The organism is Streptomyces mayonensis, assembly GCF_018982965.1.
GTDB classification, from domain to species: domain Bacteria; phylum Actinomycetota; class Actinomycetes; order Streptomycetales; family Streptomycetaceae; genus Streptomyces; species Streptomyces mayonensis.
This window is the reverse complement of the sequence record NZ_JACBYP010000016.1, coordinates 1-56,386: the sequence shown is the minus strand read 5'-3', so window position 1 is coordinate 56,386 and position 56,386 is coordinate 1. Positions and strand designations below refer to the sequence as shown.

Annotated in this window: 53 protein-coding genes, 3 pseudogenes and 1 riboswitch (1 of these 57 cut by a window edge); of the genes and pseudogenes, 23 read left to right on the top strand and 33 right to left on the bottom strand. The window is 72.5% G+C overall.

From position 1 onward, the window contains the following. On the bottom strand, positions 1–918 hold the 5' portion of the coding sequence (locus HZS56_RS08930) for an HtaA domain-containing protein (RefSeq protein ID WP_216720161.1). Its footprint begins 513 nt before the window's first position; only the first 918 of its 1,431 coding nucleotides appear in the window; it begins with the start codon at positions 916–918; its stop codon lies beyond the left edge, outside the window. A gap of 101 nt (positions 919–1,019) precedes the next feature. On the opposite strand from HZS56_RS08930, the gene HZS56_RS08925 reads away from it, so the two are divergent. From HZS56_RS08925 to HZS56_RS08910, 5 genes and pseudogenes are all read left to right on the top strand, one after another. Continuing rightward, positions 1,020–2,081: a heme/hemin ABC transporter substrate-binding protein gene (locus HZS56_RS08925; protein WP_216720160.1), complete on the top strand. Its 1,062-nt coding sequence runs from the start codon at positions 1,020–1,022 to the stop codon at positions 2,079–2,081. Continuing rightward, positions 2,078–3,172, top strand: a complete 1,095-nt coding sequence (locus tag HZS56_RS08920) for a FecCD family ABC transporter permease (RefSeq protein WP_216720159.1) — start codon at positions 2,078–2,080, stop codon at positions 3,170–3,172. Before HZS56_RS08925 ends, HZS56_RS08920 begins: the two co-directional genes overlap by 4 nt. 23 nt (positions 3,173–3,195) lie before the next feature. Further along, a complete protein-coding gene (locus HZS56_RS08915; RefSeq protein WP_374201111.1) occupies positions 3,196–4,041 on the top strand; it encodes a heme ABC transporter ATP-binding protein in 846 nt (281 codons plus the stop codon). Between the two features lie 6 nt (positions 4,042–4,047). Beyond that, positions 4,048–4,185, top strand: a pseudogene (locus HZS56_RS38090) (iron transporter); the annotation flags it as partial. Continuing rightward, entirely contained in the window at positions 4,145–5,134 is a 990-nt protein-coding gene (locus HZS56_RS08910) for an SCO2278 family lipoprotein (RefSeq protein ID WP_216720157.1), read from the top strand. The pseudogene HZS56_RS38090 and the gene HZS56_RS08910, both read left to right, overlap by 41 nt. A gap of 24 nt (positions 5,135–5,158) precedes the next feature. Here HZS56_RS08910 and HZS56_RS08905 read toward each other — a convergent pair whose 3' ends face one another. Continuing rightward, positions 5,159–5,890: a bifunctional DNA primase/polymerase gene (locus HZS56_RS08905; protein WP_216720156.1), complete on the bottom strand. Its 732-nt coding sequence runs from the start codon at positions 5,888–5,890 to the stop codon at positions 5,159–5,161. Positions 5,891–6,009: 119 nt separating this feature from the next. Next, on the bottom strand, positions 6,010–6,654 hold the full coding sequence (locus HZS56_RS08900) for a TetR/AcrR family transcriptional regulator (protein ID WP_216720155.1): 645 nt from the start codon (positions 6,652–6,654) through the stop codon (positions 6,010–6,012). Between the two features lie 102 nt (positions 6,655–6,756). On the opposite strand from HZS56_RS08900, the gene HZS56_RS08895 reads away from it, so the two are divergent. After that, on the top strand, positions 6,757–6,960 hold the full coding sequence (locus HZS56_RS08895) for a DUF6243 family protein (RefSeq protein WP_216720154.1): 204 nt from the start codon (positions 6,757–6,759) through the stop codon (positions 6,958–6,960). Between the two features lie 43 nt (positions 6,961–7,003). Here the strand turns inward: HZS56_RS08895 and HZS56_RS08890 are convergent, their stop codons facing one another. Beyond that, entirely contained in the window at positions 7,004–8,002 is a 999-nt protein-coding gene (locus HZS56_RS08890) for a small ribosomal subunit Rsm22 family protein (protein ID WP_216720153.1), read from the bottom strand. Positions 8,003–8,396: 394 nt separating this feature from the next. On the opposite strand from HZS56_RS08890, the gene pknB reads away from it, so the two are divergent. Both pknB and HZS56_RS08880 read left to right on the top strand, forming a co-directional pair. Beyond that, entirely contained in the window at positions 8,397–10,346 is a 1,950-nt protein-coding gene (gene pknB, locus HZS56_RS08885) for a Stk1 family PASTA domain-containing Ser/Thr kinase (RefSeq protein ID WP_216720152.1), read from the top strand. 139 nt (positions 10,347–10,485) lie between these two features. Beyond that, positions 10,486–11,382 (top strand): deoxyribonuclease IV, encoded by an 897-nt coding sequence (locus tag HZS56_RS08880; RefSeq protein WP_216720151.1) that lies wholly within the window; start codon positions 10,486–10,488, stop codon positions 11,380–11,382. A gap of 22 nt (positions 11,383–11,404) precedes the next feature. On the opposite strand, the gene HZS56_RS08875 is transcribed toward HZS56_RS08880, so the two are convergent. Next, positions 11,405–12,052 carry a sulfite oxidase-like oxidoreductase gene (locus HZS56_RS08875; RefSeq protein ID WP_216720150.1) on the bottom strand — a complete coding sequence of 216 codons (648 nt, stop codon included), beginning with the start codon at positions 12,050–12,052 and terminating at the stop codon, positions 11,405–11,407. A gap of 221 nt (positions 12,053–12,273) precedes the next feature. On the opposite strand from HZS56_RS08875, the gene bfr reads away from it, so the two are divergent. After that, positions 12,274–12,777 carry a bacterioferritin gene (bfr, locus tag HZS56_RS08870; RefSeq protein WP_216720149.1) on the top strand — a complete coding sequence of 168 codons (504 nt, stop codon included), beginning with the start codon at positions 12,274–12,276 and terminating at the stop codon, positions 12,775–12,777. Between the two features lie 18 nt (positions 12,778–12,795). On the opposite strand, the gene HZS56_RS08865 is transcribed toward bfr, so the two are convergent. Further along, positions 12,796–13,029: a (2Fe-2S)-binding protein gene (locus HZS56_RS08865; RefSeq protein WP_216720148.1), complete on the bottom strand. Its 234-nt coding sequence runs from the start codon at positions 13,027–13,029 to the stop codon at positions 12,796–12,798. 193 nt (positions 13,030–13,222) lie between these two features. Beyond that, the gene (locus HZS56_RS08860; RefSeq protein ID WP_216720147.1) at positions 13,223–14,578 is read right to left on the bottom strand and encodes a class II 3-deoxy-7-phosphoheptulonate synthase; all 1,356 of its coding nucleotides are present in this window, start codon (positions 14,576–14,578) and stop codon (positions 13,223–13,225) included. Between the two features lie 195 nt (positions 14,579–14,773). On the opposite strand from HZS56_RS08860, the gene HZS56_RS39045 reads away from it, so the two are divergent. Together HZS56_RS39045 and HZS56_RS08850 are read left to right on the top strand one after the other, a co-directional pair. Beyond that, positions 14,774–14,830, top strand: a complete 57-nt coding sequence (locus HZS56_RS39045; RefSeq protein ID WP_079033853.1) for a trp operon leader peptide — start codon at positions 14,774–14,776, stop codon at positions 14,828–14,830. A gap of 101 nt (positions 14,831–14,931) precedes the next feature. Then, positions 14,932–16,833, top strand: coding sequence for an anthranilate synthase family protein (locus HZS56_RS08850; RefSeq protein WP_216720146.1), 1,902 nt, complete (start codon positions 14,932–14,934; stop codon positions 16,831–16,833). On the opposite strand, the gene HZS56_RS08845 is transcribed toward HZS56_RS08850, so the two are convergent. From HZS56_RS08845 to HZS56_RS08825, 5 genes and pseudogenes are all read right to left on the bottom strand, one after another. Beyond that, positions 16,785–17,876, bottom strand: coding sequence for a 2-hydroxyacid dehydrogenase (locus tag HZS56_RS08845; protein WP_216720208.1), 1,092 nt, complete (start codon positions 17,874–17,876; stop codon positions 16,785–16,787). The two genes, HZS56_RS08850 and HZS56_RS08845, sit on opposite strands and share 49 nt — an antisense overlap. A 108-nt stretch (positions 17,877–17,984) precedes the next feature. After that, positions 17,985–19,045 (bottom strand): annotated as a pseudogene (locus HZS56_RS08840) (6-phosphofructokinase). Between the two features lie 51 nt (positions 19,046–19,096). After that, entirely contained in the window at positions 19,097–19,744 is a 648-nt protein-coding gene (locus HZS56_RS08835; RefSeq protein WP_216720207.1) for a response regulator, read from the bottom strand. A 70-nt stretch (positions 19,745–19,814) separates the two neighbouring features. Further along, complete coding sequence (gene macS / locus HZS56_RS08830) at positions 19,815–21,074, bottom strand: MacS family sensor histidine kinase (protein ID WP_216720145.1); 1,260 nt, start codon at positions 21,072–21,074, stop codon at positions 19,815–19,817. 42 nt (positions 21,075–21,116) lie between these two features. Next, entirely contained in the window at positions 21,117–21,878 is a 762-nt protein-coding gene (locus tag HZS56_RS08825; protein WP_216720144.1) for a lysophospholipid acyltransferase family protein, read from the bottom strand. 231 nt (positions 21,879–22,109) lie between these two features. On the opposite strand from HZS56_RS08825, the gene HZS56_RS08820 reads away from it, so the two are divergent. Further along, entirely contained in the window at positions 22,110–22,913 is an 804-nt protein-coding gene (locus tag HZS56_RS08820) for an alpha/beta hydrolase (protein ID WP_216720143.1), read from the top strand. Then, positions 22,906–23,577, top strand: coding sequence for a hypothetical protein (locus HZS56_RS08815; protein ID WP_216720142.1), 672 nt, complete (start codon positions 22,906–22,908; stop codon positions 23,575–23,577). The genes HZS56_RS08820 and HZS56_RS08815 overlap by 8 nt, the downstream gene beginning before the upstream one ends. A 313-nt stretch (positions 23,578–23,890) precedes the next feature. On the opposite strand, the gene HZS56_RS08810 is transcribed toward HZS56_RS08815, so the two are convergent. The 6 genes from HZS56_RS08810 to HZS56_RS08785 all read right to left on the bottom strand — a co-directional run bounded on the left by HZS56_RS08810 (position 23,891) and on the right by HZS56_RS08785 (position 29,154). Next, positions 23,891–24,655 (bottom strand): endonuclease/exonuclease/phosphatase family protein, encoded by a 765-nt coding sequence (locus HZS56_RS08810; protein ID WP_216720141.1) that lies wholly within the window; start codon positions 24,653–24,655, stop codon positions 23,891–23,893. A gap of 89 nt (positions 24,656–24,744) precedes the next feature. Continuing rightward, positions 24,745–25,698, bottom strand: a complete 954-nt coding sequence (locus HZS56_RS08805) for an ROK family glucokinase (RefSeq protein ID WP_216720140.1) — start codon at positions 25,696–25,698, stop codon at positions 24,745–24,747. A 54-nt stretch (positions 25,699–25,752) separates the two neighbouring features. Continuing rightward, positions 25,753–26,325, bottom strand: a complete 573-nt coding sequence (locus tag HZS56_RS08800; protein ID WP_216720139.1) for a DUF5304 domain-containing protein — start codon at positions 26,323–26,325, stop codon at positions 25,753–25,755. Between the two features lie 57 nt (positions 26,326–26,382). Beyond that, complete coding sequence (locus HZS56_RS08795; RefSeq protein ID WP_216720138.1) at positions 26,383–27,555, bottom strand: ArsA family ATPase; 1,173 nt, start codon at positions 27,553–27,555, stop codon at positions 26,383–26,385. A 253-nt stretch (positions 27,556–27,808) separates the two neighbouring features. Beyond that, positions 27,809–28,243 (bottom strand): SRPBCC family protein, encoded by a 435-nt coding sequence (locus HZS56_RS08790; protein ID WP_216720137.1) that lies wholly within the window; start codon positions 28,241–28,243, stop codon positions 27,809–27,811. A gap of 113 nt (positions 28,244–28,356) precedes the next feature. Next, a complete protein-coding gene (locus tag HZS56_RS08785; RefSeq protein ID WP_216720136.1) occupies positions 28,357–29,154 on the bottom strand; it encodes a metallophosphoesterase family protein in 798 nt (265 codons plus the stop codon). A gap of 333 nt (positions 29,155–29,487) precedes the next feature. Here HZS56_RS08785 and HZS56_RS08780 point away from each other — a divergent pair, with 333 nt between their 5' ends. After that, complete coding sequence (locus HZS56_RS08780; RefSeq protein ID WP_216720135.1) at positions 29,488–31,284, top strand: AMP-dependent synthetase/ligase; 1,797 nt, start codon at positions 29,488–29,490, stop codon at positions 31,282–31,284. 75 nt (positions 31,285–31,359) lie between these two features. Here HZS56_RS08780 and HZS56_RS08775 read toward each other — a convergent pair whose 3' ends face one another. Then, entirely contained in the window at positions 31,360–32,502 is a 1,143-nt protein-coding gene (locus HZS56_RS08775; protein ID WP_216720134.1) for a glycosyltransferase family 4 protein, read from the bottom strand. Between the two features lie 221 nt (positions 32,503–32,723). On the opposite strand from HZS56_RS08775, the gene HZS56_RS08770 reads away from it, so the two are divergent. After that, positions 32,724–33,965, top strand: a complete 1,242-nt coding sequence (locus HZS56_RS08770) for a glycosyltransferase 87 family protein (RefSeq protein ID WP_374201110.1) — start codon at positions 32,724–32,726, stop codon at positions 33,963–33,965. On the opposite strand, the gene HZS56_RS08765 is transcribed toward HZS56_RS08770, so the two are convergent. From HZS56_RS08765 to HZS56_RS08745, 5 genes are all read right to left on the bottom strand, one after another. Then, a complete protein-coding gene (locus HZS56_RS08765; RefSeq protein WP_216720132.1) occupies positions 33,922–35,115 on the bottom strand; it encodes a hypothetical protein in 1,194 nt (397 codons plus the stop codon). The genes HZS56_RS08770 and HZS56_RS08765 overlap by 44 nt on opposite strands. Before the next feature lie 197 nt (positions 35,116–35,312). Further along, positions 35,313–36,329: a C40 family peptidase gene (locus HZS56_RS08760; protein WP_216720131.1), complete on the bottom strand. Its 1,017-nt coding sequence runs from the start codon at positions 36,327–36,329 to the stop codon at positions 35,313–35,315. Positions 36,330–36,576: 247 nt separating this feature from the next. Beyond that, the gene (locus HZS56_RS08755) at positions 36,577–37,620 is read right to left on the bottom strand and encodes a C40 family peptidase (RefSeq protein WP_216720206.1); all 1,044 of its coding nucleotides are present in this window, start codon (positions 37,618–37,620) and stop codon (positions 36,577–36,579) included. A 276-nt stretch (positions 37,621–37,896) separates the two neighbouring features. Then, positions 37,897–39,240: an NYN domain-containing protein gene (locus HZS56_RS08750; RefSeq protein ID WP_216720130.1), complete on the bottom strand. Its 1,344-nt coding sequence runs from the start codon at positions 39,238–39,240 to the stop codon at positions 37,897–37,899. A 62-nt stretch (positions 39,241–39,302) separates the two neighbouring features. After that, a complete protein-coding gene (locus tag HZS56_RS08745) occupies positions 39,303–39,542 on the bottom strand; it encodes a hypothetical protein (protein ID WP_031030820.1) in 240 nt (79 codons plus the stop codon). Between the two features lie 178 nt (positions 39,543–39,720). Between HZS56_RS08745 and HZS56_RS08740 the strand changes: the two genes are divergently transcribed. The 7 genes and pseudogenes from HZS56_RS08740 to HZS56_RS08710 form a co-directional block, all read left to right on the top strand. After that, positions 39,721–40,491, top strand: a complete 771-nt coding sequence (locus HZS56_RS08740) for a rhomboid family intramembrane serine protease (RefSeq protein WP_374201109.1) — start codon at positions 39,721–39,723, stop codon at positions 40,489–40,491. Then, positions 40,488–40,769 (top strand): Lrp/AsnC family transcriptional regulator, encoded by a 282-nt coding sequence (locus tag HZS56_RS08735; RefSeq protein WP_216720129.1) that lies wholly within the window; start codon positions 40,488–40,490, stop codon positions 40,767–40,769. The genes HZS56_RS08740 and HZS56_RS08735 overlap by 4 nt, the downstream gene beginning before the upstream one ends. A 195-nt stretch (positions 40,770–40,964) precedes the next feature. Continuing rightward, the gene (locus HZS56_RS08730) at positions 40,965–41,315 is read left to right on the top strand and encodes a small secreted hydrophilic protein (RefSeq protein ID WP_216720204.1); all 351 of its coding nucleotides are present in this window, start codon (positions 40,965–40,967) and stop codon (positions 41,313–41,315) included. Positions 41,316–41,373: 58 nt separating this feature from the next. Next, positions 41,374–42,738 (top strand): sensor histidine kinase, encoded by a 1,365-nt coding sequence (locus HZS56_RS08725; protein ID WP_216720203.1) that lies wholly within the window; start codon positions 41,374–41,376, stop codon positions 42,736–42,738. After that, positions 42,735–43,400, top strand: coding sequence for a response regulator transcription factor (locus HZS56_RS08720; RefSeq protein WP_216720128.1), 666 nt, complete (start codon positions 42,735–42,737; stop codon positions 43,398–43,400). The genes HZS56_RS08725 and HZS56_RS08720 overlap by 4 nt, the downstream gene beginning before the upstream one ends. 83 nt (positions 43,401–43,483) lie before the next feature. Then, a complete protein-coding gene (locus HZS56_RS08715) occupies positions 43,484–44,899 on the top strand; it encodes an SLC13 family permease (RefSeq protein ID WP_216720127.1) in 1,416 nt (471 codons plus the stop codon). A gap of 10 nt (positions 44,900–44,909) precedes the next feature. Continuing rightward, a pseudogene (locus tag HZS56_RS08710) lies at positions 44,910–46,166 on the top strand (glycerate kinase); the annotation flags it as partial. Here HZS56_RS08710 and HZS56_RS08705 read toward each other — a convergent pair. The 6 genes from HZS56_RS08705 to ctaE form a co-directional block, all read right to left on the bottom strand. Further along, complete coding sequence (locus HZS56_RS08705) at positions 46,151–47,629, bottom strand: aminotransferase class V-fold PLP-dependent enzyme (protein WP_253913959.1); 1,479 nt, start codon at positions 47,627–47,629, stop codon at positions 46,151–46,153. The pseudogene HZS56_RS08710 and the gene HZS56_RS08705 overlap by 16 nt on opposite strands. A 153-nt stretch (positions 47,630–47,782) precedes the next feature. Beyond that, positions 47,783–47,899: riboswitch (SAM riboswitch) on the bottom strand. Between the two features lie 100 nt (positions 47,900–47,999). Next, positions 48,000–49,064, bottom strand: a complete 1,065-nt coding sequence (trpD, locus tag HZS56_RS08700) for an anthranilate phosphoribosyltransferase (RefSeq protein ID WP_216720126.1) — start codon at positions 49,062–49,064, stop codon at positions 48,000–48,002. A 131-nt stretch (positions 49,065–49,195) separates the two neighbouring features. Further along, entirely contained in the window at positions 49,196–50,830 is a 1,635-nt protein-coding gene (qcrB, locus tag HZS56_RS08695) for a cytochrome bc1 complex cytochrome b subunit (RefSeq protein WP_216720125.1), read from the bottom strand. Further along, the gene (qcrA, locus tag HZS56_RS08690) at positions 50,827–51,888 is read right to left on the bottom strand and encodes a cytochrome bc1 complex Rieske iron-sulfur subunit (RefSeq protein ID WP_216720124.1); all 1,062 of its coding nucleotides are present in this window, start codon (positions 51,886–51,888) and stop codon (positions 50,827–50,829) included. The genes qcrB and qcrA overlap by 4 nt, the downstream gene beginning before the upstream one ends. Next, positions 51,885–52,694, bottom strand: a complete 810-nt coding sequence (qcrC, locus tag HZS56_RS08685) for a cytochrome bc1 complex diheme cytochrome c subunit (RefSeq protein WP_216720123.1) — start codon at positions 52,692–52,694, stop codon at positions 51,885–51,887. Before qcrC ends, qcrA begins: the two co-directional genes overlap by 4 nt. 65 nt (positions 52,695–52,759) lie before the next feature. Beyond that, positions 52,760–53,380 (bottom strand): aa3-type cytochrome oxidase subunit III, encoded by a 621-nt coding sequence (ctaE, locus tag HZS56_RS08680; protein WP_216720122.1) that lies wholly within the window; start codon positions 53,378–53,380, stop codon positions 52,760–52,762. A gap of 208 nt (positions 53,381–53,588) precedes the next feature. Between ctaE and HZS56_RS08675 the strand changes: the two genes are divergently transcribed. Then, a complete protein-coding gene (locus HZS56_RS08675; RefSeq protein WP_216720121.1) occupies positions 53,589–53,990 on the top strand; it encodes a response regulator in 402 nt (133 codons plus the stop codon). Between the two features lie 104 nt (positions 53,991–54,094). On the opposite strand, the gene HZS56_RS08670 is transcribed toward HZS56_RS08675, so the two are convergent. The 3 genes from HZS56_RS08670 to HZS56_RS08660 form a co-directional block, all read right to left on the bottom strand. Continuing rightward, on the bottom strand, positions 54,095–55,369 hold the full coding sequence (locus HZS56_RS08670; RefSeq protein WP_216720120.1) for a L,D-transpeptidase: 1,275 nt from the start codon (positions 55,367–55,369) through the stop codon (positions 54,095–54,097). Positions 55,370–55,499: 130 nt separating this feature from the next. Beyond that, on the bottom strand, positions 55,500–55,898 hold the full coding sequence (locus tag HZS56_RS08665) for a cytochrome c oxidase subunit 4 (protein ID WP_216720119.1): 399 nt from the start codon (positions 55,896–55,898) through the stop codon (positions 55,500–55,502). Further along, positions 55,895–56,386 (bottom strand): cbb3-type cytochrome c oxidase subunit I (locus tag HZS56_RS08660; protein WP_216720118.1); only part of this gene is annotated, 492 nt, incomplete at its 5' end. The genes HZS56_RS08665 and HZS56_RS08660, both read right to left, overlap by 4 nt.

Sequence of the window (56,386 nt, the reverse complement as noted above, 5' to 3'; positions counted from 1 at the left end):
CAGGTCGAGGCCGTGGGCGCCGGTGAAGCGCACCGCGCCGTCGAAGGACGCGGTGAGGTCGCCGTCCGTGTACGTGCCCTCGCCGCCGGGGAAGCGGAAGAGGGCGCCGCCGTCCTGGGCGCCGGCGGACAGGGCCCACTTGCCGTCGGCGATGTCGCCGGTGACGTACTCGCGGAAGGTGCGGCGCACCCCCCAGTCGACGGCACCCTTCTTGATCTCGCCGTCCGAAGTCTCTTTCGCCTTCGGCGACTTGCCGGTCTCGGGCGTCTTGCTGGGCGTGCTGGACGGCTGCGGCGCGGCCTGCTGGACGTCGGCGGACAGGCTGACCGGGTCGAGGGCGGTGCCCGCGGTGTAGTACCCGGCGAAGGAGTCGGCGCCCTCGGCGGTGAGGGTGGCGGGCAGGTTGTTGAGGGCCACGGTGCCGCCGCCGCCCTTCATGTCGATGCCGCCGAGGGAGAGGGAGGCGAAGGGCACCTGACGGGACGTCGTGACCGCCCCGGTGTCCTTCGCCTTGCTGACGACGTCCAGGTGGAGGGTGCCGGTGGAGCCGGAGATGTTCACGGTGGGACGGCTGAGGGTGAGGTCGAGCTGGTTCGTGCCGGAGGCGGTGCGGTGGCCGGTGAAGTGCACGCCGCCGGAGAAGGCGGCGCGGAAGGCGCCGGTGCCGGCGTCGTAGGTGCCGGTCGCCGAGTGGAAGCGGAAGGCGCTGCCGCCGACGGTGGCCGCTCCCCCGGTCAGGGAGTAACTCCCCTTGGCGATGGGGCCGGTGACGTAGCTCTGGAACGAGGACTTGATGCCCCAGTCGAGCCGGCCGCCCTGCACGGTCCGGTTCTCGGCGTGTGCGGCGGTCGCGGGGAGCAGGGCCCCCAGGACGGCCGCGCACACCACGGCGACCAGGGCGCGAAGGCGGGCGGGCATGCGAAGTCCTCCGGATCGGGGGCCGGTAGCGGGCGCAGGTAAGGCTAACCTAAGCTCTAGCCGACCGACACCGGCAGTCGACGGAAAGGACGGGACACACCGTGCGACGCTTGCGGAACCGACTGGCGGGAGTACTGCTGTCCGTACTCGCCCTCTCCCTGGCCGCCACGGGATGCGGAGGCTCCTCCGAGGCCGCACCCGACAAGGGGCCCGCCACGGTCGGCGAGTCCGTCGCGAACCGCGTCGAGCCGCTCGCGAAGACGCCCGAGCCCGAACTTCCGGTGACGGTCCGCTCCGCCGACGGCGAGCAGGTGACGGTCGGGGCGGCAGAGCGCGTCGTGCCCCTGTCCGGCGGCCTCAGCGAGATCGTCTTCACCCTCGGGCTCGGCGACCGGGTCGTCGCCCGGGACGTCACCGCCACCTTCGAACAGGCGGCGAAGCTCCCCGTGGTCACGCGCGGCCACGACGTCTCCGCGGAGAGCGTGCTGTCGCTGCGCCCCGACCTGGTGATCGCGGAGACCACCACAGGCCCGGAGGAGGCGGTGGACCAGATCCGTGCCGCCGGGGTCCCGGTGCTGGTCGTGGCGTCGGCGGGCGGCCTGGACGACGTGGGCCCGCGCATCCGGGCGGTCGCCGGCGCCCTCGGCGTACCGGCGGCCGGGGAGGAACTGACCCGGCGTTCGGAGCAGCGGATCGAGGCGGCCCGCAAGGAGGTTCCGCACGGGGAGAAGCCGCGGGTCGCCTTCCTGTACCTGCGCGGCTCGGCCTCCGTGTACCTCATCGGCGGCAAGGACTCCGGCGCCGGTTCGCTGATCGAGGCGGCCGGGGCGGTGGACGCCGGTGCCGCCTCGGGGCTCGACAAGGACTTCACCGCCATCACCAGCGAGGCGCTCGTCAAGGCCGCGCCGGACGCGATCCTCGTGATGAGCAAGGGACTCGAGTCGGTCGGCGGCGTGGACGGGCTGGTGAAGATCCCCGGTGTCGCCCAGACCCCGGCCGGGATGGACCGCCGGATCGTCTCCGTCGAGGACGGCGTACTCCTCAACTACGGCCCGCGCACGGACCAGGTACTGAAGTCGGTCGTGGCCCAGCTGTACGGCGGAAGCGGCGGGGACGGCCAGGGCGGCGAGACCGGCGGCAGCGGCGAGGACGGCGCCAAGTGACCGTACTGGACAAGCCGGCCCGCCCCCACCGGGCACCCACCGACCCGGCCCCGCCCCGCGCCCGGCGCACCACCGCCTGGCTGCTGACCGCCGCCCTCGCCGCCGGCCTCCTCGTCCTCGTCCCGGTCGCGGCCGGCACCGGCGCCTACCCGGTCCCGGTCGGCGACGTGCTCGGCTCGCTGCTGCACCGGGCCGGGCTCGGCGGTACCGAACTGGACCGGGTGGCCGAGTCGGTGCTGTGGAACGTGCGGTTCCCCCGGATCGTGCTCGCGCTGCTCGTCGGGGCCTCGCTGGGCTGCGCGGGCGCGCTGATGCAGGGCGTGTTCGGCAACCCGCTCGCCGAGCCGGGCGTCATCGGCGTCTCCTCGGGCGCGGCGGTCGGCGCGGTCGCCGCCATCGCGTTCGGCGTGAACTTCCTGGGCACCTGGACCGTGTCCGTCTTCGCCTTCGTCTCCGGCCTGGTCACCGTCCTGGTCGTCTACGCGATGTCCCGCTCGGGCGGCCGCACGGAGGTCGTGACGCTGATCCTCACGGGCATCGCGGTGAACGCCTTCGCGGGCGCGCTGATCGGGCTGTTCCTGTTCTTCGCGGACACGGCCGCGGTCAACCAGATCACCTTCTGGCAGCTGGGTTCGCTCGCGCAGGCGACGTGGCCGAAGGTGCTGGCGGTGCTGCCGTGCGCGGCACTCGGCCTCGGGCTCGCCCCGCTGTACGCCCGCCGGCTCGACCTGCTGGCGCTCGGCGAACGCCCGGCCCGGCACCTGGGCGTGGACGTGGAGCGGCTGCGGATCGTCCTGGTGCTGGTGATCGCGCTGCTCACCGCGGCGGCCGTGAGCGTGGCCGGGGTGATCGGCTTCGTCGGGCTCGTCGTCCCGCACCTGCTGCGGATGGCGGCCGGTCCCGGACACCGGTTCCTGATCCCGGGCAGCGCGCTGCTCGGCGCGCTGGTCCTGCTCGCCGCCGACCTGGCCGCCCGCACGGTCGCGGAACCGGCGGAGCTGCCGCTCGGGGTGCTGACGGCGCTGCTGGGCAGCCCGTTCTTCTTCTGGCTGCTGCGCCGCACCCGACGCAGGCAGGGAGGCTGGGCGTGAGGGAGAGACCAGGCATGCGCAACATGAGACTCCGCCTCGTACCGTCCGGCCTCGTACCGTCCCGGCCCGCTCCGCCGCCCCCGGCCGCCCCCGGCGAGGTCCTCGCCGAGGCCGAGGCCGTACGCGTGCGCCTGGGCGGGCGGCCGGTCCTCGACGGGGTCGACGTCCGGGTCCGCGCGGGCGAGGTGCTCGCGCTGGTCGGTCCCAACGGGGCGGGAAAGTCGACCCTGTTGGGCGCGCTGGCCGCCGACGTCCCGGCCGCCGAGGGAGTCGTGCGCGTCCACGGCCGCCCGGTGTCCGCGTGGTCGGCGCCCGAACTTGCTCTGCGCCGGGCGGTGTTGCCGCAGTCGGCGGCGCTGTCCTTCCCGTTCCCGGTCGAGGAGGTCGTCCGGATGGGCCGCGCCCCCTGGGCGGGCGACGAACGGGCCGACGAGGACGACGCGGTGGTGGCCGACGCGATGGCGCGCACGGAGGTGACCGGTTTCGCCGGGCGCCCGTTCTCCGCGCTCAGCGGCGGTGAGCGGGCCCGGGTGGCGCTCGCCCGGGTCCTGGCGCAGCGTGCTCCCCTGCTGCTGCTCGACGAGCCGACCGCGGCCCTCGACCTGCGCCACCAGGAACTGGTGCTGCGGCTGTGCCGGGAGCGGGCGCGGGCCGGGGACGCGGTGGTCGTCGTGCTGCACGACCTGGCGCTGGCGGCGGCGTACGCGGACCGGGTGGCGGTCCTGCGCGCGGGCCGGATCGCGGCCGACGGCCCTCCGGCGGAGGTCTTCGCCGAGGAACTGCTGTCCGAGGTCTACGACCAGCCGGTGGAGGTCCTGCCGCACCCGCGCACGGGCGCCCTCCTCGTCCTGCCGCGCCGCGAACCCTGAGCGACGGAGGTCACGGTGTGGCCGCTCTCCCCGGTCCCGGCGCTCACCGGCCGCATCCCCCCGGTAGGGTTCGCCTCCGGGAAGGGGAAGGTGAAGGAACCTGATGAGCAGGGATCGCGGCCCTCGAAGGCCCCGCAGGCTTGACCGGAAGATACTCGCGGCGGCCTCGGTGACCGCTTTGTCGTTGACGGCGAGCGGATGCGTGGTGGTGCACGGCGAGCGCGAGGTGCTGCCGTCGACCACCCGGGCCGAGGCCGCGAAGGCGCTGGAGCAGTTCACCGACGCGTACAACGCCGCGGACAAGGCGTACGACACCTCCCTCGACGCCGACCACACCACCGGCGCGCTGGCCGCCATCGACTCGGCCCGGCTGAAGGCCGGCGCGACCAACCACCCGGACGGCAACCCCGATCACGCGCCGCTGGAGCTGTCCGACGCGAAGTACACCATCCCGAAGAAGGCCGGCTGGCCCCGCTGGTTCGTCGCCGACGCCAAGGCCAACAAGGGCGGCGGTGCACGCTGGTTGCTGGTCTTCACCCGCAACGGCCTGGACGAGACCTGGGAGGCGGCGTACCTGACGCTGGTCGCCCCCGGCAAGGTGCCGGAGTTCAAGACCGACGCGGACGGCTGGGCCGAGGCGGTCCCCGCCGACGCCACGGACGTGAGCGTGGCGCCGGGCGATCTCAGCAAGGACTACACGGCGTACCTGAAGGACGGCGGGAAGTCCTTCGCCGACGGCGCCCACACCAGCACGTGGCGCGCGTCGCGCGAGAAGCGGGCGACGCGTCCCGGCCTGGTCACGCAGTTCATCGACGAACCGCTGACGAACGGCGACTACGCGCCGCTGGCGCTGCGCACGAAGGACGGCGGGGCGCTGGTGTTCTTCACCTCGCGGCACTTCGAGAAGCAGACCGCCGCGCGGGGCGCGTCCGTGCCGACGCCGAACAAGGACGTGCTGGCGCTGACGGACGGCGAGATCAAGCAGTCGCTGACGATGGAGTTCGTCTCCAACGAGGTGGCGCTCGACCCGGCGGACGGGCAGGTGTCGGTCCTCGGCCGCGTGCAGGGACTGACGTCGGCGAAGGGCGAGTAACGGGCCGCCGGGCGCCCGGAGTTGTCAGCGGCGCAGGGGCCAGGCGTCGGCCGCGTGGTCGCTCTCCTCACCGGCGTGCCGGGCGCAGGCGTCGGTGAGGGTCTCCAGCAGGGTCAGCGGGTCCGGCAGCGGGTGCTCGGGGCCGCGCACCCAGCTCACCGTCCGGTCCTCGCCGGGCAGCCGGGCGGGCGGTACGAGGACGTAGGAGCCGCGGCAGTGCCAGCGCAGGCCGGGGTGCTCGTCCATGGTCTCGGGGTGGCAGTCCAGCTCGCAGGGCCACCACTCGTCCTCGTCCTCGGGGGTGCCGCGGGTGAGGGTGAACAGCAGCATGCGCCCGTCGTCGCTCTCGGCGACCGGGCCGACCTCGATACCGGCGTCGAGCAGCCGCCCGAGCGCCTCGCGGCCGGCCTCCAGGGGCACGTCCAGGACGTCGTGCACCATGCCGGTCGCGGTGATGAAGTTGGCCTCGGGCTGGTGCCGGGCCCAGCGCTCGACCTGCGCGCGGTCGGTCGTGGACTGCGTCTGCCAGGCGAAGGACACCGGGTGCCGGGCGGGGGTGGGACAGCCCACGCGCTCGCAGGAGCAACGGTATCCGGCGGGGTGCGCGGCGGGCGCCAGGGGCAGTCCCGCACCGGCGGCGGCGAGCAGCAGATCCTCCCGGCGACCGTCCGGGGCGGCCTCCTTGGGGCGGCGTCCGCGCAGCCACGAGGAGAGTTTGCCCTGCAGACCGCTCCGACCGCCGAACTCCGCGCTCATCAATCTCCTCGCCTCGCCGTCGTGCGCACCAGCATGCCCTATCGTCGCACCATTGCACGCTTCGGGGTCGCGAAGGGACAAACTTCCCTGGTCAGGCGAGTATGGCCAGACTTTTCCGGCTACCGGGGCGCGAGTCCGTGCAGCGCGTAGTCGACGAGGGTGTCCGTGTAGGCGTGGGTGTACGGCCCCGTGTGCTGGAGCCAGCGCTGGGCCAGCGGTGAGACGAACAGCTCCAGCGCGATCCGCGGGTCGATGTCCCGGCGGACCTGACCGGCCTCCTGGGCCGCGCGCAGCCGGTCGGCGTGCAGCTGGAGCGACGGTTCCAGGAGCCGGGCGACGAAGGTGCGGCCGAGCTGCTCGTTGACGACGCCCTCCGCGGCCAGGGCACGGTAGGGGGCCTCGAACTTCGGGTCCTGCAGCTCGTCGACGGTGGCACGCAGGACGGCCTTGAGGTCGGCGGCGACATCGCCGGTGTCCGGAATGGTGTACGCCTCCTCGCCGGCGGCCTCGACGAGCCGGTCGCCGAGATCGAGGAACGCCTCCAGCAGGACGTCCGCCTTGGAGGACCACCAGCGGTAGATCGTCTGCTTGCCGACACCGGCGCGGGCGGCGATGCCCTCGATGGTGGTCTTGGGATAGCCGACCTCCCCCACGAGTGCGAGCGCGGCGTCGTAGATCGCCTGCCGGGAGCGCTGGCTGCGCCGGGCGGCGTCGGGGTGCGGCTTCTCGGCGGCGGGGGCGCGGGTGGGTTTCTGAGCGGCCATGGTCCGAAGTTATCAGGTTGACAAGACGGTACGTCTCGCCGACAGTGGAGCAACCATACGAGACGAACCGTCTCGTATCCTCAGCAGGCGAAGGAGAGCACCATGCCCCGAGGCGGAAACGGAAACATGCTGGGCGTAGGCGGCACGCGCCGGAAACTGGGCCGCGAGGCCCTGCGCGGCGGCGACCGCACCGGCCCGATCGGCGGCGCCGCGAGCCCGCAGGAGCAGAAGCGGGAGCTGCTGCGCACGCTGCGGGAGCGCCGGCAGACCCGGCACTCGAAAGGCACCGCCGACGACGAGTCATGACCCTACGGAGCGCAGCCCGGCGGCCACCCGCCGGGCAACGTCCTCACTCCGCCGGCGAATTGACGGCGTCCGGCCATGCGTCGCCCCAGACCGCGTCCCGTGCGGCCTTGTACAGATCGCCGTGGCGCTTGGTGACCGTCCGCCGCAGCAGCTGCTCGTCGGGCTCGCACAGGTCGAGCAGCACCTGGCCCTTGCGGATCTGCGGACGCCGTACGACGCGGGAGGGGGCCGGGGACGCCGGGAGCCGGGTGGCGGCGACGTAGCTGAACTTCTCGTCCTCGTAGGCGAGGGACCCGCCCTTGACCTGCCGGTGCAGGGACGAGCGGCTGACCCGCGCCGCGAAGTGGCACCAGTCCGTGCCCGGCACGATCGGGCAGGCGGCGCTGTGCGGGCAGGGCGCCGCGACCCGGAACCCGGCGGCGACGAGCCGGTCGCGGGCCTCGATGACCCGGGCGTACCCGTCCGGGGTCCCGGCCTCGACGATCACCACGGCCTGCGCGGCGCCGGCGGCGGCGTCGACGAGGGCGGACCGGTCGGCGGCGGTCAGCTCGTTGAGGACGTAGGACACGGTGACGAGATCCGTGTCCTCAAGGGTGAGCGCCGCGCCGATCCGGGAGCGCTGCCAGCGCACGTCGCACAGGGCGGGGTGGGCGGCGGCGATCTCCCGGCCGAGAGCGAGCGCGGGCTCGGCCCAGTCGAGTACGGTCACCGCCCGGGACCCCTCCCAGGTGTCGCCGACGGCCCAGGTCGCGGCGCCGGTCCCGCCGCCGAGGTCCACGTGGCTGCCGGGCGCCCAGCCCGGCACGGCGTCCGCGAAGGCGTCCAGCGCGGAGCGCACCGCGGCGAAGGTGGCGGGCATGCGGTAGGCGGCGTAGGCGACGACGTCCGCGCGGTCGCGCAGGATGGGGGCGTCGGTCGGGGTGTCGCCCCGGTAGTGACCGATCAGCCGCTCCACGGCCTGCGCGGCCTGCCGCGGCGGCAGCCCGTCGACGAGCTCGGCGAGGGCGGCACGCAGGGCGTCGGCGGGGGCGGGGTGGTTCACCCGGCGATTCTACGGGCCGCGTCGGGGTGCCCGGCGTGGGTGCGGGTTCGTAACCCGGCGCTGACGTGGCACCCGGCGTTGCTGTGGGCCGGGGGCGGGTCGCGCAGCCCGGCGCTGACGGGGTGCCGCAGCGCCCACCCGTGCCGCCCTGGGGGTACCTCCCAGGCCGTTCAGGCACTGGGGGAGGCACGACTGCCCGCAGCTGGGGGCGGCACGGCGGTGGCAAGGCTGCCCTCAGCTGGGGGCGGCGCGGTAAGGCTGCTTGCAGATGGGGGCGGCGTGGTGCTGGTCGTGGTGGCTGGGGGGTGCGGGGTACGTCACAGATGGGCTGCAGTACCGGTGCGATGGTGTTCGGCGGCGCGGGGTGTCCGTGGTGGCTCGTAGACTCGCCTGCGTGGACACGACCCTTCAGGACCCTCTGGTCGGGCAGGTGCTCGACGGCCGGTACCGCGTAGAGGCGCGGATCGCGGTCGGCGGGATGGCCACGGTCTACCGGGCCGTGGACACCCGCCTGGACCGCGTGCTCGCGCTGAAGGTGATGCACCCGGCGCTCGCGACCGACGCGACCTTCGTCGACCGGTTCATCCGCGAGGCCAAGTCGGTGGCCCGGCTCGACCACCCCAACGTCGTCCAGGTCTTCGACCAGGGCGCCGAGGGCGCGTACGTCTACCTGGCCATGGAGTACATCGCGGGCTGCACCCTGCGCGACGTGCTGCGCGAGCGCGGGGCGCTGCAGCCGCGGGCGGCGCTGGACATCCTGGAGCCGGTCCTCGCCGCGCTCGGCGCCGCGCACCGGGCCGGGTTCGTGCACCGCGACATGAAGCCGGAGAACGTGCTGATCGGGGACGACGGCCGGGTCAAGGTCGCCGACTTCGGCCTCGTACGGGCCGTCGACACGGTCACCAGCACCACCGGAGCGGTCCTGGGCACCGTCTCCTACCTGGCACCCGAGCAGATCGAGAACGGCACCGCGGACCCCAGGGTCGACGTCTACGCCTGCGGTGTCGTCCTGTACGAGATGCTGACCGGCGGCAAGCCGCACGAGGGGGACTCGCCCGCGGCGGTGCTCTACAAGCACCTGCACGACGACGTCCCCCCGCCGTCGGCCGCCGTGCCGGAGCTGGCGTACGAGCTGGACGACCTGGTCGCCGCCGCCACGGCCCGCAACCCCGAGGTCCGGCCGCACGACGCCGTGGCCCTGCTCGCGCGGGCCCGTGAGACGCGCGGGAAGCTGAGCGTGGAGCAGCTGGACGCGGTGCCGCCGCAGGCCCTCGCCGCGGACCACGACAACGCCGAGGACCGCACGAGTGTGATCCCGCGGGCGCTGACCATACCGCGCCCCCTGCCGGTCAACGAGGACGACGCCGTCGCCGGCGACGGCGGACGCTCCGACGGCGTCCAGCACACCAGCCGGCTCGCCTCTCCCCCGCCCGAGCCGCCCCGGCGCCGCGGGCCGAGGCTGCGGCGCGGTCCGCTGGTGGTCGTGGCGGCCGTCCTGCTGGTCCTGGGCCTCGGCACGGGAATCTGGTACATCAACTCCGGCCAGTTCACCAAGGTCCCCGCACTGCTGTCCAAGACGGAGGCACAGGCCAGGGACCGGCTGGACGAGGCCGGTCTCGACGTGGGCAAGGTGCGTCACGCGCACAGCGACACCGTGGACCGCGGCAGGATCATCAGCACCGACCCCGGCGTGGGCAGCCGCATCCGCAAGAACGACTCCGTCTCGTTCACGGTGTCCGACGGCCCGAACCGGGTGAAGCTGCCCGACCTGGAGGGGTACCGGCTGGACCGGGCCCGCGCTCTGCTGGAGGACGAGGGTCTGCAGCCGGGCATGGTGACGAAGGCCTTCAGTGAGGAGGTCCCCACCGGTTTCGTGGTCTCCACGAAACCCGCGGCGAACACCACGGTGCGCGGCGGTTCGGCGGTCGCGCTGGTCGTCAGCAAGGGCCGCCCGGTGGACGTCCCGGACGTCACCGGCGACGACCTGGACGAGGCGAGGACCGAGCTGACGGAGGCCGGTCTGAAGGTGAAGGTCGCCGAGGAGCGGGTGAACTCCGAGCACGACAGCGGCCAGGTCGCCCGGCAGACGCCGGAGTCGGGCAGCAAGGCGGCCGAGGGCGACACCGTGACGCTCACGGTGTCCAAGGGCCCCGAGATGGTCGAGGTCCCGGACGTCGTCGGCGACAGCGTGGACGCCGCCAAGCAGAAGCTCCAGGACGCCGGATTCGACGTGGACGAGGACCGGGGTCTGTTCGGGCTGTTCGGCGACACCGTGAAGGAGCAGTCCGTGGAGGGCGGGGAGACCGCCCCCAAGGGATCGTCCATCAAGATCACCATCAGGTGAGCCACCACAGCACCATCGGGTGAGCCACCGCGTCACCGGCAGGGGAGCCACCGCAGCACGATCGGGTGAGCGACCGCATCGCCGTCGGGTGGGCGGCCGCGGCGCCGGGCGCGGGGCCGCGACATGACACCCTGAACGGGTGAAGAGTCAACAGTCCGCTGCCCCGCGCCCGCCCGCGCGCCCCCGCAACCCTGTCGGCGGCCACGTCCCCGTGGCCGGGGGCCTGCACTCCGTGGGGCTGTCCTACGCCCGTGAGCTGGCGGCGGAGACCGTGCAGGTCTTCGTCGCCAACCCGCGCGGCTGGGCCACACCGGCCGGTAATCCGAAGCAGGACGAGGCCTTCCGCCAGGCCTGCGCGGCCGGGTCGATCCCGGCGTACGTGCACGCGCCGTACCTGATCAACTTCGGCTCGCACACCGCGGCGACGGTGGAGCGGTCGGTCGAGTCGCTGCGGCACTCGCTGCGGCGGGGCCGGGACATCGGGGCACTCGGCGTGGTGGTGCACACCGGCAGCGCGACCGGCGGACGGGAGCGGTCGGTGGCGCTGAAGCAGGTGCGGGAGCACATGCTGCCGCTGCTCGACGAGCTGACCCACGACGACGACCCGTACCTGCTGCTGGAGTCGACCGCCGGGCAGGGCGCCTCACTGTGCTCGCGGACCTGGGACTTCGGCCCGTACTTCGAGGCGCTGGACGCCCATCCGAAGCTGGGCGTGTGCCTGGACACCTGTCACGTCTTCGCGGCCGGCCACGACCTGACCGGGCCGTCGGGCATGCACCAGACCCTCGACCTGCTGGTGGACACCGTCGGCGAGGGCCGGCTGAGGCTGATCCACGCCAACGACTCCAAGGACGTGGCCGGCGCCCACAAGGACAGGCACGAGAACATCGGCGCAGGTCACATCGGCGAGGACCCGTTCCGGGCGCTGATGACGCACCCGGCGACCGAGGGCGTGCCGCTGGTCATCGAGACGCCCGGCGGCAAGGAGGGGCACGCGGCGGACGTGGAGCGGCTGAAGAAGCTGCGCGACGGCTGACCCGCCGGGCGGCTTCGGACGGTCACAGCTCGGGGCCGTCCCCGGGCTCCTCCTGGTAGGAGTAGCGCTGCTCGCGCCACGGGTCGCCGATGTTGTGGTAGCCGCGCTCCTCCCAGAATCCGCGCCGGTCGGCCGTCATGTACTCGATGCCGCGGACCCACTTGGGGCCTTTCCAGGCGTACAGGTGCGGGACGATCAGCCGCAGCGGGAAGCCGTGCTCGGCGGTGAGCAGTTCGCCGTCCTTGTGGGTGGCGAACAGGGTGCGCGCGGCGGTGAAGTCGGACAGCCGCAGGTTGGAGCTGAAGCCGTACTCGGCCCAGACCATCACGTGGGTGACGTCGGGCGCGGGCGGTGCCGACTGGAGGATCGTGGCGGCCGGCACCCCGCCCCACTCGGCGCCGAGCATGCTGAACTTCGTGACGCAGTGCAGGTCGGCGACGACCGTGGTGTACGGCAGGGCGCTGAACTCGTCGTGGGTCCAGCCGTGTTTCTCGCCGTCGGTGGTGGCGCCGAAGACCCGGAACTCCCAGCGCTCGGGGCGGAACTTGGGGACCGGTCCGTAGTGCGTGACGGGCCAGCCGCGCTGAAGCCGCTGACCCGGTGGAAGCTCGAACCTCGACGCTCCTTCCGAACCGTCTTCCCCCGATTCGTTTCCCACCGGCTGACCCATGTCTCCATCCTGACAGACCCGGACCGACGCCCCTGACCCACCCCGCTTACATTCGAGCAAATCAGAGTAGAACCGAGCGAACCCAAGCAAACGGGACAAACGGCAATATTTTTCACTAAGCCTGTGCTTACTTACTAAGTCAACACTTACTGGACGATCTTCGGTGCCGGTGCAATCATGCCGCGCAACACGCCTGTTCCCGTTCGAAGGAGCCTCAAGCGATGCAGGGCGACCCCGAGGTCATCGAGTTCCTGAATGAGCAGCTGACCGCCGAGCTCACGGCGATCAACCAGTACTTCCTGCACGCGAAGCTGCAGGACCACAAGGGCTGGACCAAGCTCGCGAAGTACACGCGCGCGGAGTCCTTCGACGAGATGCGCCACGCCGAGGTGCTCACCGACCGCATCCTGCTCCTGGACGGCCTGCCGAACTACCAGCGGCTCTTCCACGTGCGGGTGGGCCAGAGCGTGACGGAGATGTTCCAGGCCGACCGGGAGATCGAGATCGAGGCCATCGACCGGCTGCGCCGGGGCATCGAGGTGATGCGGGCCAAGCACGACATCACGTCGGCCAACGTCTTCGAGGCGATCCTCGCCGACGAGGAGCACCACATCGACTACCTGGAGACCCAGCTCGACCTGATCGAGAAACTGGGCGAATCGCTCTACCTGTCGACGGTCATCGAGCAGGTCCAGCCGGACCCCTCGGGACCGGGATCGCTCTAGACACGAGCATGCCGGGCCTCAAGCCGCCTCGGGAAGCTCCGCGAGGACCGGTGCGCCCTGGTCGGCCAGCTGCCGGCGGGGGCACGCGCCACGGCCGAGCAGCGCCTGGATGCGGCGTACGCAGCCGCCGCAGTCGGTGCCGGCCTTGCAGGCGGAGGCGATCTGCCGGGGCGTGCACGCACCGGCGTCCGCGTGGCTCCTCACCTGTTCCTCGGTGACACCGAAGCAGCTGCAGACGAACACGCGGTTCACCTCCCGGACGGGGTACAGGGTCGTGCCGTACCGACGACCGGAGGGTCCGGCTGGTCCCGAGGATCCGACTGATCGGTGAGGCAAACCTAACCTTACCCATCGCGCAAGTCCGGCAAAAGTGGAGGGGGCGCGGATCCCATGTGACCCGCGCCCCATTTCACGCCCCGCATCCGTGCCCCGCCGGGGCGGACCGTCACTGGTCCCGGTACATCTCCGCCACCAGGAACGCCAGGTCGAGCGACTGGCTGCGGTTGAGCCGCGGGTCGCAGGCCGTCTCGTAGCGCTGGTGCAGGTCGTCGACGAAGATCTCGTCGCCGCCGCCCACGCACTCGGTGACGTCGTCACCGGTCAGCTCCACGTGGATGCCGCCCGGGTGGGTGCCCAGCGCCTTGTGCACCTCGAAGAAGCCCTTGACCTCGTCGAGCACGTCGTCGAAACGGCGGGTCTTGTGGCCGGAGGCCGCCTCGTAGGTGTTGCCGTGCATCGGGTCGGTGATCCAGGCGACGGTCGCGCCGGACGCGGTGACCTTCTCCACCAGCTCGGGGAGCCGGTCGCGGATCTTGTCCGCGCCCATCCGGACGATGAAGGTCAGCCGGCCGGGCTCGCGCTCGGGGTCCAGGCGCTCGATGTACTGCAGCGCCTCCTCGGCCGTGGTGTTCGGGCCGAGCTTGATGCCGACCGGGTTGCGGATCTTCGAGGCGAACTCGATGTGCGCGTGGTCCAGCTGCCGGGTGCGCTCGCCGATCCACACCATGTGCCCGGAGACGTCGTACAGCTGCCCGGTGCGGGAGTCGACGCGGGTGAGCGCCGACTCGTAGTCCATCAGCAGCGCCTCGTGCGAGGAGAAGAACTCGACGGTCTTGAACTCCTCCGGGTCGGTGCCGCAGGCCCGCATGAAGTTCAGCGCGTTGTCGATCTCCCGGGCCAGCTGCTCGTAACGCTGGCCGGACGGGGAGGACTTCACGAAGTCCTGGTTCCAGGCGTGCACCTGGCGCAGGTCGGCGTAGCCGCCGGTGGTGAAGGCGCGCACCAGGTTCAGCGTGGACGCCGACGCGTGGTACATCCGCTTGAGCCGCTCGGGGTCCGGGACGCGGGCCGCCTCGGTGAAGTCGAAGCCGTTGACCGAGTCGCCGCGGTAGGTCGGCAGGGTCACGCCGTCGCGGGTCTCGGTCGGCTTGGAGCGCGGCTTGGAGTACTGGCCGGCGATCCGGCCGACCTTCACCACGGGCACGGACGCGGCGTAGGTGAGGACGGCACCCATCTGCAGCAGCGTCTTGAGCTTCGCCCTGATGTGTTCGGCCGACACCCCGTCGAACGACTCGGCGCAGTCGCCGCCCTGGAGCAGGAACGCCTCTCCCTTGGCGACGGCCGCCATCCGGGCACGCAGCTGGTCGCACTCGCCGGCGAAGACCAGCGGGGGATACGTTTCGAGCTCGGCGATCACATCGCGCAGAGCCTCGGCATCCGGGTACTCGGGCTGCTGCGCCGCGGGCAGGTTTCGCCATGTCGCCTGAGCGGCGACGCTTTGAGAATCAGCGTTCACGGTCACCTGCTCAAGACTACGGGGTCGGGACAGGGGCCCATGGCCACGCCCAGAGAATGAGACGGGCCCGGAGACAACGAGACGGCCCAGGGAAACGAGACAGGTCCGGAGAGACGAGACGGGCCGGGGGACGAGACGGGCCCGGGGGACGGGACGAGCCGTCGGCTCCGGGAGCGGCGGCGGTGGGGTACGCTGCCTGCCATGTTCGCGCACTCGATCCAGAACTGGTGGTGGACCGCTCATCCGGCGGCCCGCTGACTGCGCGTACGAGAAGACTTCGCGAAGGCCGCCCGAGGGGCGGCCTTCGGCATGTGTGGCCGGGTCCGTTCCTCTCCGACGAACCGAGAAGGACGCCCCCGATGACATCCCTGCCACCGCTGACACCGCTCTCCGGCCTCCTGGCCGATCCCCGCCCCTTCGCCCTGCTCCGCCGCCGCACCCCGGGGCGCGACCACGACACCGTGGAACTGCTGCTCGGCCCGGTGGCGGAGTACGGCTCGCTCGCCGACCTGCCCGACGACGGGCTGGCGCTCGCGCCCTTCCGGCAGATCCGCGAGCGCGGCTTCGACGTCCGCGACGACGGCACGCCGCTGCTCGCGCTGGTCCCCGAGGAGCGGTACGACGTGCCGCTCGCCGAGGTGCTGGCGCACCTGCCCGCGCACGGGGTCCGGGTCGAGGGCGGCGGCTTCGACGTGGGCGACGAGGAGTACGCGGGCATCGTCGGGCGGGTCCTGGACGAGGAGATCGGGGCCGGCGAGGGCGCCAACTTCGTGATCCGGCGGACGTACGAGGGCCGGATCGACGGGTTCGGACGCGCCGACGCGCTGGCGCTGTTCCGGCGGCTGCTGGTGGGCGAGCGGGGCGCGTACTGGACCTTCGTCGTGCACACCGGGGACCGGACGCTGGTGGGCGCCAGCCCGGAGGTGCACGTCCGCATGTCCGGCGGCACGGTCGTGATGAACCCGATCAGCGGGACGTACCGCTATCCCGCCGACGGGCCCACGCCCGAGGACCTGCTGGGTTTCCTCGCCGACGGCAAGGAGATCGAGGAGCTGTCGATGGTGGTCGACGAGGAGCTCAAGATGATGTGCACCGTCGGCGACATGGGCGGGGTGGTCGTCGGGCCGCGGCTGAAGGAGATGGCGCACCTCGCGCACACCGAGTACGAGCTGCGCGGCCGTTCCTCGCTGGACGTGCGGGAGGTGCTGCGGGAGACCATGTTCGCGGCGACGGTCACCGGGTCGCCGGTGCAGAACGCCTGCCGGGTGATCGAGCGGCACGAGGCCACGGGCCGCGGCTACTACGCGGGCGCGCTGGCGCTGCTCGGCCGGGACTCCGGAGGCGCCCAGACCCTGGACTCCCCGATTCTGATCCGCACCGCCGACATCGACGCGCGGGGGCGGCTGCGGGTGCCGGTCGGCGCCACGCTGGTGCGCGGCTCGGACCCGGCGGGCGAGGTCGCGGAGACCCACGCCAAGGCGGCCGGGGTGCTGGCGGCGCTCGGCGTACGCCCGTCCCGGCCGCGGGCGGAGGCCGGACGGCCGGGGCTGGCCGACGACCCCCGGGTGCGGGCCGCGCTGGACGGGCGCCGTGCCTCGCTCGCCCCGTTCTGGCTGCGGATGCAGGAGCCGTCCGACGCGCTCACCGGGCAGGCCCTGGTGGTGGACGCGGAGGACACCTTCACGGCGATGCTCGCGCACCTGCTGCGTTCCTCGGGGCTCACGGTGAGCGTACGGCGCCACGACGAGCCGGGGCTGCGCGAGGCGGTGCTCGCCCACGAGGGGCCGGTGGTGCTGGGCCCCGGCCCCGGGGACCCCCTCGACACGGCCGACCCCAGGATGCGCTTCCTGCGCACCCTGACCGCCGATCTGCTCCGGGAGCACCGGCACGGCGTCCTCGGGGTCTGCCTCGGGCACGAGCTGATCGCGGCGGAACTGGGGCTCGACCTGGTCCGCAAGGCGGTGCCGTACCAGGGGGCGCAGACGGAGATCGACCTGTTCGGGCGGGGCGAGACGGTCGGCTTCTACAGCAGCTTCACCGCGCGGTGCGACGACGAGACGGCCGCCGAGCTGGCCGCGCACGGCATCGAGGTGAGCCGCTCGGCGGACGGCGAGGTGCACGCGCTGCGGGGCGGGGGCTTCGCGGGGGTCCAGTTCCACCCCGAGTCCGTGCTGACGCTGAACGGCGTCGGGATCGTACGGGAGCTGGCCGGTCAGCCGCGCGGCACCAGCACGTTCTGCGAGCGGCGGCCCTCGCGGTAGTCGAGGACGTTGCGGGCCGTGGCGTCGACGATCTGGCCGACGGCGTCCTCGGTGTAGTACGCCTGGTGCGAGGTGACCAGGACGTTCGGGAAGGTCACGAGGCGGGCCAGGGTGTCGTCCTCGACGGGTTCGAGGGACTTGTCGAGGAAGAACAGGCCCGCCTCCGCCTCGTAGACGTCCAGGCCGACGCCGGTGAAGCGGCCGGCGCGCAGTTCGCCGACGAGCGCGGCGGTGTCGATCAGGCCGCCGCGGCTGGAGTTGACCAGGATGGCGTCGTCCCGCATCGACTTCAGGGCGGCCGCGTCGATCAGGTGCCGGGTCTCGGCCATCAGCGGGACGTGCAGGGTGATCAGGTCGGACCGGGCGAGCAGCTCGTCTTTCGGGACGTAGCGCATGCCGAGTTCCGCGCAGGCCGGGTTCTCGGCGACGTCCCAGCCGAGCAGCCGCATGCCGAAGCCGTGGGCGATCCGGGCGAAGGCCTCGCCGATCCTGCCCGTGCCCAGGATGCCGGCGGTGCGGCCGTGCAGGTCGCGGCCCATCAGGCCATGGAGCCGGAAGTCGAAGTCGCGGGTGCGGTGGGAGGCGCGCACGATCCGGCGGTTGACGGCCAGGGCGAGGGCCCAGGCGAACTCGGCCACCGAGTACGGCGAGTAGGACGACACCCGCGCGACGGTCATGCCGAGCCGCTCGGCCGTCCCGAGGTCGATGTTGTTGAAGCCGGTGGAGCGCTGGGCCACCATCCGGGTGCCGCCGGCCGCGAGGATCTCCAGGACCGCCGCGCCGAGGTCGGCGTTGACCGAGGTGGAGACGATCTCGTGGCCCGCGGCGATGGGGGCGGTGTCCTCGTTGAGGAAGACGTCGAGGCAGCGGATCGCGTCGTGACCGTGGGAGGGGTGGTCATCGTGGGAGGGCCGGTGGCCGTGAGGGGCCCGGGAGCCGTCCGAGGCCCGGGAGCCGTCCGAGGCCTGCTGGAGGATCTGCTGGAAGGCCTGCTCGATCAGGGGCTGCTCGTCGGCCTGGACGCCGAAGGCCAGGATCTCCATGCCCGCTCCCGGTGCCGTTCCCGTGCCCGTTCCGGTGGGCTCCGGGCTCAATGGCCGAATATACGGCCCGGAGCCCACCGTCGCCGGTCGGCGGCCGTCCGCCGGGCGTCAGCCGAAGAACACTCCGACCTCCTCGTACAGCGCGGGGTCGACCGTCTTCAGCCGGGCTGTGGCGTCGGCCATCGGGACGCGGACGATGTCCGTGCCACGCAGGGCGACCATCGTGCCGAAGTCCCCGTCGCGCACGCAGTCGACGGCGTGCAGGCCGGTGGGGGTCCCCCCACGCCGTCAAGGCAGTGGGGGAGGGTGGCGAGCCAGCGGTCGAAGGCGCTGGGGGTGCCGCCGCGCTGGACGTGTCCGAGGACGGTGGTGCGGGCCTCGTTGCCGGTGCGTTTCTCGATCTGCTTGGCCAGCCACTCGCCGACCCCGGACAGCCGGACGTGCCCGTAGGAGTCCAGCGACTCGTCCTTGAGCACCATGTCGCCGTCGCGCGGCACCGCCCCCTCGGCGACGACCACGATCGGGGCGTACGACGCCCGGAACCTGGAGGCCACCCAGGCGCACACCTGTTCGACGTCGAAGGGCTGCTCGGGGATGAGGATGGCGTTGGCGCCGCCGGCCAGGCCCGAGTGCAGGGCTATCCAGCCGGCGTGCCGGCCCATGACCTCGACGACCAGGACGCGCATGTGCGACTCGGCGGTGGTGTGCAGCCGGTCGATGGCCTCCGTGGCGATGCCGACTGCGGTGTCGAAGCCGAAGGTGTAGTCGGTGGCGGACAGGTCGTTGTCTATGGTCTTGGGGACGCCGACGCAGGGCACGCCGTACTCGTCGGTGAGGCGGGTGGCGACGCCGAGGGTGTCCTCGCCGCCGATGGTGATGAGCGCCTCGACACCGAGGGCGGCGAGGTTGTCCTTGATGCGCCGTATGCCGTCCTCCTGCTGGAGCGGATTGGTGCGCGAGGAGCCGAGGACGGTGCCGCCGCGGGGCAGGATGCCGCGGACGGCCGGGATGTCGAGCGGGACGGTGTCGCCTTCCAGGGGACCGCGCCAGCCGTCCCGGAAGCCGGTGAAGTCGTAGCCGTACTCCTGTACACCCTTGCGGACGACGGCCCGGATGACGGCGTTGAGCCCGGGGCAGTCACCGCCTCCGGTCAGTACTCCGACCTTCATCGCACAACCCCTTTGTCACAGTGGCTGGTTGGGGCCACTGTCCCGCGGGGCTCACGCGTCGTCCAGACCTCTTTCGATGGCGTACCGCACGAGTTCCACCCGGTTGTGCAGCTGGAGCTTGCCGAGGGTGTTCTGGACGTGGTTCTGCACGGTGCGGTGGGAGATGACCAGGCGCTCGGCGATCTGCTTGTAGCTCAGGCCCTTGGCGACCAGGCGCAGCACCTCGGTCTCCCGGTCGGTGAGCCGGGGCGCCCCCGGCTCGTCGGCGCCCGCGGCGGGGGCGGGTTCGGAGGCGAGGCGGCGGTACTCGCCGAGGACCAGGCCCGCGAGCCCCGGTGTGAAGACCGGGTCGCCGAGGGCGGTGCGGCGGACCGCGTCCCGCAGTTCCTCGGTGGACGCCGACTTCAGCAGGTAGCCGGTCGCGCCGGACTTCACCGCCTCCAGGACGTCGGCGTGCTCCCCGCTCGCCGAGAGCACCAGCACCCGCAGCTTCGGGTCGGCGCCGACGACCTCCTTGCAGACCTGGACGCCGGGCTTGCCGGGGAGGTTGAGGTCGAGGACGAGGACGTCGGGCGTGACGGCCCTGGCGCGGCGCACCGCCTGGTCGCCGTCGCCGGCGGTGGCGACCACGTCGAAGCCGGACTCGGCCAGGTCCCGGGCGACGGCGTCGCGCCACATCGGGTGGTCGTCCACGACCATGACCCGGATCGGAGCCTGTCGCTCCACCGGATCCTGCCGTTCCACCGGATCCCGTCGTTCACTCGTGTGTTCACTCGTGTCGTTCATGGTGCGTTGCCCTCCCCCGGGCGGCGGCGCCGCCGGTTTCCTTCGGTGCCCTCAGTTCGACCTCCGTGCCCTGGCCGGGCACCGAGATCAGCTCGGCGGTGCCGCCCAGGTCGCGCAGCCGGCCCCGGATCGACAGGGCCACGCCCAGCCGTCCCTCGCCCTCGGCCTCGGCGAGCCGCCCCTCGGGGATGCCCGGGCCCTCGTCCCGGACGGTGACGATCACCTCGCCGGGCTCGTCCTCGACCAGGATCCAGGCGCGTGCCCGCTCCCCGACGTGCCTGCGGACATTGTCCAGGGCCGCCCCGACGGCCGCGGCCAGTTCCCGTGCGGCGGCCGGGTCCAGCTCGACGGGGGCGCCCGGCTCGGCGAGGTTCACGAGGGATCCGGCGTACGGGGCGAGCAGGGCCCGCAGGTCGACGGGGCCGCCCGGGTCCTCGCCCCCCGGTCCGTCCGGTACGTCCACCGCGCGGACAAGGGCACCCTCGGCGGCGTCCTCCGACACCCGGGACACGGGCACGAGGCCGTCGGAGACCAGGGTGCGCAGCGCCACCTCCTGCTCGCCGGCGAGCCGGCCCAGCTCGGCTGCCTCGCCGCCGATGACGGCGCCGCGGCGCTGCACCATCGCCAGCACCTGGAGGACGCTGTCGTGGATGTCCCGGGCGAGCCGTTCCCGTTCCCTGGTGGCGGCCTCGATCTCCAGGGCGCGGGCGAGGGTGCGCTCGGAGGCGCGGGCGACCTCGACGACGTAGCCGATGGCGATGGAGGCGACCCAGACGAGGACGACGTTGTGGACGGTGTCGCGGGCCGGGCTGCCGCGCTCGACCAGGTTGGCGACGGCGACGAGGGTGGAGGCCACGGCCGCCCAGCGCCAGCCGCCCTTGATGGCGAACGCCAGCACGGAACCCGCGGTCCATATCGACGGCAGCGTCGGGCCGCCGTCCATGACGCGTTCATGGGCGTCGGCGAAGGGCGTGAGCATGACGCCGGTCAGCGCGACGGTGAGGTCCGCGGTGAGGAAGCGCTTGGTGCAGCTCGCGGCGTTGGCGACCTTGGGGAGGGTGGCAAGGGTCCAGACGAAGAGGACGGCGTAGTAGGCGACGGCGAGCCAGGGGCGTTCGAAACCGGACCATGCGGTGGCGAAGAAGCCGATCGCGTACAGCATGGTGAGCACGCGGTAACCGGCGAGCGCCCGCCACAGCGGCTGCTCGACCGACATCCTCATGACTCGCTCGCGTCTGGCCATGTCCCCCCCTCCCCGGGTACCGGTGGCTGTCCGTACGGCGGACTAGCTCCCGGTCCGGCCCTTCTCTGCCTTGGCGGCCCTGTCCGCTTCCTTCTCTGCCTTGGCGGCCTTGCCCGCCTCCTTCTCGGCCTTCGCCGCCTCCGCGAGCTGCCGCTTCATGGCGGTCGCGTACATGTCGACGTACTCCTGGCCGGAGAGCTTCATGATCTCGTACATGACCTCGTCGGTCACCGCGCGGAGCACGAACCGGTCGTGCTCCATGCCCTGGTAGCGGGCGAAGTCCAGGGGCTTGCCGATGCGGATGCCGGGCCGCATCAGCTTCGGCACCACCTGGCCGGGCGGCTGGATCTTCTCGGTGTCGATCATGGCCACCGGGACGACGGGCGCGCCGGTGGCGAGCGCCACGCGTGCGAGGCCCCCGGGCTTGCCCCGGTAGAGGCGGCCGTCCGGGGAGCGCGTGCCCTCGGGATAGATGCCGAACAGTTCGCCGCGTTCCAGCACCTCTATGCCGCTCCTGATCGCCGCCTCCCCCGCCCCGCGTGCGCCGGAGCGGTCCACCGGGAGCTGGCCGACCCCCTTGAAGAAGGCGGCGGTCAGCCTGCCCTTGACCCCCGGGGTGTTGAAGTACTCGGCCTTGGCGATGAAGGTCACCTTGCGGTCGAGGACGGCCGGCAGGAAGAACGAGTCGGAGAACGACAGGTGGTTGCTCGCCAGAATGGCGGGGCCGTCGGCCGGAATGTGCTCCAGGCCTTCCACCCCGGGTCGGAAGGCCAGCTTCAGCGACCCCCCGACGGTGACCTTCATCGCGCCGTACAACAACCGAATGCCTCCCGTGTCCGAGGTTCAGACCCTAACCCGGCCAAGGGGCAATGGCCCCGACGGCCCTGGTCGGTGTCACTGCGGTCGCGTACGGTGAAAGACCGCGAGTGTCCGCGCGTATCCGCTGTCCGCTGTCCGCGCGTGTCCTCGGGCGACCACGAGCACCGCACCCGACGTGCCGGCTCCGCCGGCCCCCTGACGACAGGAGACCGAGACGTGCCGGTCCTGCCCGGAGCCGAGCCGTTCCGCCACGAGGGCGGGGAGGTCGGTGTCCTCCTCTGCCACGGCTTCACCGGTTCCCCGCAGTCCCTGCGCCCCTGGGCCCGGTACCTCGCCGCCCGCGGCCTGAGCGTCGCGCTGCCGCTGCTGCCCGGGCACGGCACGCGCTGGCAGGACATGCAGGTCACCGGGTGGCAGGACTGGTACGCGGAGGTGGACCGCGAGCTGCGCGCCCTGCGCGAGCACTGCACGCGGGTCTTCGTGGCCGGGCTGTCCATGGGCGGCGCCCTGGCACTGCGGCTCGCCGCGAAGCACGGCGACGCCGTGACGGGCGTCGTGGTCGTCAACCCGGCGAACCGGATGCACGGCGTCGCCCAGCACGCCCTTCCCGTCCTGCGCCATCTGGTCCCGGCGACGCGGGGCATCGCCAGCGACATCGCCAAGCCGCACGGCTCGGAGCTGGGGTACGACAGGGTGCCGCTGCACTCGGCCCACTCGCTGCGCGCCTTCTTCCGTCTCGCCGACGGCGATCTGCCACAGGTGACCCAGCCGCTGCTGTTGCTGCGCAGCCCGCAGGACCACGTGGTGCCGCCGGCCGACTCGGCACGGATCCTCGGCCGGGTGTCGTCGGCGGACGTGACGGAGATCCTGCTGGAACAGAGCTACCACGTGGCGACGTTGGACCACGATGCGGACCGGATCTTCGCGGAGAGCGTCGCGTTCATCGGCCGGCTCGCACCCGGATCCGTCAGGGAGCCGGAGCCCGGACTCGGCAAGGAAGGGACGACCGCAGGTGGCTGAGCACGACTCCGACCGCGAGGACCGCGAGGAGCGGGAGCACGGCGAGGGCGGCCGGGAGCGCGCGGCGGACCCGGGGCCCGGGGACCGTCCCGATGACCGGCTCGAGGGCCCGGCCACGCCCGTGGACGAGGAGGCCGCCTGGGCCGCGATCGTCGCCGGGTACGGGGAGGAGCCCCCGGATCCGCCCGGCGCGAAGCCGTTCAAGTCGGTCGAGGACCTGGCACTCCTGGAGCCCGAGACGAACGGCACCACCCCTGACACGAACGGTGTGAACGGCACGGACGACGAGGAGCCCGCGGCGGACCGGTCGTCCCCGGCCCGGCCGCTGGGCGGCTCCGTCGCGTTCGCGCCGGGTGTCGGACCCCGTGACCACACGCCGGCCGAGCCGTCGGACGACGACTTCGACGAGGACGACGAGGGCCACTTCGTGCCGCCCGAGCCGCCGCCGCTGCCCGAGGGCGACACCACCTCGAAGTTCGCCTGGCTGGGCGTGCTGGGCGGTCCCGTGCTGCTCCTGCTGGCGGTGGTGCTGGGCTGGGACATGACGTGGTGGCTGGCGACCCTGAGCATCGGCGGCTTCCTCGGCGGCTTCGCCACCCTGGTCGTACGGATGCGGACGGGCGACGAGGACGACGACGATCCGGGCCGCGGCGCGGTGGTCTAGCGGCGGCGCGGCGGTCCCGGAGGGGGGCGCAGGTCGTCCTGCGGCGGCCCGGGTGGTTCGCACGGTCCTCCGACGGCGGCCCGGGAGGGGGATCGCACCGTTTCTCCAGTGACGGGCCGGGTGGCACGCACCACTTCTCCGACGGCAGCCCAGAGGGCACGCACGGTCCTCCGACGGCAGCCCGGGATGGGGATCGCACCGCTTCTCCAGTGACGGCAGCGAGGCGGCCGCGGGGCGGTGGCGCGGCGACGGCCCCGGGATGGTGGTCCGGTGTCCGCCCGGGCGGGCGGCGCGGTGGCGCGGGGACCCGCGGTCAGGTGGTCGCGGGTACGCGGAGGGCGGTCAGGACCGGGAGGTGGTCCGTGGCCGTCCGCAGGTCGCCCTCGGCCACTCCCGGCAGTCCCGACGGCACCCCGCAGCCCAGCACCTCGACGCCCTCGGTGACGAACACCGCGTCGATGCGGCGGTCCGGGGCCGTGGCGGGGAAGGTGTACTCGCCGCCCCAGGGCGCAGCGGTCCAGCAGTCCCGCAGCCCGTCGCCGAGCCGCCGGAAGGTGCGGCCGCCCGGGGGCTCGTTGAGGTCGCCGCCCGCCACGGCGTGCTGCACACCGAGGGCGGCCAGCTGGTCGAGGAGCAGTCCGGCCTGCTCGTAGCGCTCGTCCGGCCGCAGCGACAGGTGGGTGCTGAGGACGCCGAGACGGGCCCCGCCGATCCGGACCACGGCGGTGGCGAGGCCCCGGCGGTGCTGGCCGGGGGTGAGCGGGAGCAGTACGTCCTCGGTGCGCTCCACGGTGGCCCGCAGGGAGCACAGCAGCGCGGGGCCCGCGGCGGTGCCGCCGCCGGAGAGCAGGACCAGGTCGGACGCGGCGGCGAGCCGGGTGATCTTCTTGCGCCAGCGGAAGAGGCGGGGAGCCTCCTGGAGCAGCACCAGGTCGGGGGCGCAGGCGCCGATGACGCGGGCGAGGGCGGCGGTGTCGTCGCGCAGGGAGCGGATGTTGTAGCTCAGCACCCGGACGACGGCGGAACCGTCGGGTTCGGTGCGGGAGTTGGGCAGGGCGGGGAGGGAGGACGTTGCCATGCGGATCAAGATACGACGAGGCCCGCCGTCCCTCGCTGGGGGCTCGACGGGCTCTGTCGTGGGAACGGGCCTCTCGGCCTGCTGTGCCGCTACATGATCGGGTCGGGTTCCCTGGCCAGGTCGGCCGCGCCCACCAGGCCCGCCTTGTTGCCCAGCTGAGCGGCGATCACGTCGGCGACCGGACGCCAGTTGCCGCCGACCAGCCACCGCTTGTAGGACTTGCGGATCGGGTCGAGGACCAGGTCGCCCTCGTCGGAGAGGCCGCCGCCGACGATGAAGGCGGACGGGTCGAAGAGCGAGGCCAGGTCGGCCAGTCCGGCACCGGCCCAGCGGGCCAGCTCCCGGTAGGAGTCGACGGCGACCGGGCAGCCCTGGCGGGCGGCGACGGAGATGTGCTTGCCCTCGATGCCCTCGGGGGTGCCGTCGCCGAGGGCGAGGAGCACCTCGGCGCGCTCGGGGGTGGCGTTGGCCCGCTGCTTGGCGTACCTCACCAGCGCCCGTCCCGACGCGTACTGCTCCCAGCAGCCCTGCGAGCCGCAGCCGCACAGCAGGCCGTCCGGCACCATGCGGATGTGGCCGAACTCGGCGGCCACGCCGAAGTGGCCGCGGCGCAGCTTGTTGCCGATGATGATGCCGCCGCCGAGGCCGGTGCCGAGGGTGATGCAGATGACGTTGCGGTGTCCCTTGCCGCCGCCGAACCTGTACTCGCCCCAGGCCGCGGCGTTCGCGTCGTTCTCCACGACGACCGGGAGTCCGACGCGGGCCTCGACCTTCTCCTTGAGCGGCTCCTGGCGCCAGTCGATGTTGGGTGCGAAGTAGACCGTGGAGCGCTGGCGGTTGACGTATCCGGCGGCGCCGATGCCCACACCGACGATCTCGTGGCCCACCCGTGCGCCCTCGACCGCGGAGGCGATGGCGTCCACGATGGCCTCGGGTGTGGTGGGGGTCGGCACCTTGTGGGTCGAGAGGATGTTGCCTTCCTCGTCGACCACGCCGGCCGCGATCTTCGTGCCGCCGATGTCGACGCCGATGGTGAGTCCCATGAATCCCTCAGTTCGGTCGAGCCCCGCTGAGGGCAACCGTACCCGAGGCGGGGCTCAGTCCAGGTCGATGCGTTGTCCCGGGCCGGTGCCCCCGTCGCCCTCGTCGCGGCCGTCGTGGTCGCGTTCGTCCAGGTCACGGGTGTCACGAGGGTCGCGCGAGTCCTTCGCCGCGGTGTCCCCGGCGGTCCAGCGGCGCTCCTGGTTCTGGACGGCGGAGCGGTAGGCGGCGAGCAGTTCACCGCCGGCGGCCGCGAGGTGGTCGAAGACGTCGGGGTTGCGCTCGACGACCGGTTCGACCGCGGCCTTCGCCTGCTGGACGACCTGCCGGACCACCTGCTGGGCGGCCGGTCCGGCGACCTGGCCGAGCAGCGGGGACTGGAGACCGGACAGCTTGTCGGCGACGGTGTCGAAGAGCCGGCGCAGCTCTTCGGCGGCGGAGCCGGGCGGTGGTCCGTACTCGGCCCGGCGGCGGGCCTTCTCGGCCTCCAGGTCCTCGGCGCACGCCGTGGCCCAGGCGTCGGCGTCGGTCGCTCGCGGCTCGTCGACCGTGTCGCCCCCGCGGGCCCGGTCGACCGTGTCGGCCTCATCGGGGCGGGGGGCCTCGGGCGGAGGGAGCTCTTCGCTCATGACGGACTCCTGACTACGGTTCGTCCCTACGACGTTACCCGAACGGCCGCGCTCGGTTCAGTGTCCGCGCGGCCACAGCCCCGGGTCCGGCGTGAACCGGACGGTGAGCGTGTCCTCGCGGAGCGCGGCCCCGTCGACGGTGCAGCGGCGCAGCGCGGAGGGCAGCGGGACGGTACGGCGGAACGGACCGGCGGCGACGACCAGTTCGTCACCGCGGCGGACCAGGTCGAGTTCCTCGCGGACGGCGCCGGGCAGCGGGATGCGCCAGACCAGTACGCCGTCCTCGGCCAGCCGGTCGGTGACGGGCCACTCGACCGGGGCGGCACCGGCGCCCGCGCCCGGTGCGCCGAGGGCGGCGAGGTCGTCGGTGCCGCGCGGGTCGTGTCCCAGGTGGGGGACGGTGCGTACGTCATGGGTGCCGTGCCACTCCGCCAGCGTCTTGCGCTGCTGGGCCAGCGGTCCGCCGAGCCAGCTGTCCGCCGGGACGTCCTCGGGCAGGACGCGGTTGGCGACCAGCAGGTCGGTGCGCAGGCCGCGCAGGGCGAGGCCGAGGGTGGCGGTCCTGACGGCGTCGGCGCCGGCCGGGCCGGGCTCGGCGACCAGCCGTACGACGGTGTTCCGGTCGGCGAGGACGGCCTCGGTGGCGGCCAGCTCCAGCTCCCAGCGGGCGGCGGTCTCGTACAGCGCCTCGGTGGGCAGCGGGACGCCCGCGAGCCGGCCGAGGACGGGGCGCAGGGCGCGGGCCGCCTGCCGTTCGGGCGGGAGCAGGCGGCGCAGGCAGCGGCGCAGCTCCTCCGGTGCGGCGAGCAGGGCGAGGGCGCGCGGCGCGGGCGGGAGGTCGACGACGAGGAGGTCGTGCGCCTCGGCGAGCGCGGCCTCGCGCAGGGCACGCAGGAGGGCCAGGTCGTCGGCGCCGGGCAGCGGGGTCAGCTCCTCGGGGTCGAGGCGGGCGGCACCGAGGAGGTCGAGGGCGGAGGCAGCGCGGTCCTGGAGGGCGGCGAGGCCGTCCCGGAAGCCCTGGGCGGGGTCCGGCCGCCAGACGGTGAGGCGGGGTTCGACGCGGGTGGGTGCCGGGCCGGTGCGCACGCCGAGTGCGGCGCCGAGCGTGTCGTCGCGGTCGGTGCCGAGGAGGAGGGTGCGGGTGCCCTGGCGGGCCGCGGTGAGCGCGGTGGCGGCGGCGAGGGTGGTACGGCCGGTGCCGCCTGGGCCCGTGAGCAGGAGGGTGCGCATGGGGGTGAACGGTACCTGGGCCTGGGCGGCGCCTGTCGTGCCCGGCGGGGGTGCCCGCGCCTGTCGTGCCCGGCGGGGGTGCCCTGGGCTGACGGAGTGCCCGGCGTGCGTGCTGGCCGGGGGGGCGCGCAACCCGGCGCTTACGGGGTGCCTCCCCCAGAGGGGGTGCCCCCAGCGCCCACCCGTGCCGCCCCAGCGGCACGATTGCCCGCAGCTAGGGGGGCGACTGCTCGCAGCTGGGGGCGAGGGGCTGTTACTTGGTTTCTACTCGCTTTTTGAGGCCTGCCAGGGCCCTGTCGATGATGACCTTCTCCGCCTTGCGCTTGATCATGCCGAGCATGGGGATCTTGACGTCGACCGTGAGACGGTAGGTGACCTCCGTGCCCTTGCCCTCGGGGCGCAGGAGGTAGGAGCCGTCGAGGGAGCGCAGCATCTGGGACTTCACCAGGGTCCAGGAGACCTCGTGCTCGCCGGTCCAGGTGTAGGCCAGCGTCTGGTCGTCCTTGATCGCCCCGGCGTCCATGACGAGCCGGACCTGCTCGGCACGGCCCTCGGCGTCGGAGGCGAGGACCTCGGCCTCCTTCACCTCACCGGTCCAGTCCGGGTAGCGGGCGAAGTCGGCGATCACCTCCATCACGTCGGCCGGTGCCGCGTCGATCGTGATGCTCGAGCTGGTGTGTTCCGCCATCGCCGTGGCTCCTCCGGATGCGGCCGGTACTTGGTGTGCGTGCCGCGTGAAGGCTACCGCGCACGGGCCCGGCGAACGTCACCGCCCGCCGGTGCGGGCCCGGCCCTGCGCGGTCACCACTCCATGACCCACGGCCGGCCGGTCGAGGCGAAGTGGCCCACGTTCACGCACTCGGTCGCGCCGACGCGCATCCGCCGGGCCAGCGGCTGGTGCACGTGCCCGAACAGCGCGTACCGGGGCCGGGTGCGCCGGATCGCGTCGAGCAGCGCCCTGCTGCCCCGCTCGAAGCGCCGCGCCACCGTGTCGTAGACCAGCTCCGGCACCTGCGGCGGGATGTGCGTGCACAGCACGTCCACCTCGCCGACGGCCTCGATCTTCGCGGCGTACTCCTCGTCGCCGATCTCGTACGGCGTGCGCATCGGCGTCCGCAGCCCGCCGCCGACGAAGCCGAAGACACGGCCGCCGATCTCCACCCGCTCCCCGTCCAGGACGGTCGTGCCGGGTCCGGCGTACTCCGGCCACAGAGGCGGCATGTCGACATTGCCGTAGGTCGCGTAGGTGGGGGTGGGGAAGGCGGCGAACAGTTCGGCGTACTGCCTGCGTACCGCCCCCTCGATCAGCTGTGTCCTGTCCCCGTCGACACCGGCCCACAGCCGTGACCCCAGCTCTCGTGCCTCGTCGAAACGGCGGGCGGTGCGCAGCTCGACCAGCCGGTCGGCGTTCTCGACGCCGAACAGGTCGGGGAAGATGCCGCGCGAGTGGTCGGCGTAGTCGAGGAAGAGGATCAGGTCCCCGAGGCAGACCAGGGCGTCGGCGCCCTCGCCGGCCCTGGCCAGGTCGCGGGCGTTGCCGTGGACGTCGCTGACCACATGGACGCGCGTGCTCGTGTCGTGAGCCGGTGTGGGTGCCATGGCGATCAAGCGTAAGCAGCGCGCGCCAGTTGTGAACAGTGGCGGCCGGACCTGCGGTTACTGGCTGGTCGGATGATCCGTCGACTACTGTGCGCCAAGGAAACAGCATCCGTGTGACGCGGCGAACATCTCGCGGGGACCCCCTGTCGGAGGAGGCATACCGACGGGTAACGTCCGGGCAGTCCAGTCGTGCTCAGGATTTCAACATGTGAATCGTCGTGCGGTTCAGCGCGTGACCAGCATGTGGCCTCCGGAGCACCTTGCCCGAGCCTTGGACCGCACCGTCGCATCACACAGTGTCGTGGCGCCGGCGCCCTATGAGGAGCAGCAGTCTTGCGCGAGTTCAGCCTTCCGGCCTTGTACGAGGTCCCCACGGACGGAAACCTGACCGACATCGTCCGCAGAAACGCCGCGCAGCATCCCGACGTCGCCGTCATCGCCCGCAAGGTGGGAGGTGCCTGGCAGGACGTGACCGCGCGGACCTTTCTCGCCGAGGTCCACTCCGCCGCCAAGGGCCTGATCGCCTCCGGTGTCCAGCCGGGCGACCGGGTCGGCCTGATGTCCCGCACCCGCTACGAGTGGACGCTGCTGGACTTCGCGATCTGGAGCGCCGGAGCGGTCACGGTGCCGGTGTACGAGACCAGCTCGTCCGAGCAGGTGCAGTGGATCCTCAGCGACTCGGGTGCCACGGCGTGCGTCGTGGAGTCGGCCGGGCACGCCGCCGCCGTCGAGTCGGTGCGCGAGCAGCTGCCCGCCCTCAAGCACGTCTGGCAGATCGACGCCGGGGCGGTGGAGGAGCTGGGACGCCTGGGCAAGGACGTCACCGACCGGGCCGTCGAGGAACGGGGTTCGATCGCGAAGGCCGACGATCCCGCGACCATCGTCTACACCTCCGGCACCACCGGCCGCCCCAAGGGCTGCGTCCTCACCCACCGCAGCTTCTTCGCCGAGTGCGGCAACGTCGTCGAGCGGCTGCGTCCGCTCTTCCGCACCGGTGAGTGCTCGGTCCTCCTCTTCCTCCCGCTCGCCCACGTCTTCGGGCGCCTCGTCCAGGTCGCGCCGATGATCGCGCCGATCAAACTGGGCAACGTCCCCGACATCAAGAACCTCACCGACGAGCTGGCCGCCTTCCGTCCCACGCTGATCCTCGGGGTGCCGCGGGTCTTCGAGAAGGTCTACAACTCGGCGCGCGCCAAGGCGCAGGCCGACGGCAAGGGCAGGATCTTCGACAAGGCCGCCGACACGGCGATCGCGTACAGCAAGGCCCTGGACACTCCATCGGGCCCGTCGCTCGGTCTGAAGGTCAAGCACAAGGTGTTCGACCGGCTCGTCTACGGCAAGCTCCGCACGGTCCTCGGCGGTCGCGGCGAGTACGCCATCTCGGGCGGCGCTCCGCTGGGCGAGCGGCTCGGCCACTTCTTCCGCGGCATCGGCTTCACGGTCCTGGAGGGCTACGGCCTGACCGAGTCCTGCGCGGCCACCGCCTTCAACCCCTGGGACCGGCAGAAGATCGGCACGGTGGGCCAGCCGCTGCCCGGCTCCGTGGTGCGCATCGCGGACGACGGGGAGGTGCTGCTGCACGGCGAGCACCTGTTCAAGGAGTACTGGAACAACCCGGGCGCGACCGCCGAGGCGCTGGCCGACGGCTGGTTCCACACCGGTGACATCGGGACGCTGGACGAGGACGGCTATCTGCGGATCACCGGCCGCAAGAAGGAGATCATCGTCACCGCGGGCGGCAAGAACGTCGCCCCGGCCGTCATGGAGGACCGCATCCGCGCGCACGCGCTGGTCGCGGAGTGCATGGTGGTCGGCGACGGCCGGCCCTTCGTGGGCGCGCTGGTCACCCTGGACGAGGAGTTCCTGGACCGGTGGTGCGCGGAGCACGGGAAACCGGCCGGTTCGACGGCGGCGGCACTGCGGGAGGACCCGGATCTGCTCGCGGCGGTTCAGGGCGCGGTCGACGACGGGAACGCGGCGGTGTCGAAGGCGGAGTCCGTGCGGAAGTTCCGGGTGCTGGGGGCCCAGTTCACGGAGGAGTCGGGGCACTTGACTCCGTCACTGAAGCTGAAGCGGAACGTGGTCGCGAAGGACTACGCGGACGAGATCGAGGCGATCTACGCCAAGTAGCCGAGTAGGGACGCCTACGGGGTCCACGGGGCCTAGGCGGGGGTGCCTTCACCGCGCTGACAGCACGCCCCGTGTTTACAGCAAAGCCCTCAAGTGCTCTGCCAGCAGGTCCCAGCGCCACTTCTCCTCGACCCAGGTCCTGCCCCGTCCGCCCATCCTCCGGCGGAGTTCCGGGTCGGCGAGGAGCGTCGTGATGCGGTCGGCGGACTCGTCCGGGTCGCCGCCCCGCACCACCCATCCCGTCTCGCCGTCGAGTACCGCGTCCGGCGCGCCGCCCGAGTCGCCGGCGACGACGGGCAGGCCCGTCGCCGAGGCCTCCAGGTAGACGATGCCGAGTCCCTCCACGTCGAGGCCGCCCCGGCGGGTGCGGCAGGGCATGGCGAAGACGTCGCCGGCGCCGAAGTGCGCGGGCAGTTCCGGCCAGGGCACGGCGCCGGTGAAGCGGACGGAGGCGGCGACGCCGGTGTCGTGGGCCAGGCGGCGCAGGTCCTTCTCGTAGGGGCCGCCGCCGACGATCAGCAGGACGGCGTCCGGCTCGGCGGCCAGGACCCGGGGCATCGCCCTGATCAGGGTGTCCTGGCCCTTGCGCGGCACCAGACGTGACACGCACACGACGACGGGGCGTTCGGTGAGTCCGAGACGGGCGCGCACCTCGTCACCGCCGCTGCCCGGGTGGAAGGTCTTCTCGTCGACGCCGGGCGGCAGTTGGACCATCCGGGCGGCCGCCGCGGGCGTGAGGGCGCCCGCGATGCGGGAGCGCGTGTACTCGCCGAGGTAGGTGATGGTGTCCGTCGACTCCCCGATCCGGCGCAGGAGTTGCCGGGCCGCGGGCAGCTGGGCCCAGCCCGCCTCGTGGCCGTGGGTGGTGGCGACGAGGCGCTCGGCGCCCGCCTTCCGCAGCGCGGGGGCCATCAGGCCGAGGGGCGCCGCCGCGCCGAACCACACCGACGTGCAGCCGTGCTCGCGCAGCAGTCCGGCCGCCCGCCGGGTCGCGCCGGGGGTCGGGAGCAGCATCGTCGTGCGGTCCCGTACGACGGTGAAGGGCTGCTCGGCGTCGAAGGCGGCGGTGGCCTCCACGCCCTCGCGGCTCCGCTTCCAGGTGGAGGCGTAGACGACGATCCGCTCGGGGTCCAGGCGCAGCGCCATGTTGTGCAGGAAGGACTGGATGCCGCCCGGCCGGGGCGGGAAGTCGTTCGTCACGATCAAGGTCTTGCGCACGCCGCCGACCCTACCGAACCGGCGCCACGCCTCCGGGCCCGGCGGCTTCCTGTGGCACGCGCACAGACGTCCGGGTCATCATGGCCGCACGGCAGACGGACGGACGGGCATACGGACACACAGCCGGACGTACCGGCACACGGACGCGCAGGTGGACGTACGGGCAGACGGGCGCACGGGCAGGAGTACGCGTGGTGGCGAGGGAGACGGGGCGGTCGCCGGTGTGGCTCGCGGCGGTCTGGGGTGCCACCCGGCTGCTGCTGTTGCTGTTGGTGCTGAAGGTGCTGGTCTTCCCCGGTCCGGACGTGACGAGCGACGTGTCGGTGATCTACCGGGACTGGTACGAGATCCTGCGCACCGGAACGTTTCCGCTCAAGGACGTCACCTGGCAGTACCCGCCGGCCGCGGCCTTCGCGGTCCTCTCCCCCGCCCTGCTGCCCTTCCTGGAGTACGCGACGGCCTTCTTCGTGCTGGCCTGTGCCGTGGACGCGGCGGTCCTGGCCCTGCTGTGGCACGCGGGGCGCGGGTCCGGGCGCTCGTCGCGCGGGGCGTGGGTGTGGGTGGTGGGCGTGCCGCTGCTGGGGCCGACGGTGTACGCCCGCTACGACGTGATGGTCACCGGCGTCGCGGTGGCCGCGCTGCTCGCCGCGGGCCGGCACCCGCGGGTCGCGGGCGCGCTGGCGGCGGTCGGGGCGCTGCTGAAGGTCTGGCCGGCACTGGTGCTGGTCGGGATGCGCGGACGGCGGCCGTGGGTGGCCGCGGCGGTGGGCGGGGGCGCGCTGGCCGCGCTGTTCGCCGTGACGATGCCCGGGGCGTTCGCGTTCCTGACGTTCCAGCGCGAGCGCGGCGTCGAGGTGGAGTCGCTGGGGGCGCTGGTCTTCCACGTCGCCCGGCACTTCGGCTGGGACGGCGGGGTGCTGCTGAACTACGGCTCGATGGAGTTCCTGGGCCCGCACGTGGACACGGTGGGCACGGCATCGGTGGCGCTGAGCGCGGTGGCGTTCGGCTGGCTGCTGCTGTGGCGGGTGCTGGCCGCGCGGTCGCCGGTGCCGCGGTTCACGGCGCACACGGCGGCGGACGCGGCCTTCGTGGCGGTGCTGATGTTCACGGTCACGAGCCGGGTGATCAGCCCGCAGTACCTGGTGTGGCTGGTGGGTCTGGGGGCGGTCTGCCGGTGCTTCCGGGCGAGCCGGATGCGGGTGCCGGTGGCACTGGTGCTGGCGGCGAGCCTGGTGACGGTGCTGGAGTTCCCCCTCCTGTTCACCGACGTCGTGGCGAGCACGCCCCTGGGCATCGGGCTCCTGGTGGTGCGCAACGGCCTGCTGGTGGCCGCCGCTCTCGCCGGGGCCCGCGCCCTGTGGCGCGACACGGTACGGCGCGGGCCGGCCGGCAGCGCGTCCGGGGCGCCCGGAGCGGGGGTCAGCCGAGCTCCGTCCGCAGATAGTCCTGCCACCGCCGCGTGAACTCCTCCGGGGTCGTCCCCAGCACCTCGTCCATCGCCTCCTCGACCGCTCCCGCCCGCTCGTCGTGGGCGCCCACGGCGCGGTAGAAGGCGTTCAGCCGGTCCTCGCCCCACTGCCCGGCGATCATGCGGCAGGCCAGCCAGCCGCTCTCGTAGGCCTGGGCCAGCGCGTCCGCGTCGGCGGTGAAGCCGAAGTCGTCGTCCGTGGGCAGCCGGTCGGGGACGCCGCCCTCGGAGACCGCCCGGGTCAGCTCCGGCGCGGACTGGGCGGAGCCGCGCGCGGTGTCGCGGTAGCCGACCCAGTCGGCGTAGCCCTCGGAGAGCCACAGCGGGGTGGCGGAGGTGGTGTCGGCGCGGGTGGCGACGTGGGTGGTCTCGTGGGTGAGCACGACCTGCTTGCCGAGGTCGCCGAGGAGCCCGTAGGCGTCGGGGTTGACGATGACCCGGTCCGCCGGTGCGTGCTCCCGGCCACCGGTCTCGCCGGTGGTGACGGCGGCGATGCCCCGGTAGGACGAGGCGGGCGAGCCGAGCAGTCCGGCCATGCCCTCCACGGACCGGGGGACGACCACGACGACCCGGCGGGCCCAGTCGCCGTCCCAGGCGTCGGACACCGCGGGCACCGCCCGGTCGGCGAGGCCGGCGTAGCCGCGCAGGGCGGCGGTGGTCTGTCCGACGCCGAGCACCAGGCTGCGGGTGCCCCGGACGACCTGGACGGTGCCCTGGTCCCAGGGTTGCTGGCCGGACTCCTTCGCGGGCCGCTCCGAGTCGACGGCCCACGGTCCGCCGGTGCCGTCCCGGCTCAGCCGCACGGTGCGCGCGGTGGCGACGGCGCCCCGGTCGTAGCCCTCGACGCGGTAGCGCAGCTCGACCCGGGCGGTGGCCGAGTCGCCGGTGCGGTCCACTCCGCTCACCCGGTAGGACCACTCGGCCAGCGGTATCGCGGTCAGGTTGCCGAAGCCGGTTCCGGTGCCGGTGCGCGCGTAGGCGGCCGCGTCGTGCGCGAGGACGGCCGCCGCGCGCCGGTCCAGCAGCCGCTGCACGTCGGTCCGCACCGGGTCGGCACCGGTTCTGCCGCCGCAGCCCACGAGGGCGACGAGCAGCAGGCACAGCGCCACCACCGGGGAACCCGACACCCGCCTTCGACCAGCCACCTTCCCGATCGTACGGGCGCGGGGCCCCGGGGTCAGCGGGCACTGCACGGGCGCGGGGCCACCAAGGCCGACGAGCACCGCACCGGCGGGCGGTCACGGGGCCGGCCGGCGCTGCGCGGGTACGGGACGTGTGCACCCGTGAGCGCCGGGCCGGTCGGACCGGTTCAGACCCGGTTCAGTCCCGGCTCAGACCCGGCTCAGACCCGGTTGACCGAGGAGATCGGCATCATGCCGACCGGGTCGTAGCGCACCGGTGCGCCGGGGCGGGGCGCGTGGATGACCTGGCCGTTCCCGGCGTACATCCCGATGTGGCTGGCGTCGTCCCGGTAGGCCACGAGGTCGCCGGGACGCGCTTCGGCCAGGGACACCCGCCGGCCGGTGCCGGACTGCGCCTGCGAGGTGCGCGGCAGGCCCACCCCGGCCTGGGCGTACGACCACTGGGTCAGGCCCGAACAGTCGAAGCCGGAGGGCCCGTTGGCGCCCCAGATGTACGGCTTGCCGAGGGCGGAGCGGGCGGCGGCGAGGGCGGCCGCGGCCCGGCCGGAGGCGGGGGCGGCGGCTCCGGCGAGGCCGGTGAGGTCCTCGCGGCCGGAGCGGGAGGCCCGGCCCCGGTCGGCGCGTTCCTCGTCCGGCAGGGCGTTGAGCAGCCGGCGGGCCTCGGCGAGCTTGCGCTCCACGGTCTTCTTGTGGGCGGCGACGGCCTTGCGGCCCTTCTCCAGCTCGGCGAGCTTCCGGGCGGCCTCGGCACGCTCCTGGGAGAGGTCGCGCACGGCCTGCTGGAGCTCCCTCAGCTCACCCGCCTGCCGGGTGGTGACCCGGTCGAGCACGGAGGCGCGGTCGAGGTAGTCGTCCGGCTGTGCGGAGAGCAGCAGGGCCAGCGAGGGGTCGATGCCGCCGGAGCGGTACTGGGCGCCGGCCAGTGAACCGAGCGCGTCCCGCAGGGTGTTGACGTGCTGCTGCCGGCGGGCGATGGAGTCCTGCGCGGTGTCGACCTCCTTGCGGAGCGCGTCGGTGCGCGCGTCGGCCTTGTTGTAGGCCTCGGTCGCCTGCTCCGCCTCGGTGTAGAGGCGGTCCACCTCCGCCCGCCGGTCCTCGTGCGGGGAGGCGGTGGCCGGTACGGCGCCCAGGACTGCGGCGGTGACGGAGAGCAGGCCGACGGCGGCGGTGGAGCCGCGGTCGAACCCGGACGGTGCAAGGCGGCGATGGGACCCCACGGGAAGCCGCACTCCTTCCGCTGGCGGACGGGAAACGCGGCAGACAGTAACCCGCGGCGGGGCACCGGCCAACGACCCCGGAGGCCGCGCACGGCCCGGCGCCCCGCCGCCGACGCAGGTCACGGGCGGGGTGAGGGTTCAGAAGCCGAGGGAGTGATTCGCCCGAACGGGCGGTACGGAAGGGCGACTTCCGCGAACGGGACGCCGGACGGAGTGGGCGGGAGGCGAGGCGACGCGGCGCCCGGGATCAGACCCGTACGCCGAACATGAACGGGCCGCCGATGGTGCTCATCGACTCGTAGCGCACGACCGTGCCGGTGCGCGGGGCGTGCAGGACCTGGCCGTTGCCCGCGTACAGGCCCACGTGGTGCAGGTCGTTGAAGAAGAACACCAGGTCGCCGACCTGGAGGTCGCCCATCGAGGAGATGCGGGTGCCCGCGCCGGTCTGCGCCTCGGAGGTGCGCGGGATGCCGACGCCGGCCTGGGCGTAGGCCCAGGAGGTCAGGCCCGAGCAGTCGAAGGAGGACGGGCCGGTGGCCCCGTAGACGTACGGCGTGCCGATCTTGCTCTGCGCGGCGGCGAAGGCGGCGGCGGCACGGCCGGAGGCGGGCGTGCCGGAACCGCCGAGCTGCGCGCGCTCCCCGGCGCGGGTGGCGCGCTGCGCCTCTTCCTTCTTGAGCGCCGCCCGTTCCTGCGCGGTGAGCGTGTTGAGCAGCTTCTGCGCCTCGGAGAGCTTGCCCTGGACCTGCTTCTTCTTGTTGCCCAGTTCGGTGCGGGTGGCGGAGAGGTCCTTGAGCTTCTCGGAGGCCTCGGAGCGCTGCTGGGAGAGTTCGCGCTGTTTCTCCTGGATCTTCTTCAGGGCCTCGACCTGCTGACCGCTCAACTGGTCGAGGGTGGAGGCCTTGTCCAGGTAGTTGTCCGGGTCGGCGGAGAGGAAGAGCTGGAGGGAGGGGTCGATGCCGCCGGAGCGGTACTGGGCGCTGGCCATCGAACCGAGACCGTCGCGCAGCGCGTTGAGGTCCTCCTGGCCGCGGGCGACGTTGTCCTGGATCGTGGAGACCTCCTTCTGGAGTTTCTCCTGCTTCTCCTTGGCGCCGTTGTACTTCTCGGTGGCCTGCTCGGCCTCCTCGTAGAGCTTGTCGACCTTGGCCTTGACCTCGTCCTTGCTCGGCTTCTCGCTCGGGGCGGCGTTGGCGGCCTGGGAGGAGAGAGCGACTGCGGCGGCAGCAGCGGTGGTGAGCACGGTCACGCGCGTGCGGCTCGGCTGCTTGGGACGACGGTGGGACGCCACGGAGACGAGCTCCTTCTTGAGAGGGATCACCCGTGCGAGGGTTCGATGGGTGACAGTAGTGATGCATGTGTGATCAGTTCAAACCCCTCCGCGGAAAAATCCCGGTTGCCCAGTGCGTTCTTTACCACAACTCACCTGCAGTGACTCTTGCCTGACGCTACGTTGCGTGACGGATCCGTCAATTCCGGCATTGAGCGCCTACGTTGCGGTTGGTACGCAAGGGAAGAGGGGGGCAAGAAAGGCGAGAAACGAGAGAAAGGCGAGAAAGAGGGGGAACTAGGAGAGCCGCTTGAGGAGCACCACGGACGCCACCGGGCGTGCGCCCGCGCGCGCCACGCCGTCGGCCACCTCGCGGTCGGTGGAGACGACGATGACCGGGCGGCCCGGCGGTTCGGCCCGCACCAGCTGGCGGATCAGCTCGTCGGCGGTCACACCGGCCTTCGAGAACAGCACCCGCACCCCGCGCGGCGGCGCGAGCAGCACGGGCGCCGCCAGTTCGGCCCCGTCGAAGACACAGGTGGTCTCGGCGCCGGTCTGCGCGGCGAGCTGGGACAGCTGGCCGAGGAGCCGCAGCCGCTGCTTCTCCAGCGGCATCTGCGGATAGCCGGTCTTGGTGACGTTGTAGCCGTCGACGACCAGGTGGGCCTGGGGCAGCGCGAGCAACTGGTCCAGGACGGCCGGGTCGTGCTCGGACAGGGCGCGGTTGGCGATGTCCTTCGGCGTCATCCGGCCGGGCTCGACGGCGTCCACGGTCTCGGCGGGCCGCACGGACACCGGTGGCAGCGCCAGCTCCCGGCGCAGCCCCTGGGTGGCGTCGAGCAGGGTGTCCAGGAGCAGCCGTACCCGCATGTCCTCCACGCTGCGGCCCTCGCGGGCGGCCTTGCGGGTGGCCTCCAGGGCGGCCTCCGCCTCGCCGAGCCGGGCCTTGAGCCGCCGGGTCTCGCTCTCGGCGGCGGAGACCTGGGTCTGCCCCTCGGCGCGGACGGCGTCCGTCTCGGCCTGGGCCTTGCGCAGCGCCGCCTCGCCGCGCTTGACGTCGCTGAGCGCCGAGCGCAGTTTGCGGTGCAGCGCCTCGGTCTCCCGCCGGGCGGCGTCCAGCTCGGTGCGCAGCCGCTCGGTCTCGGCCCTGGTGTGCTCGCGGGCCCGGGCCAGTTCCGCGTGCAGCCGCTCCAGCTCCGCGCGGCTCTCGTCGTCGGCGCGCTCGGCGTCCGCGCGCTGCGCCTCCTCGCCGGCGGCGGTGACCAGCTTCACCCAGCCGTGCGGGCGCAGCACGTAGGCCGCGGCGGCCACGTCGAGCGGGTCGGCGGCCGGTGGCGGGGAGCCGGCGTCCAGGGCACCGGCCAGTTCCGGCTGCGCCTCGCGGAGCTTGTCGGCGATGCGTCCGCGGAAGAGCGGGTCGGTCTCCACGGCAGCGGCCATGGCGTTGCCGGCGAACTTGGTCCTGCGGTTCGGGGTGAATCTGGCGTACTGCCGCAGCTGCGCGGGAAGCTCGCCGAGCGTGAGCGAGCCGAAGCCGTCGGACACGATCTGCACGACCCTGCGGCGCACTCCGTCGGGCAGCGGGCGGTCGAGCACCTCAGCGGCGCCGTCGCCCGGCTCCCCGCCCTGTGTCTCCACCATCCGTCACCCCAATGTCTAGCGGCGTTCCCGGACCGGGACCGCCTGGTGCGGGGCCGCTCCGCTCAGGAGGCGGCGCCCGGCCTGTCCACGAGTTCCACCTGGTCCACGGCGTTGCACCAGCGGCACCGCACCGACTCGATGGTCTCACTGAGCACCTCGCGCTCCTCGACCTTGGGCTCTCCGGCCAGGTCGAGGTGCACGTACTCGACGACCTTCGAGGCCCGGGTCACGTCGAAGCGGGTGAGGTTGCCGCAGAGGGTGCAGCGCCACCGCGTCGTGTCGGTCGGCAGGGGAACCGTCATCGTGGCTGTTCGCTCTCTTCCGGTGTCGGTGCCGCGCCGGGCCGCCCCCGGTGCGTGTGGCTCGTAACCCTACGGCCTGGCGGGTACCCGACGCCCGCGTGTCCACGGCGGCGGGGCACTGTGGGCGGGTACGCCCGTTACGTCATGATTCATGACCATGATCCACCAGTGCATGACCCTGATCCACCAGTGGAGGACGGCGGCGCGCAGAAGGCTCGGCACGAGCGGAAGGCCCCGCAGGCCCCGCGCCCCGCGTGGCCGGACGGCGCCGGTGACGTACGCACTGATCACGCTCTGCTGTGTGTTGTTCCTGATCAGCCCGGCGGCGGGCCTCAATCCGGAGTACGGCACCGGGGAGGAGCTGCTCGCCGCGCAGCGCGCCTGGTTCCGGCGCTGGGGCGTGATCCCCGCAGAACTGTTCGAGGACTCCCCCGGGTCGGCGCTCACCCCGGCCACGGCACTGTTCGTCCACGGCAGCTGGGTGCACCTGCTGGGCAACATGCTCTTCCTCTACGTCTTCGGCGCGATGACCGAGGAACGGATGGGCCGGCTCCAGTTCGCCCTGTTCTACCTCGGCTGCGGCTACCTGGCGCTGCTCGGCTACGCGGGCGCCAACGCCGACTCGCCGGAGTCCCTGGTCGGCGCCTCGGGGGCGATCTCGGCGGTGCTGGGCGCGTTCCTCTTCCTGTTCCCGCACGCCCGGGTCACCAGCCTGTTCCCCTTCCTCTTCTTCCTGCCGCTGCGCTTTCCGGCGTGGCTGGTGCTGCCGTTCTGGGCCGCCCTGCAGTGGATGGCGGCGGGCCGGGCCGGCGACGGTCCGGGGGTGGCCTACCTCGCGCACCTGGTGGGCTTCGGGCTCGGCTTCGTCTTCGCCTGGGTGCGGTTCGGTCGTACGACTAGAGTTGAGGGCGTTCCAGTGGCGGCGCCCGAGGGAGAGAACCAGCCGTGATCAGCGCGATCGTCCTCATCAAGACCAGCGTGGACCGGATCCCCGAGATCGCGGAGCAGATCGCCGCGCTGGAGAACGTCAGCGAGGTCTTCTCCGTGACCGGCACCTACGACCTGATCGCGATGGTGCGGGTGCACCAGCACGAGGACCTGGCCGAGGTCATCCCCGGCCGGATCAGCCGGATCCCGGGCGTGGAGGGCACGGACACCCACGTGGCGTTCCGCACGTACTCGCAGCACGACCTGGAGGCGGCGTTCGCCATCGGGCTCGACAACTGAACCGGTGACGGCGTGCTCCCCCCCCTCATCGGATGAACCGCGTGCCTCCCGCTCGCGGATGAGAAGTACCGCACGCCGTCCGCCGCACGCACGCACGCCGGCTGCCGCTCTCGCGCTGCCCGTACCGTCGCGGATGAAGAGTTCTTCATGCGGGACTCATCGCGGCCACCGGGTACCGGGCGCAGGATCGGCGGCATGGTCTTCTCCCGCCGGATGGCGGCCCTCGCGGCCGTGGTCCTGATCCCGCTCGGCATCGCCGCGACCAGTTTCGCCCTCACCGACAGCCCGCAGGAGCCCAGGGTGCCGTCCAAGGTGGAGCTGGACAGCGGCTCCCCGGCGCCGGCCCCCGCCTCCCCCTCGCCCGAGCCGACGCCCAGCGACCAGGTGGTGACGCGGCCGCCGGTGACCGACGGACCCTCGGATGACGACGATGACGACGACCGGAGCCGGGACACCGGGGACGACGGGCCCGGGGACGACGGCCCCGGCAACGACGGGGCCGGGGACGACTCGGCCGCCGACGACGGAGCGGGCGACGACGGGTGACCGGGAGCGCCGCCGGATCTCCGCCCGGGTCCGCATCCTGCTCTGGCTGCTGCTGGTCATGGCGGTGGCGCTCGCCTCGGTGGCGGCGACCACCCGCTCGATCCTGCTGCGCGACACCGACCAGCGGATCAACGGCCTGCTCGCGCAGGAGGCCGGGGAGTTCGCCAACTTCGAGGAGCAGGGCTTCGACCCGGCAACGGGCCGCCCCTTCACCGACCCGGGCCGGCTGCTGCGGGTCTTCCTGGAGCGCCAGTACGCCGACCTGGACGAGGAACTGGTCGGGCTGGTCGGCGAGGTCGGCAGCAGGCCCACGCAGATCATCCAGCAGCGCGAGATCCCGGTCGGCCGCCCCCTGCACGAGGACGCCGGCGCCCGGCGCCGCATCCACGCCTCGCCCGACTCCACGGGCACCCTGCACCGGCCCGAGGGCGAGATCCGCTGGGCCAAGGTCACCGTGGCCCGGTACGGCGGTGAACCGGCGGCCGCCTTCGTGGTCGCCTTCCACCCGGGACGCGAACAGGCGCGCGCCGACGAGGTGTTCCGCGTGCTGCTCGCCATCTCGGGCGTCGCGCTGCTGATGACGACCGGCATCGCATGGGTGGTCGCGGGGCGCATCCTGAAGCCGGTGCGGCTGGTGCGCACGACCGCCGCCCAGCTCACCGAGCAGGACCTGACCCGGCGCATCCCGGTGCACGGCCACGACGACGTGGCGGCCCTCGCCGGGACGTTCAACGCCATGCTGGACCGCCTGGAGCGCGCCTTCGCGACCCAGCGGCGCTTCGTCGACGACGCGGGACACGAACTGCGCACCCCGATCACCATCGTCCGCGGGCACCTGGAGCTGATGGGCGACGACCCGACGGAGCGCGAGGAGACCGTCCGCCTCGTCACCGACGAACTGGACCGGATGAGCCGCATCGTCGAGGACCTGCTGCTGCTCGCCAAGGCCGAACGCCCCGACTTCGTCACCCCCGAGCCGGTGCAGCTCGCCGAACTCACCGCCGACGTCTACGTCAAGGCCCGCACCCTGGGCGAGCGCGAGTGGGTGCTGGCCGAGGTCGCCGACCGGGAGGTGCGCCTGGACCCGCAGCGCATCACGCAGGCCATGGTGCAGCTCGCGCAGAACGCCGTGCAGCACACCACGGCCGGGCAGCGGATCCGCATGGGCTCCCGCGCCGACGGCCCGCGCATCGAGCTGTACGTCGCCGACTGCGGACCCGGCGTCCAGCCGCAGGACGCCGAGGTGATCTTCGAACGGTTCCGGCGCGGCACGGCACGGCGCGGGGTGCGCGGGTCCGGCGCCGGGCTCGGCCTGTCGATCGTCCGGGCGATCGCCGAGGGCCACGGCGGCCGGGCCGAGCTGCGCGCCACCGAGGGCGGCGGCGCCACCTTCGTACTCACACTGGAAGAGGCACGACCATGAACCGCATCCTCATCGTCGAGGACGAGGAACGCATCGCCTCCTTCGTCGAGAAGGGCCTGCGCGCCAACGGCTTCACCACCACCGCGGTCGCCGACGGCGACACCGCCCACGCCTACGCCCTCACCGGCGGCTTCGACCTGGTCGTGCTGGACATCGGGCTGCCCGGCCGGGACGGCTTCACGGTCCTGCGCGAGCTGCGCGAGGCCCGGGTGACGACCCCGGTGATCGTGCTGACCGCACGGGACTCGGTACGGGACACGGTGGCCGGCCTGGAGGGCGGCGCCGACGACTGGATGACCAAGCCGTTCCGCTTCGAGGAACTGCTCGCCCGGGTCCGGCTGCGGCTGCGCACGGCGGCCGGGGCGCCGGAGGTGACGGTGCTGAGGTCGGGGACGCTCAGCCTCGACCTGCGCACCCGCCGGGCCCGCGCCGAGGGCCGGACCGTGGACCTGACAGCCCGTGAGTTCGTGCTCCTGGAGTTGTTCCTGCGCCATCCCGGGCAGGTGCTCTCCCGCGAGCAGATCCTGTCGCACGTGTGGGGCTACGACTTCGACCCGGGCTCCAACATCGTGGACGTCTACGTGCGGGCGCTGCGCAAGAAGCTCGGGGCGCAGCGGGTGGAGACCGTGCGCGGGATGGGGTACCGGCTGCCGACCCGGTGACGCGTCCCCCGCTCCCCGGCCGGTGAAGTTTCCTTCATGCGACGCTCATGGCGGGCTCACCGCCCCCGTGAACGCTCGATGGCGTGACGTTGAACCTCCGCCTCGCGGCAACCCTGTGCGTGGCGCTCTCCCTGTGCGCGCTGCTGGCCGTCCCGGCGAACTTCCCCGCCCTCGGCGGTGACGCGCGCCTCACGCTCGCCGTGTTCGCGCTGGCCACCTGCGCCTGGATCGGCACGCCGATCGACGACACGTACATCGCGCTGGGCGCCGGACTGGCGCTGACCGCGACCGGCGTGATCAGCAGCGACACCCTGTTCGGCACCCTCGGGGACGCCACGGTGTGGCTGCTGATCTGTGCCTTCGTACTGGCGGCTGCGGTGGCGCGGACCGGGCTCGCGGGCCGGGTGGCGGCGTTCCTGGTGGACGGGGCGCGCACGGTGCGGCAGTTGGTGCACCTGACGACGGCGGCGCTGGTCGTCACGGCCTTCGCGGTACCGGCCACCTCGGGGCGGGCGGCGCTCGCGCTGCCGGTGTTCCTGGCCCTCGCCAAGGCACTCGCCGACCGGAAACGACTGGTCGTGATGCTCGCGCTGCTGTTTCCGACCGTGATCCTTCTGTCGGCGGTGGCGACCCTGATCGGTGCGGGCGCACATCTGATCACGGTGTCCGTGCTGTGGGAGGCGACCGGGGAACGGATCGGCTTCACCGAGTGGCTGCTGCTCGGGCTGCCGCTGGCGGTGGCCTCCTCCCATCTCGCCGCGGAGACCGTTCTGCTGACGACCACCCGGCGCGCGGACCGCGCGGCCCCGGTCCGCATCACCGCCGAGGAGGTGCAGCGGCACAGCGAGCGCCCGGTCACCGGCCCGTGGACGCAGGCCGAGAAGCGCTGCGCGCTGCTCCTCGCCACGGTGGTGGCCCTGTGGTGCAGCGAGCCCCTGCACCATGTGTCGCCCGCGGTGGTGGCGCTGATCGGCGCGGTCGTCGCCTCCTCCCCCGCGCTGGGCACCGTGCGGCTCAAGGACGCGCTGAGGACGGTGCCCTGGTCGCTGCTGCTGTTCATGGCGGCGACGATGGCGATGGGCGTCGCGCTCGCCGACTCCGGTGCGGCGCAGTGGCTGGTGTCGGGCCTGCCCGCGGACGTCGCCCCGGTCGTCTTCCTCGGCGTGGTGGTCGCGGTGAGCACGGCGGCCCACCTGGTCCTGCAGTCCCGCTCGGCCCGCTCCTCCGTCCTGGTCCCGCTGGTGATCGCCGCCGCCGCGGGCGCCGGGGTCAACCCGGTGGCCGCGGCGCTCGCCTCCACGGCGGCGGCCGGTTTCTGCCACACGCTCCCGGCCTCCGCCAAGCCGGTCACGCTCTTCTCCGACCTTCCCGGCACCCCCACCTACACCCCGCGCGACCTGCTGCGGCTGTCCGCCGTCCTGGCCCCGCTGACCGCCCTGCTCGTGCTGTTCTTCGCCGTCGCCCTCTGGCCGCTGCTCGGCGTGCCCGTGACCCGCTGAAGGAGCTCCGATGACCCGCGTGCCCCCTGTTCCCGTACCCCCCGTCCCCGGGCCTCCTGCGTCCTCTCCGCTGAACCGTGTCGTCGTGGCGCCCAGCGGTTTCAAGGAGTCCCTCTCCGCCCGGGCCGCCGCCGACGCCATCGCGGCAGGTGTCCGCCGGGTGCTGCCGGCCGCCGGGATCGACGTGATCCCGCTGGTCGACGGCGGCGAGGGCACGGCCACCGCCCTGGCCGCGGCGACCGGCGGGCGGCTCGTCGAGCTGGCCGCCACCGGCCCGGTCGGCGACCGGGTCGGCACCCACTTCGCGCTGCTCGGCACCCCGGGGACGGCGGTGGACACGGCGGTGGTGGAGATGGCGGCCGTCGCCGGACTCTCCCTGGTCCCCCGCGCCCTGCGCGACCCGGGCGCCACGACCACGTACGGCGTCGGCGAGCTGATCCGCGCCGCGCTCGACACCGGGGTGCGGCGGGTGCTGGTCGGCTGCGGCGACTCCGGCACCTCCGACGGGGGCGCGGGGGCGCTGCAGGCGCTCGGGGCCCGGCTGCTGGACGCGGACGGCTTCGAACTGCCGCCCGGCGGACGGGAGCTGGTGCGCCTGGCCCGGGTGGATCCCGCTGGGCTCGACCCCCGGCTGAAGGACACCGAGCTGCTGGTCGCCTGCAACCCGTTCAACGTGCTGTGCGGCGAGCGGGGCGTGGCCCGGGTGTTCGGCCCGCAGAAGGGGGCGACACCCGCTCAGGTGGAGGAGTTGTCGGCCGGTCTGGAGAACTGGGCGCGCGTGCTCGTCCGCGACCTCGGGGTGGTCGGCACCGATCTGCGCACCGGCCCCGGCACCGGTGCCTCCGGGGGGCTCGGCGCCGGTCTCGCCGCGGTCGGGGCCCGGCTGCTGCCCCGCTTCGACGTACTCCTCGACCACCTCGACCTGGACGCCCGCCTGGCCCGGGCCGACCTGGTGCTGACCGCCGAGGGCGCCCTGGACCACCAGACGCCGCGCGGCAAGGTGCCGGCCGAGGTGGCCCGCCGCGCCAAACTGCACGGCCGGCCCGTGCTGGCGCTGGCCGGCACGCTCGGCGAGGGAGCGTACGACGTGCCGGGGGTGGACGCCTGTCACGGGATCATGCCGGCGCCGATGGCCCTGTCCGACGCGCTGGTGCGCGCCGCCGAGCTGCTCACGGACGCCACGGAGCGGGCCCTGCGGATGATCGTGCTGGGCTCGCGGCTGCCGGGCGGGGCGGCGCGGACGCCTGGCACTCAGGCGGCGTCGGCCGACGCGGGACCGGCCGACGCGGGACCGGCCGACGCAGCACCGGCCGACGCAGCACCGGCCGACGCAGCACCGGCGGAGGCGGGACCGGCGGACGCAGCGGAGGCCGTGTCGGGGACGCAGCGGCCGTCCTCGGTGCGGTAGTTCCAGCGGGCGCCGTCGCTGACCAGTTCCCTGACCGCGCTCACGAACCGCTCGACGTGCTCGTCCGGCGTGCCCGCGCCGAAGCTCACGCGGACGGCGTTGAGGGACTTCTCCCCCGGCGCCGCCTCCGGTGCCCCGCACTCGCCCTGCGTCTGCGGGTCGCTGCCGAGCAGGGTGCGCAGCAGCGGGTGGGCGCAGAAGAGGCCGTCGCGCACGCCGATGCCGTACTCGGCGGAGAGGGCGGCGGCGAAGTGGGAGCTGTTCCAGCCGTCGACGACGAAGGAGAGCACCCCGACCCGCGGCGCGTCGTCGCCGAAGAGGGACAGCACCCGCACCTCGGGCACGTCGGCGAGTCCCTCGCGCACCCTGCTGATCAGGTACTCCTCGCGGGCGACCAGCGTGTCGAACCCGGCCTCGGTGAGCGCCTTGCAGGCGGAGGCGATGGCGTAGGCGCCGATCACGTTGGGCGACCCGGCCTCGTGCCGGGCGGCGCTGTCGTGCCACCGCACGTCCACGCCGCCGTCGGGGCGCCGGGTGACGCTGCGGCTGGCGCCGCCGCCCGCGAGGTACGGCTCGGCCTCGCGCAGCCAGTCGGCCCGCCCGGCCAGCACACCCGAGCCGAAGGGCGCGTACAGCTTGTGCCCGGAGAAGGCGACCCAGTCCACGTCCAGGTCGCTCACCGAGAGGGGGTGGTGCGGGGCGAGCTGGGCGGCGTCCAGCACGATCCGGGCACCGTGCGCGTGGGCGGCGGCGGCCAGTTCACGCACCGGCCACAGCTCGCCGGTGACGTTGGAGGCGCCGGTGACACAGACCAGGGCGGGGCCGTGCGGCGTACGGGCGGCGAGGGCGCGCTCCAGGGTCTCGACGGCCTCGGCCGGGCTGCGCGGGGCGTCGAGGCAGGTGACGTCCGCGTCCCTCCAGGGCAGCAGCGAGGCGTGGTGCTCGGTCTCGAAGACGAAGACGCGGCAGCCGGCGGGCAGCGCGCCGGCCAGGAGGTTGAGGGAGTCAGTGGTGGAGCGGGTGAAGACGACCTGGTCGTCGTCCCGGCAGCCGAGGAACTGGGCGACGGTGCGCCGGGCGTTCTCGAACAGGTCGGTCGACAACTGCGACAGGTACCCGGCCCCGCGGTGCACGCTGCCGTAGTACGGGGCGTAGGCGGCCACGTCGTCCCAGACCCGCTGGAGCGCGGGGGCGCTGGCGGCGTAGTCGAGCGCGGCGTACGTGACCTCCCCGCCGGTGACGAGCGGGACGGTGACGTCCCGGCCGAGGACGGGCAGCGGGGCGGCGACGGAGGTGGGGACGGCAGCGGTGGGTACGGACATGGCGGACTCCCGTGAGGACCAGCGCGCGGCAGGGCGCTGCGAAGTGAGGTGAAGTGAGGAAAGGCGTGCGGAGGCGGGGCTCTGCGGCCCTATCGCATTCGCTGGTTCACAGAAGACTCCCTCGGGCGACCCAGGACCCCTGGTTCCGCGAGGGGTCCGCGCTTGCCGTGGACCTTGCTGTCCACGACCTGGTCTTCACCCGGGGCACCCCGCCACGGACGGAGGGTTGCCGGACAGTCGGCCGGGGCCTCATGACTGTCACTCATGACCTGCCGGAAAACCTAAGGGAAGCGACCGGCGTCCCGCAACCCGGGTCCGGATCACGGGACGCACGTCACACACGGGGCCGCCAGGGCCTGTCGGACCGGCCCTACGCGTGGCTGGCGGCCACCCAGCGGTCCAGGGCGCGCTTGGCGGCGCCCGAGTCGATCGCCTCGGCCGCCCGGTCCATGCCGGCCCGCAGGCGCTCGGCGAGGCTCCCTGCGCCCTGCTCCAGGGCCACCAGGGCCGCCGCCGCGTTCAGCAGCACCGCGTCCCGCACCGGGCCCGTCTCGCCGGCCAGCAGGCGGCGGGCGACGTCGGCGTTGTAGGAGGCGTCGGCGCCGCGCAGTGCCTCCACCGGCACCGGTTCGATGCCGACGTCCCGCGGGTCGAAGGCCTCCTCGGTGACCTGTCCGTCCCGCACGACCCAGACGCGGGAGGTGGACGTCGTCGTCAGCTCGTCGAGGCCGTCGTCGCCGCGGAAGACCAGGGACGAGTGGCCGCGCTCGGCGAAGACACCGGCGATGATCGGCGCCATCCGGGCGTCGGCGACCCCGATCGCCTGGGCCCTGACCCGGGCGGGGTTGGTCAGCGGGCCCAGGAAGTTGAACACCGTGCGGATACCGAGCTGGCCGCGGGCCGCCGCCACGTGACGCAGCGCCGGGTGGAACCTCACCGCGAAGCAGAAGGTGATGCCGGCCTCCTCGGCGACCTCCGTCACCCGCTTCGGCGTCAGCTCCAGATTGACGCCGAGCTTCTCCAGGACGTCGGAGGCCCCGGACGCCGAGGAGGCGGCGCGGCTGCCGTGCTTGACGACCTTGGCTCCCGTGCCCGCCAGGACGATCGCCGACATGGTGGAGATGTTGACCGTCTTGGCGCCGTCGCCGCCGGTGCCGACGATGTCGACGGTCTCCCCCGGCACGTCGATCACCTTGGCGTGCTCGTACATGGTGCGGACGAGACCGGAGATCTCCTCGACGGTCTCTCCCTTGGACCGCAGGGCCACCGCGAATCCGGCGATCTGCGCGTCGGTCGCCTCGCCGCGCATGATCACGTCCAGCGCCCAGGCGGTGTCGTCCGCCGAGAGGTCGCGGCCGTCCAGCAGTCCGTTCAGCAGGGCGGGCCAGGAGCGGCCCGCCGCGGTGTCGCCTCCAGCGGGGGTCACAGCGCTCATCAGCCGCTCCTGCGTCGTGTGTGAAGTGGAAGGACAGTGTGCTTCCCACCCTATCCAGCCCCGGGCATGCCGATGGGCCCCGTCCGCAAGGCGGACGGGGCCCATCGACGTGGTGTGGCGACGCGGGAGGGTCAGTGGTGGCCGTGGCCGCTCGTGATCTCCTTGTACTCCTCGACGGTCGGCTTGGCGATCTGCGAGTCCTCGCCGTAGTACGACTCGCTGAGCTTGGCCCGGAGCTTCTGCGTGCCCGTGACCTTGCGCTCGACGCCGTTCTCGTCGACGGTCGGACCGATCTCGGCCGGCTTGTACTGCTCGTGGGCCGTGAGGGTGTGCAGCTGCTCCTGGCTGAGCGGCTCGTGGACCTCGATGAACTCACCGTGCGGCAGGCGCTTGATGATGCCCGACTCGCGGCCGTGCAGCACCTTCTCCTTGTCCCGGCGCTGGAGGCCGAGGCAGATCCGCTTGGTGGCGATGAAGGCGAGGACGGGGCCGACGAAGAACGCGATGCGCACGAACCAGGTGATCGCGTTGATCGACAGGTGGAAGTGCGTGGCCCACAGGTCGTTGCCGCCACCGATCAGCAGCACGAAGTACACGGTCAGCCAGGCGACACCGAAGGCCGTACGGGTCGGGGCGTTGCGCGGGCGGTCCAGGATGTGGTGCTCGCGCTTGTCGCCGGTGACCCAGGACTCGATGAACGGATAGACCGCGATCGACGCCAGGACCAGCGGGAAGATCAACAGGGGTACGAACACGCCCAGGACGAGTGTGTGGCCCCAGAAGTCGATCTCCCAGCCGGGCATCACCCGGATCAGGCCCTCGGAGAAGCCCATGTACCAGTCGGGTTGCGCGCCGGTGGAGACCTGGTCCGGCCGATAGGGACCGATGGCCCAGATCGGGTTGATCGTGGCGATGGCCGAGACGGCGGCGATCACACCGAAGACCAGGAAGAAGAAGCCTCCGGCCTTCGCCATGTACACCGGCAGCAGCGGCATGCCGACCACGTTCTTGTTGGTCTTGCCGGGGCCCGCGAACTGCGTGTGCTTGTGGTAGAAGACCAGGATCAGGTGGCCGACCACCAGGCCGAGCATGATGCCCGGCAGCAGCAGGATGTGGATCGAGTAGAACCGGGCCACGAAGTCGTGGCCGGGGAACTCGCCGCCGAAGAGGAAGAACGAGATGTACGTGCCGACGATCGGCACGGACAGGATCGCGCCCTCCATGAAGCGGATACCGGTGCCCGAGAGCAGGTCGTCCGGGAGCGAGTAACCGGTGAAGCCGGTGAACATGCCGAGGACGAGCAGCAGGAAGCCGAACAGCCAGTTGATCTCACGCGGCTTGCGGAACGCGCCGGTGAAGAAGACGCGCATCATGTGCACGAACATGCCGGCCAGGAAGATCAGCGCGGCCCAGTGGTGGATCTGCCGGATGAGCAGACCGCCGCGGACGTCGAAGCTGATGTCCAGGGTCGAGGCGTACGCCTCGCTCATCAGCTGGCCCTGCAGCGGCACGTACGAGCCGTGGTACGTGACCTCGTTCATCGACGGGTGGAAGAACAGCGTCAGGTACACACCCGTGAGGATGATGATGACGAAGCTGTAGAGGCAGACCTCACCCAGCATGAACGACCAGTGGTCGGGGAAGATCTTGCGCATGTTGGCCTTGGCCAGGGAGTAGATCCCCAGCCGGCCGTCGGCCCAGTCGGCGACGCGCTCGCCGGCCGGTGCCTTCCCGCGAGAGCGGGTCTCGTTGGCTGCAGTACTCATCCGCGCTCCCAGAATGCAGGACCGACGGGCTCCTCGAAGTCGCCGAGCGCTTCGAGGTAACCCTCGTCGTTCACGCCGATACGCAGCTGCGGCAGGGCGTGACCGGCGGGACCGAAGATCACCCGGGCGCCGTCGGCAAGGTCGAAGGTGGACTGGTGGCAGGGGCAGAGCGCGTGGTGCGTCTGCTGCTCGTACAGGGAGATCGGGCAGCCGACGTGGGTGCAGATCTTCGAGTACGCCACGATGCCCTCGTGCGACCACTCGAGCTCGCGCTTGTCCTTGATGGCGTCCGGCTCCAGCCGGATGATCATCAGGGCGGCCTTGGCGATCTCGGTCATGAACTCCTCGTCGTGCTCCTCCAGGCCCTCGGGCTTGGCGAAGGTGAGGGAGCCCACCGCGACGTCGGAGGGACGCAGCGGCTCGTCGGTGTTCATGTTGACGAGCAGCTTGCCCTTGGACCACAGCGTGTGGCGCAGCTTGGTCCCGGGCAGCGGGCCGAGGTCGCGCAGCAGGACGACGCCGGACAGCGGCACCAGGGTGAGCGCGCCGAACATCGTGTTGCGGATCAGCTTGCGGCGTCCGATCACGGACTCCTTGGCACCCTGCTTGAAGTCCGCGTGGACCTTGGCGCGGGTCTCCGGCGGCGCCTCGATCGGGTGCCGCTCGTCGGCGACCTCCTCGTCGGACATCAGGGTGCGGGCCCAGTGGACCGCGCCCGCGCCGATGGCGAACAGGGCGACGCCGAGCGTCATGCCGAGCGCGAAGTTCAGCGCGCTGATGTGACCGAGCGGCCAGATGTAGACCGACTTGTCGACCGGGATCGCCACGAAGGAGGCGATGAAGCCGATGGTGGCCAGCATCGACAGGGTGAACAGCAGGGCGACGGTGCGCTCGGACCGCTTGGCGGCCTGCTCGTCGATGTCCTGGACCCGGTGCTCGTGGGGCGGCAGGCCGGGGTCGGCGAACGGGTGCTGCTCGTCCGCGGGCCGGGCGGCCGCGCCGTGCGGGGCGTCCTGCTCAGCGGGCAGGTTCTCTTCTGGAATGTCTTGGCTACTCATGACTTCTTGGCCTTTGCGGTCCGAGCGGCGACCCAGACGGCGACGGCGATCAGCGCGCCCAGTCCGAACACCCAGGCGAACAGACCCTCACTGACCGGGCCCAGTCCGCCGAGGCTGAGACCGCCGGGGCTCTCGGTGTCGTCGCCGTTGACCGCGTCCAGGTAGGCGATGATGTCCTTCTTGTTCTGCTCCGACAGCGTGGTGTCGGGGAAGGAGGGCATGTTCTGCGGGCCGGTCAGCATGGCCTCGTAGATGTGCTTGGGGTCGACGCCCTCGAGGCTCGGCGCGTACTTGCCGTGCGTCAGGGCGCCGCCCTTGCCGGTGAAGTTGTGGCACTGGGCGCAGTTGTTGCGGAAGAGCTCACCGCCGTTGGCGATGTCCGCGCCCTCCGGGCCGTACTTCTCCGCCGAGGGGACGGCCGGGCCGGCGCCCAGCGAGGCGATGTAGGCCGCGAGCTGGTCGATCTCCGCCTGGGAGTAGATGACCTTCTTCTTCGGGACCTGCGCGCCGGGCTGCTGGGCCGGCATGCGGCCGGTGCCCACCTGGAAGTCGACGGCCGCGGCGCCCACGCCGACCAGGCTCGGACCGTCGCTGGTGCCCTGACCTCCGGTGCCGTGGCAACTGGCACAGCCGACGGCGTAGAGCTTCTTGCCCTCGTCGATGGCGAGAGACTGGGCGGTTTCATCGGCCTGCGCCTTGCCCGCGGGTGCGAACGCGGCGTACAGCCCCCCTGTGCATGCCAGCGCGAGGAGTAGGACGACGAGCGCCGCCAGCGGATGGCGTCGTCGTGCGGAGAGCTTTTTCACGGATTACCCCGGTGTCAGGATCTTCTGCGTCGATGCTTCTGGTATTGCGCGGGTGCGTTCCGCGGCTACTTGATCAGGTAGATCGTGGCGAACAGGCCGATCCAGACGACATCGACGAAGTGCCAGTAGTACGACACGACGATGGCGGCGGTCGCCTGCTCGTGAGTGAACCTCCGGGCCGCGTAGGTGCGGCCCAGGACGAAGAGGAAGGCGATCAGTCCGCCCGTCACATGCAGTCCGTGGAAGCCGGTGGTCAGGTAGAACGCCGAGCCGTAGGCGTCGGACGAGAGCGAGAGGCCCTCGTGCTTGACCAGCTCGGTGTACTCGAACACCTGACCGCCGATGAAGATCGCACCCATCACGAAGGTGACGATGAACCACATCCGGAGCTTCTTCACGTCCCCGCGCTCGGCCGCGAACACGCCGAGCTGGCAGGTGAGGGAGGAGAGCACCAGGATCGTGGTGTTCGTCGCGGAGAACGGAAGGTTCAGCGCGTCGGCCTTCTCGGACCAGAAGTCCGGGCCGGTCACCGATCGCAGGGTGAAGTACATCGCGAAGAGGGCCGCGAAGAACATCAGCTCGGAACTCAACCAGATGATGGTTCCGACGCTGGTGAGGTTCGGCCGGTTGACCGACGGGTGCGCGTGCCCGGTTTCTACTGTCGTTGCTGTCGCCACGACCGACATTATGTCGGTCGCTTATCCCGCCCTCACCCCGGGGGGTGCTGTTCGGAGTGTTCCCCCTGTCTGTACTGCCCGGATGGCCCATCGAACGGCCCGTCGAAGCAGTGTCCGAACCGGTGTTGACCAGTGGGGCGAGGGAGTAGCATCCGGCCCAACGGGCTGGACAGTCCCCGCCCCGGTTTCACGGCGTACACGGCGTATCGGAGGAAGCATGCAGGCGACCGTCACGGTGCTGGTCTACAGCGACGACTCCAACACCCGCGAACAGGTGCGGCTCGCGACCGGCCGCCGGCCGGCTCCGGACGTGCCCGTGGTCGAGTTCGTGGAGTGCGCGACCCCGGCCGCCGTACTCAAGGAGCTGGACAGGGGCGGGATCGACGTCTGCGTGCTGGACGGGGAGGCCGTGCCCATGGGGGGCATGGGCGTGTGCCGCCAGATCAAGGACGAGATCTTCCAGTGCCCGCCGGTACTGCTGCTGATCGCGCGGCCGCAGGACGCGTGGCTGGCGACGTGGAGCCGGGCGGAGGCGGCGGTGACGCTGCCGGTGGAGCCGGTGGAGTTCGCGTCCTCGCTCGCCGCGTTGCTGCGGCAGCGGCGGTTGCAGAGCGCCTGAGGGTCCGGTTGTGCGGGTCGCACGGCGGGCGCCGTACCGTCGTGGCCGTGCGCGCCCGCCCGGCGAGCCGCGCACCGGTACGGCCCCGCGCCTCTCGGGCGTCGTCAGACCGCCGTCGGTCGCAGCCTTGCCGTCTCCTGGTTGTTCGCCGTGCCGCCCGTGCCGCCCGTCAGGGCGCTGCCGGTGCGCCACTTCGCCCAGTCCAGGTTCCAGTCGCCGAAGCCGTTGCCGAAGGGTTCCATCGTGTCGCCGCCGGAGTTGACGACCTCGACGAGGTCGCCCTCCTGGACGGCGTTGAAGAACCACTCGGCGTCGGCGGTGCTCATGCCGACGCAGCCGTGGCTGACGTTGGCGATGCCCTGGGAGCCGACGGACCAGGGGGCGGCGTGCACGTATTCTCCGCTCCAGGTCACCCGGGTGGCCCAGTACACGGGCAGGTCGTAGGACTCCGAGGAGCCCTCGGCGATGCCGACGGTGCTGCTGCGCATGCGGACGAAGGACTCCTTGCCGAGCACGACCTTGACGCCGTCCCGGGTCTCGAAGCCGGGCTTGCCGGTGGTGACCGGGATCTGCCTGATCTCCTCGCCGTCCTGATAGACCGTGAGGGTGTGCGCGGCGGCGTCGGTGAGGGCCACGACGCGGTCGTCGGTCGTGAGCTTCAGGGGCTTGGCCTTGCCGCCCCACATCCGGTCGCCGACCTTGATGCCCTCGAGCGTGCTGCGGACCTGCACGGTGGCGTGGGCGGGCCAGTACTCCTTGGGGCGGTAGTGCAGCTTCTTGTCGTCCACCCAGTGCCAGGCGCCCTCCACGGCGGGCGTGGACTCGACCTTCAGGGCGCGCTCCACTATGGCCCGCTGGGCCTTGTCCCGGACCGGCTGGCTCAGTTCCGCGGTGACGGGCTGTCCGACGCCGTACGCGCCCGCCTTGGGCCCGAAGGTGACGTCCAGGGTCTTCTTTGCGCCCGGCTTGCCCGTGTCGAAGGTGAGCACCTTGCGGCCGGGAGCCCCGTCGCCGTCCTCGGTGCTGACCCGCACCGTGTAGCTGGCGTCGGCGGCCAGGGGCGAGGTGCTGTGCCAGCGGGCGCCGTCGGCGGACAGTTCGCCGGCGACGTAGCGGCCGGACGCGTCCATGGCCGTGACGTCCGTGATCCGCCCGTCGGCGCCCTCGGCGACGACCTCCAGGGGTTTGTCCGGGTCGGCCTTCTTCCCGGCGTCCCCCGGGCCGTTGAAGGAGATCTGGCCGGCCGCGTCGTAGGGCGTGGCGGACAGCGGGTCGTCGTCGCTGCTGCAGGCGGTGACGCCCGCGCCGAGGGCCATCACCAGCAGGGTGCAGCCGACGACCGTACGCCCCCGCGCCTGGAAGTGAACCGTGTCGCTCATGACCTCACGCTAGGGAGCCACGTCAACGACGGCACGGCGGGTAACCCGGACGAGTGACAGGTTGTACGGCGGACGAAGGGGCCCGGACGCTCCTGACGGAGTGTCCGGGCCCCTTGGCGTCCGGCGCGTGCTACTGGGTGCGGTTCTCACCGCGGTAGTACTCGAAGACCCAGCCGAACAGGCCGACCAGGAGGATCGGTGCCGAGAAGTACATGAGCCACCAGCCGACCGCGATGCCCAGGAAGGCGAGCGCGCCGCCGATGCCGAGCGCCAGCGGCTGCCAGCTGTGCGGGCTGAAGAACCCGACCTCGCCGGCATCGTCCGCGACGTCCGCCTCCTTGTTGTCCTGGGCCCCGGCGTCCACCCGCGCGGCCGTGAAGGCCAGGTAGAAGCCGATCATGATGGCCAGGCCGAAGGCCAGGAAGAGCGCCGTGGTGCCGGCCGGCTCCTTGGACCAGTAGCCGTAGACGATCGCGACGGCCAGGATGAAGACGCTCAACCAGATGAAGAGCTTGCCCTGGATCTTCACTTCCCGGCCTCCTTGCCGCCGGCGAGGGCCTTCTCACCGTGGCCGACGTTCTCCAGCTGGTCGATCGCGGAGATCTCGGGGTGATGCAGGTCGAAGGCGGGGGATTCACTGCGGATGCGCGGCAGCGTGAGGAAGTTGTGCCGCGGCGGCGGGCAGGAGGTCGCCCACTCCAGCGAACGGCCGTAGCCCCAGGGGTCGTCGACCTCGACCGGCTTGCCGTACTTGGCCGTCTTCCAGATGTTGTAGAAGAACGGCAGCATCGACATGCCGAGCAGGAACGAGCTGATCGTCGAGATCGTGTTCAGGGCGGTGAAGCCGTCGGCCGCCAGGTAGTCGGCGTACCGGCGCGGCATGCCCTCGGCGCCCAGCCAGTGCTGGACCAGGAACGTGCCGTGGAAGCCGACGAACAGGGTCCAGAAGGTGATCTTGCCCAGGCGCTCGTCGAGGAGCTTGCCGGTGAACTTCGGCCACCAGAAGTGGAAGCCGGC

Bases quoted from the DNA above. Each gene is read 5' to 3' on its own strand.
- HZS56_RS08915 (WP_374201111.1), top strand. From the start codon at position 3,196: ATGAGACTCCGCCTCGTACCGTCCGGCCTCGTACCGTCCCGGCCCGCT.
- HZS56_RS08910 (WP_216720157.1), top strand. From the start codon at position 4,145: ATGAGCAGGGATCGCGGCCCTCGAAGGCCCCGCAGGCTTGACCGGAAG.
- HZS56_RS08905 (WP_216720156.1), bottom strand. From the start codon at position 5,890: ATGAGCGCGGAGTTCGGCGGTCGGAGCGGTCTGCAGGGCAAACTCTCC.
- HZS56_RS08900 (WP_216720155.1), bottom strand. From the start codon at position 6,654: ATGGCCGCTCAGAAACCCACCCGCGCCCCCGCCGCCGAGAAGCCGCAC.
- HZS56_RS08895 (WP_216720154.1), top strand. From the start codon at position 6,757: ATGCCCCGAGGCGGAAACGGAAACATGCTGGGCGTAGGCGGCACGCGC.
- HZS56_RS08875 (WP_216720150.1), bottom strand. From the start codon at position 12,052: ATGGGTCAGCCGGTGGGAAACGAATCGGGGGAAGACGGTTCGGAAGGA.
- bfr (WP_216720149.1), top strand. From the start codon at position 12,274: ATGCAGGGCGACCCCGAGGTCATCGAGTTCCTGAATGAGCAGCTGACC.
- HZS56_RS08850 (WP_216720146.1), top strand. From the start codon at position 14,932: ATGACATCCCTGCCACCGCTGACACCGCTCTCCGGCCTCCTGGCCGAT.
- HZS56_RS08845 (WP_216720208.1), bottom strand. From the start codon at position 17,876: ATGGAGATCCTGGCCTTCGGCGTCCAGGCCGACGAGCAGCCCCTGATC.
- HZS56_RS08835 (WP_216720207.1), bottom strand. From the start codon at position 19,744: ATGGTCGTGGACGACCACCCGATGTGGCGCGACGCCGTCGCCCGGGAC.
- macS (WP_216720145.1), bottom strand. From the start codon at position 21,074: ATGGCCAGACGCGAGCGAGTCATGAGGATGTCGGTCGAGCAGCCGCTG.
- HZS56_RS08825 (WP_216720144.1), bottom strand. From the start codon at position 21,878: ATGAAGGTCACCGTCGGGGGGTCGCTGAAGCTGGCCTTCCGACCCGGG.
- HZS56_RS08810 (WP_216720141.1), bottom strand. From the start codon at position 24,655: ATGGCAACGTCCTCCCTCCCCGCCCTGCCCAACTCCCGCACCGAACCC.
- HZS56_RS08805 (WP_216720140.1), bottom strand. From the start codon at position 25,698: ATGGGACTCACCATCGGCGTCGACATCGGCGGCACGAAGATCGCGGCC.
- HZS56_RS08800 (WP_216720139.1), bottom strand. From the start codon at position 26,325: ATGAGCGAAGAGCTCCCTCCGCCCGAGGCCCCCCGCCCCGATGAGGCC.
- HZS56_RS08795 (WP_216720138.1), bottom strand. From the start codon at position 27,555: ATGCGCACCCTCCTGCTCACGGGCCCAGGCGGCACCGGCCGTACCACC.
- HZS56_RS08790 (WP_216720137.1), bottom strand. From the start codon at position 28,243: ATGGCGGAACACACCAGCTCGAGCATCACGATCGACGCGGCACCGGCC.
- HZS56_RS08785 (WP_216720136.1), bottom strand. From the start codon at position 29,154: ATGGCACCCACACCGGCTCACGACACGAGCACGCGCGTCCATGTGGTC.
- HZS56_RS08750 (WP_216720130.1), bottom strand. From the start codon at position 39,240: ATGGTGGAGACACAGGGCGGGGAGCCGGGCGACGGCGCCGCTGAGGTG.
- HZS56_RS08745 (WP_031030820.1), bottom strand. From the start codon at position 39,542: ATGACGGTTCCCCTGCCGACCGACACGACGCGGTGGCGCTGCACCCTC.
- HZS56_RS08730 (WP_216720204.1), top strand. From the start codon at position 40,965: ATGGTCTTCTCCCGCCGGATGGCGGCCCTCGCGGCCGTGGTCCTGATC.
- HZS56_RS08725 (WP_216720203.1), top strand. From the start codon at position 41,374: ATGGCGGTGGCGCTCGCCTCGGTGGCGGCGACCACCCGCTCGATCCTG.
- HZS56_RS08720 (WP_216720128.1), top strand. From the start codon at position 42,735: ATGAACCGCATCCTCATCGTCGAGGACGAGGAACGCATCGCCTCCTTC.
- HZS56_RS08705 (WP_253913959.1), bottom strand. From the start codon at position 47,629: ATGTCCGTACCCACCGCTGCCGTCCCCACCTCCGTCGCCGCCCCGCTG.
- trpD (WP_216720126.1), bottom strand. From the start codon at position 49,064: ATGAGCGCTGTGACCCCCGCTGGAGGCGACACCGCGGCGGGCCGCTCC.
- qcrB (WP_216720125.1), bottom strand. From the start codon at position 50,830: ATGAGTACTGCAGCCAACGAGACCCGCTCTCGCGGGAAGGCACCGGCC.
- qcrA (WP_216720124.1), bottom strand. From the start codon at position 51,888: ATGAGTAGCCAAGACATTCCAGAAGAGAACCTGCCCGCTGAGCAGGAC.
- ctaE (WP_216720122.1), bottom strand. From the start codon at position 53,380: ATGTCGGTCGTGGCGACAGCAACGACAGTAGAAACCGGGCACGCGCAC.
- HZS56_RS08675 (WP_216720121.1), top strand. From the start codon at position 53,589: ATGCAGGCGACCGTCACGGTGCTGGTCTACAGCGACGACTCCAACACC.
- HZS56_RS08670 (WP_216720120.1), bottom strand. From the start codon at position 55,369: ATGAGCGACACGGTTCACTTCCAGGCGCGGGGGCGTACGGTCGTCGGC.